We start from the raw sequence: 57,671 nt of genomic DNA on the forward strand, positions 1-57,671 counted from the left end.
AACCCGCAAAAATCTTCATCTTTGACCGTTATGGCAAACTGTTGAAACAAATCAGTCCAACAGGCAATGGTTGGGATGGAACGTATAACGGTCATCTATTACCATCGGATGATTACTGGTTTACGGTTGATTTTGCAGAAGGCGGCGTAATGAAACAATTTAAGGCCCACTTTGCGATGAAGCGATAGGTAATTTAAATAGAAAGTCCTCTAGTTTATGAGACGAGAGGGCTTTTTTATGTGATAGAAAGAAATAGGCGATTATAGCCCCGATAATAGTGGAAATCCTTTTTTATCGTTTTGTACTTCGACTAGCTCAGTATGACAAAACGATAAAAAAGATTGAAACGGATAGCGGGAGGAGAGTTGTAGTGATGTTAGAAGTGCTGCTCCTAAAAGAAAAATCCCGTCTCGTTTCAATAAAAAGACAGAATTTTTAATACTATAATTTAAGAAATTATTTTTTATTATAAGCTTCTAAAGCATCTTTAAGAATAGCAACAGAACGAATCAAATCATCTTTTTTAAGGACATAAGCAATTCGGACTTCATTTAAACCAACGTTTGGTGTAGAATAAAAACCAGCCGCTGGGGCAACCATTACAGTTTCTTTATTATTATCATAAGACTCTAAAAGCCATTGGGCAAAATTGTCAGCATTTTTAACCGGTAATTGTGCAATGCAATAAAATGCCCCTTTTGGTGTTGCTACTTTTACGCCTTCAATTTTTTGCAATTCGGTAATTAAGATGTCTCTTCTTTCTTTGTATTCCTCAATTACATCATCAAAATAACTTTGTGGAGTATCTAAAGCTGCTTCACTTGCAATTTGTGCATAGGTTGGCGGACTCAATCTTGCTTGAGCAAATTTCATAGCCGTTGCCATTACTTCTTTGTTTTTAGAAACAATACATCCAATTCGAGCACCACACATGCTGTATCTTTTGGAAACAGAATCGATCATAATCGCATTTTCTTCTAAACCAGGAACATTCATTACAGAAAAATGTTTGTCGTTTTCGTCGTAGATAAATTCCCTGTAAACTTCATCGGCAATTAGAAATAAATCGTGCTTTTTAACGATTTCAGCTAATTGCAAAATTTCTTCTTTTGAATATAAATAACCTGTTGGATTTCCGGGATTGCAAATTAATATGGCTTTTGTTTTTGGTGTAATTAATTTTTCAAAGGCAGCTATTGGAGGCAAAGCAAAACCATCATCAATAGTAGAAATAACAGGTACAACTTTTACTCCGGAAGCTGTTGAAAAACCATTGTAATTAGCATAAAAAGGTTCGGGGATAATAATCTCGTCATCAGTATCCATAGTGCTTCCCATAGCAAATAACAAGGCTTCAGAACCGCCAGTTGTGATGATTATATCAGCAACATCAATAGGCAATCCGTGCGATTTATAATAGGCAGAAAGTTTAGTTCTGTAACTTTCAAAACCAGCCGAATGACTATATTCTAGAACTTTTATATCGGCATTCTTCACTGCATTCAGTGCCACATCCGGCGTTTTAATATCAGGTTGACCAATGTTTAAATGATAAACTTTATGGCCTTTCTTTTTAGCAATTTCTGCGTAAGGAACCAATTTTCTGATTGGCGACTCAGGCATTTTTTGACCTTTCAATGATATTTTTGGCATGACTATTTTATATGTGTTGCAAATTTGCGATTTTTTTTAGAGGTATACAATTCATAGGCTTATATATAATTTGTTAAAATCACAATTGTCAGAGAATTATTTTTTATTTTTATAAAAAATCATTCGTAATGCGTTTAAAACTGCTATTATTTTTTCTATTCTTTTCTGTTTCTGGTTTTAGCCAATCTGAATTTCAGATAAACAATATAAAAAATAAAGTTGTTATCCCTTTCAAACTTATTAACAATCTAATTTTTATTCCGGTTACTATAAATGGCGAAGAGTTGACATTTTTAGTAGACACAGGTGTTGAGCAAACGATACTTTTTAGTTTGGATGATAAAGAAGAAGTCAAATTATTTGAAGTAGAGAAATTAAAATTAAGAGGATTAGGGAGTAAAGATGCCATTGATTCCTATAAATCATCCAGAAACAAAGTTGAAATAAAAGACTTCGTCGATAATAATCATGAAATTTATGTTGTTCTTGACCAAGAGTTTAATTTTTCTTCTCATGTTGGAATTCCGGTAAACGGCATTATTGGTTCCAATTTTTTCAAAAAGCATATTGTTGAAATAGATTATGACAGAAAGAAGATTATTGTTTATAATCATAATCACAAAAAAATCACTAGTAGACTTCAAAAAAAATTTGTTAAAGATTCAATAACAATTGAGGATAAAAAGCCCTATTGCATTTCAAACATTAAAAACGGTAATCAAACAATTCCTTCAAAATTATTAGTAGATACAGGTAATAGTGATGCCGTTTGGGTTTTTTTAAATAAAACGGATAAAATTAAATTGCCAAAAAAAAACATTCAAGATTATCTTGGCAGAGGATTTAGCGGGAATGTTTATGGCAAAAGAGCTCGAATAAGTAGCTTTGAATTCGGCAATAAAACATTCTACAATCCTTTGATAACTTTTCCCGATTCGACTTCTTTAAAAAGTGTGAATTTTGTTCCAAATAGAGTTGGTTCTCTGGGAAGTGAAATTCTTTCACGGTTTACCATAGTGTTTGATTATTTAAATAATGCAATCTATATCAAGCCAAGTAAAAGGATAAGCGATCCATTTAATTTTAATATGAGTGGAATAGAAGTAGAGCATGTCGGTCTAGAATGGGTTAAGGAAGCTGAAGATGAGAGAACAAGTGGTGGTATAAAGATATATACTGATAATACTTTGGATAAATTTCAAAGCAGCTTAAAGATTCATTTTACACTAAAACCTGTTTTTAAGATAGCAAGTGTTAGAGTAGATTCCGAAGCCGAAAAAGTAGGGCTAAAAGTTGGGGATAGAATTCTCAAGATAAATCGTCAAACAGCTCACTGGTTAACCATCGAAATGATAAATGAACTTCTCAAATCAGAAGAAGGAAAAATAATCGAAATAGAAGTCGAAAGAGCTGGTAAAACCTTTATATTTAAATTCCAACTCAAAAACATTATATAAAAAAAGTCCCGATTTTAATCGGGACTTTTTTCATTGCATCATCGGACTAGTTTTCTTTTTTTCCAAGAGATTCACTATAGGTTTTTCTATAACTTCTCCTTTAATTTTTATAGCAACTCGGCCTTCTTCTACATTCACGGCATTACTTTCTACCGTAATCGTTTTTCTGATTGGTCCGGTGTGCATGTTATATTTTACATCAATTTTCCCTGTTTTTCCGGGAGCAATCGGTTCTGTCGGTTTTGATGGAACCGTACAACCACAAGTCGATTGTACATTCGTAATAATCAAAGGTTCATCTCCAGTATTGGTAAACTCAAAAGTACGAAGACCGCTGTCATCTTCTTTATTCACCGTTCCATAGTCAATGGTGTTGTCTTTAGCTGCAAACTCAATTTTTGGACCTTTTTGCGCAAAAACTACAGCATTCATAAGGACAACAGCAATAAGTATATATTTTTTCATTGGTTCAAATGTGTTATTTGGTTAGTAAAAATACTTCGTTTAAATTAATACACAAAAATTTAATTCTTAATTTTTTCTAAAGTCTTTATTAATTACTTTTGCAGTGCAGTTTACAAAAGGCATGCCAGAAGGTTTAGGAGCGGATGGCTTGTGATTTATCAGTTATCTATTTTCCCGCTATTCGCACTACAAGGTAGTTGCTTCTATCGGGGCTAGAAGAAATGCTTTTTGAATTTTTGTAAACAAATAACCGACCCGAGGCGCAGCCGAATTGTATGGAGCGCAGCGGAATAAATTAACGAATAACCAAATATGTCGATTCCCGCACAATTTAACGCTGCAGCAGTAGAAAAAAAATGGTATGATTACTGGATGAAAAACAACTATTTTCATTCAAAACCCGACCATAGAAAACCATATACCATTACCATTCCACCTCCAAACGTGACCGGAGTTTTGCACATGGGACATATGTTAAACAACACTATTCAGGATGTTTTAATTCGACGTGCGCGATTAAAAGGGTTCAACGCTTGTTGGGTTCCGGGAACAGATCACGCTTCTATTGCAACGGAAGCTAAAGTGGTAGCAAAGTTGAAAAGCGAAGGCATCAACAAAAACGATTTAACTCGTGAAGAATTTCTGGTACATGCTTATGCCTGGACAGATAAATACGGCGGAACTATCTTAGAACAGCTAAAACAATTAGGTTGCTCCTGCGATTGGGACAGAACCAAATTCACAATGGATCCTGATATGTCAGCATCTGTAATTCGTTCGTTCGTAGATTTATACAACAAAGGCTATATCTATCGCGGATACCGAATGGTAAATTGGGATCCGGAAGCTAAAACAACGTTGTCTGACGAAGAAGTAATCTTTGAAGAAAGACATGGGAAATTATACTTTTTAAAATATCAAATCGAAGGAAGTTCAGACTTCTTAACAGTTGCAACGACGCGTCCGGAAACTATTTTTGGAGATACCGCAGTTTGTATCAACCCAAATGACGAACGTTTCAAACATCTTAAAGGCAAAAAAGCGATAGTGCCAATCTGTAATAGAATAGTGCCAATCATAGAAGATGACTATGTTGACGTTGAATTCGGAACAGGTTGCTTAAAAGTTACGCCTGCGCATGATATGAACGATAAAACATTGGGCGAAAAACACAATCTTGAAATCATAGATATCTTCAACGAAGATGCGTCTTTGAACAGTTTCGGATTGCATTACCAAGGGAAAGACCGATTTGTGGTTCGTGAAGAAATAGCAAAAGAATTGGAAGTTACAGGTGCTTTAGCCAAAACAGAAAACTATTTAAACAAAGTTGGAACTTCGGAAAGAACCAAAGCGGTAATCGAACCTCGCTTATCTGACCAATGGTTTTTGAGTATGGAAGAATTGGTAAAACCTGCTATAAAAGCGGTTTTAGAAACCAAAGAAATCAAATTATATCCTTCTCGTTTTGATAATACGTATCGTCATTGGTTAGAAAATATCCGCGACTGGAATATATCGCGTCAATTGTGGTGGGGACAACAAATTCCGGCCTATTTCTATGGCGACGGAAAAGAAGATTTTGTGGTTGCTGAGAATATCGATGATGCTTTAAAACTAGCTCAAGAAAAAACTTCTAACTTCCAACTACGTACTTCTGACTTACGCCAAGACGCTGATGCTTTAGACACTTGGTTCTCTTCATGGCTTTGGCCAATGGCTGTTTTTGGTGGCATCATGGAACCGGAAAACGAAGATTTCAAATACTATTATCCAACAAATGATTTGGTTACAGGTCCGGATATTTTATTCTTTTGGGTTGCCCGTATGATTATCGCAGGTTATGAATATACTGGTCAAAAACCATTTACGAATGTGTATCTAACAGGTTTGGTACGTGATAAACAACGTCGAAAAATGTCAAAATCCTTAGGAAATTCTCCTGAACCTTTGGAACTGATTGAAAAATTTGGTGCCGATGGTGTTCGTGTTGGATTGCTTTTAAGCGCTTCTGCAGGAAATGACATTATGTTTGATGAAGAATTGTGTAACAACGGAAAAGCATTTGCCAACAAAATTTGGAATGCTTTCCGATTAATCAAAGGTTGGGAAGTTGCTGATATCGAACAACCTGAAAGCTCTAAAGTGGCTATTGAATGGTACGAATCAAAACTGCAACAAACCTTAGTAGAAATTGAAGACCATTTCGAAAAATACAGATTGTCTGATGCGTTGATGGCGATTTACAAATTGGTTTGGGATGACTTCTGTTCCTGGTTTTTGGAAATGATAAAACCGGCTTACCAACAGCCAATAGATAGAGCGACATTCAACAAAGCCATTGAAATGTTGGAATCTAATTTGAAATTATTGCATCCTTTTATGCCATTCTTAACGGAAGAAATATGGCAGTATATTGCTGATAGAACTCCGGAACAAGCCTTAATAATAGCAGAATATCCTAAGATGACTTCGTTTAACGAAAAGTTAATCGCTGATTTCGAATTTACTTCCGAAGTGATTGCTGGTTTGAGAACCATTCGTAAAGAGAAAAACATCGCGATGAAAGATGCTATCGATTTAAAAGTGGTAAACAACGAAAAGGTTTCGACTTATTTTGACAGTGTTATCATTAAGCTTGGTAACATCGCTTTACTAGAATATGTTACTGATAAAGTTGATGGTGCATTGACATATAGAGTAAAATCTAACGAATACTTCATCCCGGTTTCAGGGAATATTGATATTGCCGCTGAGATTGCTAAACTAACTGAAGAGCTAAAATACACACAAGGCTTTTTACGCAGTGTACAAGGCAAGTTATCTAACGAGAAGTTTGTTGGCGGTGCTCCCGAAAAAGTGCTGGAAATAGAACGCAAAAAAGAAGCCGATGCGTTGGCAAAGATTGCAACAATAGAACAAAGTTTAGCAAGTTTACAATAAAACTAAAGACCCGAATATTTCGGGTCTTTTTTATAAGGTGTGTATAAATATTTTGTAAATTAGTGCTTTCATTAACAATCAGCTCCATTTCTGACATAATACACCTTTTTGTATTTGGAATTGTAATGTTGTACTAATAAATACAACTCATTTTGATGGTTAAGCTGCCGCGATTTCGGTATGCAGGTTTTGAATTTCTTCAGATACTAAACTTATCTTACTGCTCAAAAATAAGGACTTACCAAAAAGCCATAAAAGCAGATTTTACTTTTAAAAATATTCACTCTCATAGGCAATCAATTTTCTTTATGAGAGATAACCCTTTTAATAAAAAGAAATAATGAAAACAATAATTAAAAAAATACTGCCTTTATTCACAGCTTTTCTTTTGCTTACATCTGTTCATATTTATGCACAAGATCCTGTGAAAACAGCTCCAAAAAATTACAAAAAAGTACTTTTAGAAAATGATAATGTCAGAGTATTACAATTTGAAATGGCCCCAAAAGAAGTCATTCCGTGGCATACACATCCTAATCATGTTATTTATGCTTTGAGCGATGGTAAAATTGAAATCACCGACAAAGGCAAAGAGGCAGTAACTATGGATGTCAAATCGGGAGATGTTGTTTTTATTCCTGCAGTAACCCATATGGCTAGAAATATTGGATCTACTACTATAAAGCTAATCATTACGGAAATAAAATGATTACTTAAATTAAAACAAAAAATCCCATTTCGAAAGAAATGGGATTTTATATAATATATCAGTTCTGAATTAAAACTGCTCTCTTCCTGCAAAGTGGAAAGCACCTTCGATAGCTGCATTTTCATCGCTATCTGAACCGTGAACAGCATTTTCACCAACAGATGTTGCATATTTTTTACGGATAGTTCCTTCAGCAGCTTGAGCTGGGTTTGTAGCTCCGATTAGCGTTCTGAAATCTTCAACAGCATTGTCTTTTTCCAAGATTGCCGCTACGATTGGTCCACGTGTCATGAATTCTACTAATTCTCCGTAGAAAGGTCTTTCAGCGTGAACAGCGTAAAATGCTTTTGCATCAGCTACTGTTAATTGCGTTAATTTCATTGCTACAATTCTGAAACCACCTTCAGTAATCATATTTAAAATTCCACCTATGTGTCCGTTTTCAACACCATCAGGCTTAATCATTGTAAATGTTCTATTCGTTGCCATTTTTTTGTTTTTATTTTTAATTTCGGTGCAAAAGTAAACTTTTTATACCATTATTAAAAATAGAACGACTATCAATTCTTGATAATTTTTTGCACGGCAAAATCTAATCCTGATTTAATTTTCACAAAATAAACGCCTTGACTTAATGTGCTTCCATCTAATTCGAATTGAGAAGTATTTGGCTCAAAACGTTGAATTGTTTTACCAGTCACATCAAAAAGTTCAACGCTGTCAATAGTTTCTGTATGTGACAGATTCCAAATAGTGTTAGTTGGATTAGGATAGATTTTTACTTTCGAAATCGAATTTTCCGGGTTTGATAAGATATTACTAAACGAATAATTTCCATTAGATTTTTCAAATGTAATATTATAAGTACCTGCTGTATTTATTGGTATCTCTGCACCATTTTGTGTTCCTTGTCCCGTAGGAAAGCCTGTTGAACCCCAATTAGACGTCCACAGATTATCTTTCCTAAATTTAACTGTACCTGTTGTTAGCACTAAATTAGAAATTGAATAACTAAATCCATCAGTGGTTGTTAAATCTGTATCAATAGCCAAATAGCCATTTAATGCAGTTCCTAAAATACCAATACTAGGATAAGTGAAACTGTATTCACCAGTTATTCTGTTGAAAGTAACAAACCATTCATTACCAGGAATAAATAAAGATGGGCCATTTAAAACAGACGTTCCACTAGGAAAAATAGTACTTCCCCAAACATTGCTGGTTGTATTATCTTGTCTGAAATAGGCATTTCCACTACTAAAATAAAATCCAGATAATGTGTAATTTATTCCATCGGTAGTAACCATATCAACATCAGGTGCAGCATATCCTAATTGAGAGTTTACAGCAGGACCCCAAATTCCAATTTTAGGAAATGGAGTTCCAATAAAAGTATAAGTGCCATTACTTCTATTAAAAGTTACATCATAAATCCCAGCTTGAGTTGGAATGCCAGAACCAAAAACATTTAAAATTCCTTGACCACTTGGAAAAGTAGTTCCGCCCCAATTATTTGTCCAATCATAATTTTCTCTAAATTTAACTTCACCATCTGACAATAATAAATTTGTTTTGGTGTAAGTGATGTTATCTGTAGTTGATAAAATAATTTCTGAACCGATTAAATTTGGAGGATAACCATTAACTCCAGTTCCTACAATTGAAATGATTTGTGAATTAGAATATAATGATAAAAATAAAATAAGAATAAGAAGTAATTGTTTTTTCATAACGAATTGATTTAAATTTTTTTAGCCAATGTAAACTATGATAATAGATTATAAAAATTTGGAAATCACTCTAACGTTTTCGTGTTGAAAACTTTACTGAATTAAAGAGTAATTATTGTAAAATTCGGCTCTAATGGTTTTAATTCCTGAAACAATTTTTCTAGGAGTTTACCATTTACATCCAAATAAAACTCTGAGAAATTTGCTTTTCGTTCCTGCAATCCTTGATTTGGGAATAGCTCATTCTGAAGCAAAATTATTTGTTCCAGTTTTTCAGCATAAACTCTTTTTTCGGCCTTCAGCAAACGTTTCTCCAGATTTTCCAGCCCTTTTATTTGTTTGGTTTGTTGCGCTTTCACAGCACCAATGAAAGATTTGTCGGTTTCATTAGCAATTAGAATTAGCTTTTCAAACTGCTGTTTTAAATGTTCTTTTTGCTCTGAGAAATCTAAGTTGAATTTTGAAAATTCTTTTGTTTTTTGGGTAAACAACTCTTGCTGATTATTAAATAAATCCGCCCAAGAAAGGTTTAATTTATCTGCTTTTTTAATTTGTTTTTCCGTTGCTAACAAAACAGAATTACGCACTAAAAGTATTGGAAAAGTTACCTTGTTCATTTCAAAAGTAGATTGCAATTGTAGCCAATAGGCAATTTCTCCACCACCACCAATGTAACACAAATTGGGCAAAACTATTTCTTCATATAATGGACGAAGAATAACATTTGGGCTAAATTTTTCAGGTTGGTTTTCTACCAATTCTAGAATTTCTTTTTCTGAAAAAGCAAGTTTGGTTGTATTAACTTTAAACAGATTATTTTCAAAAACTATTCGCTCTCTGAGATTATCTTCAATATAAAACAGATTGATTTCTCTCGGATTTACCTGAATGTCATAGGAAGCCTGAAGTAATGAATTGCTTTCGGTAACTTTTTGGAAAGACATTCTATTTGATAATTCATTTTTGACAAAAGGAAGGAATAATTGTTTTAAGCTTTTATCATCACCATCAAGAATAACTAAGCCTTTATCGCCAAATAATTCGTTTGCCAAAAATCGTGTGGCATCAGCAAGATTGTTATGTTTTAGATAACTTTTTTCGAAAAGTTCTTTTAAATAAGTTGCGTTTTCACCAATTCCTAATTCGGAAGCAAAGACATTTAAAACGTTGTTTAATCCTTCTGTCGAAAGTCGTCCAACCGGACCATGACTTTCGGTGTTCCAGTTGATTTTTGCATTTTTATAGTTGAAATGATTTATTTCTTCAAAATCATGATCTTCAGTCGCCATCCAATAAATCGGAACAAAATCATAAGTAGGATATTCTCTTTTTAAGGTAGTGCAAAGGTTAATTGTGGAAACAATTTTGTACAAAAAATATAAAGGCCCGGTGAACAAATTCAGTTGATGACCAGTTGTAATGGTAAACGTTTTTGTATTGGATAAAAGTGAAATATTAGCTTTAGTAAACTCTGAAATTTGAAAACCTTTATATTGATTTTCTAGAGCAGAAACCAAGCTTTTTCTATTTTCTTCGGGATAGTTTTGTGCCTTTTCATCCAGTTGACCTTTAAAGTTTTCTATGGTTGGAAAACGATTGTGCAGCGATTTCAATTCGGGCTTTTCATCTAAATAATCTACAATTAATTTAGTAAAATATCCTGATTTTTGATAGCTAATACAGTCAGTTGGCATGATAATTTTAGTAAATTAAGGGGTTATCAAAGTTCCAAAAAGATAATCATCTCCTAAAGAAAACTCACTATTTCCTTTCTTCAAAGTGACTTTTTTCAAACGAATAGTATGAAGATAAGTAGATGAAGTAAGGGTTGTTGTAGTTACTTCAATTATTCCGCTTACAGTGTCAATTCCATCTATCGCATCCCATTGTTGTGTTAGAGTTGGAGTAGAAGGAATTGTCGTAGCGCAGAAATAGGCATCGGTTATTGTACCAGAATATAATCGGTAGGATAATTTATTAGTAGCGCTAATCAATCTAGTTCTTGGAGTTGCTGTATCATGTGTAAACAATGCAGTATAATCAGCAAGATCTAAAGTAAAAACCTCTCCACCGCTAAAATCATAAATTTTTGTACTACAAGCACTTTTATCAACTTCATGATTAAAGCCAAATGCTAAAGGACTTACTGTAGTTGCATAGTTTCCGAAGACGAAAGTTTGATATCTTTGAGGTCCAGTTGGTTTTTCAAAGGTTATATCTTTAAATACAATATTATAAGTATAGCCAGTAATTCGGGTAGAATTGTCGGTAGCGTTAGTCGACTTAACTGCAGTAGAAGTGATTTGAATTGTACCGGCAGTTGCATTCCATTCTTCCTTTAAATTTGGTGTCGCATCAGGAACTGTTGGACAAATATTTAATTGACTTACATCACCATCATATTTTCTGTAAGTCACTTTATTGGTTGAATTTATAGAAACTTCTATCGGTGCGCCATCAAGCGTTTCATCAGCTGTAAAAGTAGAAGCCGGAATTTCAATAAAAAGCATTTCACCATCTTTAACTTTATAAATCACATCTTTAGCACTGCATTTTTGGGCAGTTACTTCAGAAAAATCGATAACATCAACAGTTAAATTTCCATCGTCACAAGCGGTAATAATCAGTAACAATGAGAGCATACATAAAATTCTTTTCATCGGAATAGTATAATTTTTAAGCAAAAATAAGTTTTTTATACTATTAAATTTTGCCTTTTATCATTTAATTAAGAACAGTACTTTTATATTTGCAACTCGAGTATCGTCCTAAATACGAGACGAACTGTACAAAGTAAAATGAAAAAAATATACCTCGATAACGCAGCAACCACACCAATTCGTCAAGAAGTTATTGATGAAATGGTAAAAGTTATGCAGTCAGAGTATGGAAATCCTTCGTCAACACACAGTATTGGCAGAAGTGCTAAAGCCATTATTGAAACTTCGAGAAAAAAAATTGCAAAATATTTGTATTGCAATGCGCAGGAAATCATTTTTACTTCCACAGCTACCGAAGCCACAAATTGGATTTTAAGAAGTGCTGTAAAAGACTTTGGCGTTAAGCGAATAATTACCTCAAAAGTGGAACATCATGCAACTTTGTATACCGTTCAGGCTTTGCAAGAAGAATTTGGTCTCGAAGTTGAATTTGTAAAAGTTTCTCACGATGGAATTTTAGATTATGACCAATTTTCGACCTTGCTTTCCATTGATACTAAAACAATAGTTTCGTTGATGCACGTAAATAATGAAACTGGAGTTGTCAATGATATTGAAAAGATAGGAGCGATGTGTCACCAAAAGAAAGCATTGTTTCATTGCGACACAGTTCAATCTATTGGGAAAACAGAATTGAATATAAAAGAATTAGCCGTTGATTTTTTAGTTGCTAGTGCCCATAAATTTCATGGACCAAAAGGTGTTGGTTTTGCTTTTGTTCGTAAAAATTTGGTTTTACAACCAATGTTGTTTGGTGGCGAACAAGAAAAAGGCTGGCGTGCCGGAACTGAATCAGTCCATCAAATCGCCGGAATGGCAAAAGCACTTGAACTTTCTTATGAGCATTTGAATGAGGAAAGAAGACAAATTTCTGAATTGAAAGTGTATTGTTTCCAAAAATTACAAGCTTCCTTTCCCGATGTTATTATAAATGGGAGCAATACATTTTACAATATTTTGAATGTTTTATTGCCTTTTACTCCCGAAAAAACAGCTATGATTTTATTTAATTTGGATATGAAAGGCATAGCAGTTTCTCGCGGAAGCGCATGTCAAAGCGGAAGTATTAAACCATCACATGTGTTGGCCGAAATGCTTTACGAGGATGAGTTAAAAAAACCAAGTTTGCGTATTTCATTCAGTCATTACAACACCAAAGAAGAAATAGATTATTTGGTTTCTACGTTAAAAGAAATTTAAATAGAAACCTAATTCATTGAAAAAACGCCTATTTTTGAATAAACAAAAAAATCAGTGTCATGAAAAAAACCATTTTACTTGCACTTATTGCATTCGGAATATCGTCAAACCTTTCGGCTCAAAAGAAAGGCGATGTAGAATTTGGAGTTAATATTGGATTTAATAACTCATCTGTTTCCGATAGCCAGTATTCATACGATTCAAGTACGGGATTGAATGTTGGAGGTTCTCTTGATTATTACTTTTCCAATACTTGGAGTTTAAAAGTAAAAATGATATATGATCAAAAAGGTTGGGATAATGGTGAAATTCTGAATCTTGATGACGGACAATATTATCCAACAGATTATAATTTAGATTATCTGACTATTCCTGTAATGGCCAATTGGCATTTTGGAAATAAAAAAGAGTGGTACCTGAATTTTGGACCTTACTTAGGATTTCTATTGAGTGCAAAAGACACCCAATTTGATGCTGATATGAAAAAGTTTTTCAACACCACTGATTTTGGTTTAGCTGCTGGTATTGGAGTTAAAATTCCAATTTCCAACAAACTAAAATTCTTTGCTGAAATAGAGGGGCAGGGTGGTTTTACAGATATAAATAAAGAACCAGGCTATTCGTCACTGACTAATAGTCGCTCAAGTATAAATGTTGGGCTCAACTTTTTATTAAAATAAATAAAAAACCGTCTCGTTTTTTTGGAACGAGAAGGTTTAAATAATTTTTTTGATGACACGCAAACGATGTGTATGTCTATTTTGTTCCGCATTATAAATCCCTAAATGATCTAATCGGTCAATGCGAACTTTGCCACTGGCGTGAATGATATAATTGTTTTCCATGATAATGCCAACGTGAATTATCTTTCCTTCTTCATTATCAAAAAAAGCTAAATCACCAGCTTCACTTTCTTCAATAAAACTCAAAGCATCGCCTTGCGTGGATTGTTGCGAAGCATCTCTTAGTAGAGAATACCCATTTAACTTATAAACCATTTGTGTAAACCCTGAACAGTCTATACCAAATGGTGTTTTTCCGCCCCACAAATAAGGAGCATTCAAATACATATAGGCGGTTGTAATCAAATCTGATTTTGGTTTGACACCAGTAGTTTTCATACCTTCAAACTCAAAATTTTCAATATTGATTTCGCTATGATTTAAAAACGATAGTGAAGAACCTAATGGAATTGGCAACAATACATTTGACGGATTTGTGACATATTCCACCAAATCGGAGTTTAATATAATTGCGTCTTTGGATAAACTTTTATAACTCTTTTCAGAAATCGTTTGATATTGTTTAGAATCGACCCAGCCTTCATATTCATCAAACTGTAATTTGATTTTTGACCATTGATTTTGTGTCTCCAATATTTCGAAATGCTCACCAAACAATACTTGAGAAACGATTTCGCTTCTGTCGCTTGATTCGGCTCGTAAAGGAATTATAGCAAGATTACAAATGGCAAACATCAATGTAAATTAGGATTAAGGATTTTGGATTAAGGAATTTAAAAGTAGGAAACAAATCCTAAATCCCAATTCCCATATCCTAAATTTATTTTCTTTCAATAACAATTGCTGAAGCACCACCGCCGCCATTGCAAATAGCTGCCGCACCGACTTTGGCATTATTTTGTTCTAAAACATTAATTAAGGTTACAATGATTCTGGCTCCGGAACATCCAAGAGGATGACCTAAAGAAACTGCGCCACCATTTACATTTACTTTGTCATTGTCTAGACCTAAGATTTTAGCATTTGCTAAACCAACCACTGCAAAAGCTTCATTGAATTCAAAAAAATCAACATCTGAAAGGGAAATTCCAGCTTTATCTAAAGCTTTTGGTAATGCTTTTGCTGGCGATGTTGTAAACCATTTTGGCTCCTGCGCCGCATCGGCATATGATTTTATATAAGCTAATGGTTTTAATCCCATTGACTGTGCTTTTTCCTCACTCATCAAAACTAAAGCAGCTGCACCATCATTTATAGTTGAAGCATTAGCCGCTGTAACGGTTCCGTCTTTAGTGAAAACAGCATTTAGTGTTGGAATTTTGTCCAATTTTACATTGGTATATTCTTCGTCTTGAGAAAAGATAATCGGTTCACCACGACTTTGCGGAATTTCAATAGGAACTATTTCATTATTGAATTTTCCATCGCTCCAGGCTTTAGCCGAACGTTCGTAGGATTGAATTGCGAAAGCATCTTGCTGTTCTCGAGATATTTTATATTCAGACGCACATAAGTCGGCAGAAACTCCCATCGCATTATTATCATAAGCATCAGTCAAGCCATCTTTCTGCATTCCGTCAACCATGGTTGTTGGGCCAAATTTCACACCATTTCTTAAGTGAACATAGTGTGGAATCAAACTCATGTTCTCCATTCCGCCAGCAACAACAATTTCAGCATCGCCAGCCATAATAGCCTGAGCACCTTGCATAACCGCTTTCATTCCGGAGGCACATACTTTGTTAATAGTAGTACAGGCAACCGTATTTGGTAATCCTGCATAAAGAGCCGCTTGTCTTGCCGGTGCTTGTCCGTTTCCTGCTTGCACCACATTTCCCATTAAAACCTCATCAACTAAATTTGGATCTAAATTGATTTTATCTAAAGCTCCTTTTATGGCAATGGCTCCTAATTTGGTCGCTGGGACTGTTGACAACGACCCCATAAAACTCCCGATAGGGGTTCTAACTGCTGAAACGATGACTACTTTTTTACTCATAATATGCTGTTTGTTATTGGTATTGCAAAACTAATCTTTTATTGCAAATTATGGAATTCAAAGCCCAATAAATCTTAATACTTTTCCCTAAGAATTGAAACTTAATTATTTTAAACAAAAAAACCGTCTCGTAAAATAACGAAACGGTTTACATTGTGATCCCAGAAGGATTCGAACCTTCGACCTACTGCTTAGAAGGCAGTTGCTCTATCCAGCTGAGCTATGGAACCAAAGAAGTTTTTAAAACAAAACTAATAAAAAGTCGGGGTGGCAGGATTCGAACCTGCGGCCTCCTGCTCCCAAAGCAGGCGCGATAACCGGGCTACGCTACACCCCGAAAATTAAAAAGCGGAGAGTAAGGGATTCGAACCCTTGGTACAGTTTCCCATACGCATGTTTAGCAAACATGTCCTTTCGGCCACTCAGGCAACTCTCCAGGTTTTCAATAATGCTCAAAGAACTTAACTTTTTTGCGGTTGCAAATGTAACTTTTCATTCTATAAATTACAACTATTTCATTTCTTTTTTTAATCATTAAAATAAATATTTTTTAAAAAGCTTCACTTTCAACATACTAGAAATATAATATTTTATCAGTTCGCCTATTTGTTTAATAATAAAGCCATCAAAGAGTAATTATTTTGATGGCTTTATAACTTAATAATTGTAACTTTTATTTTTTCATAGGCATTGCTGGCATATTAGAATTATAACAATCACGGTAGAGTTTCCATTTTCCGTCTTCCATTTTATATACTTCAAGTGATTTTCCGTCGTCCAACACTTTTCCGTCCTTGTCGTACATTGTCCAGGCATTTTCTGCTGTCAAATTGGTTTCATTACCCCAAAGGTCTACAAGGTTTAATTTTATTGTTGATGTATCGCCATTAAACCACATTCCAAAAGTGTTTTGAATGGCTGGCCTTCCTACAACAGCCTTACCATTTGGATTCATAAATTTTGCATCAGAAGTATAGCAATTGGCAAGTGCTACCGAATCTTTTGCGTTAAATGCTTTTTCGAATTCTGCGTAACCGGCTTCAACTGATGTTTTTGCCGCGGCTAAATCAAAAGCGGCTGCAGAAGCTGCTTGTTCTCCCGGAGCTTCTTCTGCTTTTTTGCAGCTCATGCATATTAAAATTAAAGAAGCACAAACGATTTTTAATAATTGAATTTTTTTCATAAATGATAAATTTAATGGTTAGTTATTGATTATTAAATTTATAAAATATTGATAATCAATTGGAATTCGACAGAAATACTTGTTAACAAAAAAATCCGCTTTAGTAAAAAGCGGATTCTAATTATCTAAAAATCTAACGATCTAACAATCTTATAAGTGAATCACTTCTCCATAAGCATCAGCTACAGCTTCCATAACCGCTTCGCTCATCGTTGGATGTGGATGGATTGATTTTAGGATTTCGTGACCTGTAGTCTCCAGTTTACGCGCTACAACTGCTTCTGCAATCATATCGGTAACTCCGGCACCAATCATGTGGCAACCTAACCATTCGCCATATTTGGCATCAAAAATTACTTTTACAAAACCATCAGGTGTTCCGGCAGCTTTTGCTTTTCCTGATGCTGAGAATGGGAATTTTCCGATTTTCAATTCGTATCCTTTTTCTTTGGCTTGTTTTTCGGTTAGACCAACAGAAGCAATTTCAGGAGTTGCATAAGTACAACCCGGTACATTACCATAATCGATTGGTTCTACGTGCAAACCTTTAATTTTCTCCACACAATTAATTCCTTCTGCCGAAGCAACGTGAGCCAAAGCTTGGCCTGGTGTTACATCTCCGATTGCATAATAACCGGGAACATTGGTTTGAGAATAAGCGTTTACCAAAATTTTATCTTTATCCGTTGCAATACCAACTTCTTCTAAGCCAATGTTTTCGATATTGGTTTTGATTCCAACTGCCGAAAGCAAAATATCAGCTTCCAGAATTTCTTCGCCTTTAGCGGTTTTTACAAAAGCTTTTACACCTTTACCTGAAGTGTCAATTTTTTCAACTGTAGAATTAGTCATCACAGTTATTCCAGATTTTTTCATCGAACGCTCAAATTGTTTTGAGATATCTTCATCTTCCACTGGAACCACATTTGGCATAAACTCCACAACGGTAACTTCTGTTCCCATTGCGTTATAGAAATGAGCAAATTCAACTCCAATTGCACCAGAACCCACAACAATCATTTTCTTTGGCTGTGTAGGCAAAGTCATCGCTTGACGGTAACCAATTACTTTTACACCATCTTGAGGTAAGTTTGGTAATTCACGTGAACGCGCACCAGTAGCGATGATGATATGGTCAGCTAAATATTCGGTAACTTTTTTGTCCTTATCGGTAACATCAACTTTTTTTCCTGGTTTTAGTTTTCCAAAACCATCGATAACGTCAATTTTATTTTTTTTCATTAAGAATTGAACTCCTTTGCTCATTCCGTCGGCAACGTCTCTTGAACGTTTTACTACGGCTGAGAAATCTTTGTCGAATTCTTTTATGGTTAATCCATAATCAGAAGCATGTTTTAGGTAATCAAAAACCTGAGCCGATTTTAAAAGCGCTTTGGTTGGAATACAACCCCAATTCAGACAAATTCCGCCAAGGTTTTCTTTTTCGATTACGGCTACTTTAAAGCCTAATTGTGAGGCACGAATAGCAGTAACATAACCGCCTGGACCACTTCCTAAAACAATAATATCGTATTTCATTTTTTCGAGTTATTTTAATATTGGTAAAATGCAGTCGCTAACGCTCGTGTCATTTGTATATGATTTCTAAATTAATTGAGACTGCGAATTTAAGGAATTATTTTAAAATAAAATGAGAAGTTGAAACCACTTTATAATCTGCTTTATTTTTCATTTAAGTTCCAAATCTTTTTCACAACAGTCACTATAGTTGTGGCTATTATTGATCCTATAAATGCTAGAAAAATATCTTTTTGTGCGTCCCAAATATCGCCTTGTGTTCCAAGATAAGCATCGCCTTGCGCCTTAAAGAAGACATCGGCAACAGCCCATTCTATTAGTTCATAAAATCCGCTTATGGAAAGTGTAATTTCTATCGGTAATGTCCATGCCACCCAATTTGGAAATTTTAACCATTTCAAAAACATCTCTCGCATCGGATAAGCTAACAGAAATCCGAAACTAAAATGTACTATTCGATCATAATGATTGCGGGACAAATCAAATGCGTCTTTAAGCCAATAACCAAAAGGATTTTCGGCATAAGTATATTTTGAACCATAAACATGCAGGCACAAATAGATGCAAATCAACAGATAACTTAAATCGCTGAATACAAATTTTTTATAGGTGAAAATAAGAAATCCTAAAAAGATAAAAACCAAGGTATTTTCTAAAATCCAATTAGCGGTATCGGTATTTCCAACATAGGAATTTATCCAGTTTATCAGAAAAAATATGATAAAGGCTTTCTGCCAAATATTATTTTTTAATGGAGTTCTTTCTTTAGAAATTGCTATGGTAAATGCCATTGTATTTTGATTTATAGGTGCGACAAATTATGAATTGTTTTCTAAAGAAAATTGTGAGTCATATAATTTTTTATAATAGCCTTCCGATTTGGTTATCAATTCCTGATGCGTTCCTTCTTCTACAATTTGACCTTTGTCCATTACGATGATTTTATCAGCGTTAATAATAGTAGCCAATCGATGCGCAATTACTATAGATGTTCTGCCTTTGGTAATGGTTTCGGTGGCTTTTTGAATTAATTCTTCGCTATACGTATCAATAGAGGAAGTGGCTTCGTCCAAAATTAAAATACTTGGATTGCTCACGTAAGAACGAAGGAAAGCAATCAATTGACGTTGTCCTGAAGATAACATAACTCCACGTTCTTTTACATCATAATCATAACCGCTGGGAAGGCTTTTAATAAATTTATGCACGCCAATTTCTTTTGCGGCATTAATAACAGTTTCACGAGTAATTTCCGGATTGTTCAGCGTAATATTATTGTGAATCGTATCGGCAAAAAGGAAGACATCTTGTAATACAATAGCAATTTGTTGGCGAAGACTTTCGAGTTTGAAATCGTTTATGTTTTGGTCATCGATATAAATCGTACCTGAATTGATTTCGTAAAACCGATTTAAAAGATTAATGATTGTCGATTTTCCTGCGCCGGTAGCTCCAACAATGGCAATGGTTTCACCGGCATTTACTTTTAGGTTGATGCCTTTTAGCACTTCTTCTTTGTCAATATAACTGAAACGAACATTTTCAAAACGAATGTTTCCATGAAAATGATTGGCTGTTTTTGTTCCATCATTCTGAACATCGTTATCGGTGTCTAAAATATCAAATACACGATTAGCCGCAATCATTCCCATTTGCATTTCGTTGAATTTATCCGCAATTTGTCGCAACGGATTAAACAGCATTCCGATGAACATCGTATACGAAAACAAATCGCCAAATGTGGTAAATTTATCTCCATCTAAAATATGAAAACCGCCATAAAGAACAACGGCACCAAGTGTTAATGACGAAATAATATCGGCAATAGGGAAGAAGATGGAGTTATAAAATATGGTTCTAATCCAAGCTTTATTGTGTTTCTGATTAATTTCTTTGAACTTTTCAAATTCAATATCTTCCCGATTAAAAAGCTGCACAATCTTCATTCCGGTAACACGTTCCTGTACAAAAACATTCATATTGTTAACCTGAGTTCTAACTTCTTCAAAGGCAACCTGCATTTTGCGTTGAAAAATCCGTGTGATATAAACCAATATTGGCATGGCAATTATGACTATCCATGTCAATCGCCAGTTCATGTAAAACATAAAGAATAACACCACAATCATTTTCAATAAATCACTGAAAATCATAAACAATCCTTGACTGAAAATACGTGCGATTTGCTCAATGTCGGAAACAGAACGTGTTACTAACATGCCAACAGGTGAATTGTCAAAATATTTCATCCTGAAACTGAGAATGTGTTTGAATAATTTTATTCGGATGTCTTTTATGATATCTTGACCTAACCAATTGGCCCAATACACAAAATAGAATTGCGAAATGGATTCTAAAAGCATGACAATTCCCATGACAGATACATAAAATAAAAGTCCGTGTTCGTCTTTTGGTTTTATATATTCATCGACAGTTTGCTTTAACAAATAAGGGCGAAGTGCAGCAAAAACAGAAAGCAATATAGCAAACAAAATCACCCCATAATATCTGAATTTATAGGGTTTGGTATATTTTAAAATTCGCTTAAATAAATTGGTGTCGAATGCTTTTGCTTGCATAGTCATTGCGAGGAGTTGCGAGGCACGAAGCAAAGCAATCCGTTCCTAAGTTAATGTTATTTGAAATATTCGTATTCAATTTTGGTTAAATACAATCCGTGTGCAGGCACCGAAAATCCGGCTTGACTGCGGTCTTTGCTATCAATTATTTTTTCAAAATCGGCTAAACTAATTTTTCCTGTTCCGATGTTTATCATGGTTCCAATAATTGCGCGAACCATATTTCGCAAAAACCGATCAGCAGCAATGGTAAATATCAGTTTGTTTCCGTTTTGTTTTCCCGAAGCTTCGGGATTGCCTCGAGTCCAATGTGCTTCAAAAATCACACAGTTGAATGTATTGACTTCCGTATTTACTTTTGAAAAACATTCGAAATCGTTATGTTTAAACAAAATTTGACACGCTTCATTCATTTTATCAATATTCAATGGCAATTGAAACTGATAACTTCCATCATTTTCAAAAACATCTTTCATCGTGTGAATGTGATATTCATAAGTGCGTTTCGTAGCGTCAAATCTTGCATGCGCTTCGTCGGAAACTTTTAGAATATTGAAAACAGCAATGTCTTTTGGTAAAAATGAATTGAGTTTGTGAACCAATTGTGGTACATCAACTTCGCTTTCGAAATCGAAATGAGCAAACATTTGTTTGGCATGAACTCCGGTATCGGTTCTTCCTGCACCAACAATATCAATATCGGTTTTTAGCAATAATGATAGGGCTTTGTTAAGCGTCTCCTGCACAGAATCAGCGCCAGGTTGATACTGCCAACCGTGATAATTTGTTCCTTTATATGCTAATTCGATAAAATATCTCAATGTTGAAGTGCCTAAATTTATGAGGTGTAAAGGTACAAAGGTTTTTAATTTTGATGTTTAAAGTTTTCATAATTTCATTGATTATATTTGCAACCTCAGAACCTTAGTATCTCAGAACCTTATTACCTTTTGTCTTGAAAAAAATCCTTCTTCTTTCCGACACTCACAGTCAAATAGATGATACTATTTTAAAATATGTTCGTCAAGCGGATGAAGTATGGCATGCTGGTGATATTGGTGATTTGAAAGTAACAGATACACTAAAATCATTAAAACCATTACGTGCGGTTTATGGCAATATTGATGATGACAAAGCGCGAATGGAATTCCCATTGAATAATCGCTTTCTTTGTGAAGATGTCGATGTTTGGATTACACACATTGGCGGTTATCCGGGAAAATATAATCAAAACATTCGAACCGAAATCCAAAATAATCCGCCCAAACTTTTCATTTGTGGTCATTCGCATATTTTAAAAGTGCAATTTGATAAGACTTTAAATTTATTGCACATAAATCCCGGAGCTTGCGGTATTTATGGTTTTCATCAAGTGCGAACAATGTTGCGATTTGAAATTGATGGCGATAAGATTCAGAACCTCGAGATTATTGAAATAGGGAAGAAGTAGTGTTCAGTCACAGTCGCAGTTATTAGTTTAGCCACAGATTGGAAAGGATTAAACGGATTTGCACAGATTTCTTTTGTTGTTAATCTGTGTAAATCAGACAAATCAGTGTTATCGTTCCGCCTCTTCTCGTCAGTTGCGAACTTCGGAACTTTATATTTTCTGTTAAAGATAAAAATTCTTGCGAAACGTGAACGTGAACTTACAACAAAATTCGCAATTGCGAGAAACGGCTGTTAACCTACGTTTTTCATACTAACTTGAGCGCACAAACTTTGCCAGTTTCCACTTAGGATTCCACTTTCCATTACTTGCCTTTCACTTAAAAACTGAACTTTGCAAGTACAAGAAAGGCTTTTGATGTAATCAAAAGCCTCAATTGCTAAAAACATGTATCAGCTAATGTTGTTATTCTTTTATAAATTTTTGGTTTATTTCACCTAATTTGAAAATGTATATACCTTTTGCTAAATTTTCAATATTTATTTGATTTGATCCATTCATTAAGTATCCGTTTAAAATAATTCTACCATTAATGTCAATTATTTTAAATTCGTCTTTATCTGATTGATTATTTTGCAAGTCTATGTTCAGTAAATTTGCAGTTGGATTTGGATATAAGGTAATTTGTTTGTTCAACCCAAACTCATTAATAGACAAAGTATTTCCATTATATCTCGCTAATGCGAAATCATTACCAGAATAACCAACTGCAATAATTTTATCATCAGATTGTATAGTCATATCAAATGCCTCATTTGTAGTGTTGGTCCCAAATGTTGTAGTTACTTTTCCAGCAGTTCCAAAAGTAGAATCTACAGTATAATTTGCATTTACTCTTGCAATTCCAAAAGTTGAACTTGTAACCGATGTTACATTTGAACCAGCTAAAACAATTTTTCCTGTACTGTCAATTCCCATGCCATATGCAATATCTTTAACGAGTGAACCATAATCAAATAATGCTTTTCCAACTGCTGTTGAGCCAGCAGAATCATAAAGTCCTAAAAAATAATCATATTCTAAAGTTGATAAATAGCCACCTCCACTATATAATATACTGTCATCAGAGTTTAATATCATTGAAAATGATTTGTCATCTCCATTAAAACCTCCATTTGTAACTATATAACCATCTGTCGAAAAGGATGTGTCCATTGATCCATTATTATTTATTCTGCAACCATAATAATTTGCACTCCATTGTAATCCTTGCTGATTTATCCAACCTACAGCAGAAATTTTCCCATTTGACTTTATTGATAAATCTTCAATCACATTAAAATATGTACCTGTTCCCGAAGCATCATCAAGTAAAACTTTTCCTGTTGTATTAAAAGTGGTGTCTAACAATCCAGCAGAAGTATATCTAGCAATAACAGCTTGTGAATTAGTTGATGTTAGTGATGAAGTTCCGCCTACTACAATATTACCAGTTAAAGAATGAATTTTGACAGTTTTGATTTCGTCAGCCCTGTTTGTTATAAAATCTGTTAAAACTTTGCCAGATGTTCCGAATGAAGTGTCTAAAGTTCCATTAGTGTTTAATCTTATTAAGGCTGCATTTTTATTACTTCCATCATCAGAGTAACCTGCTAAAACAATCCTTCCGTCGGCTTGAATAGCAACAGAATAAACAACATCATCGCTACCAGTCTGAACGTCAATAGTAAAAATTCCACTTGTTCCAAAAGTAGAATCTAATGTTCCATTTGAATTGTAACGTAAACAAGCAAAATCTTTGCCAGTTGATGCATTTGTTGTCATTCCAGCAACAATAATTTGTCCGTCAGTTTGCAATGCAACAGCATATGCTTTGTCGGCACCACTATTTATAGAAGTTACTACTTTACCACCTGTTCCAAAACTTGAGTCCAAACTTCCCGATTGGGAATAAACATTACTCGCAATAATAATGATTCCTAATTGTAATAATTTTTTCATAATTTTTCTTTCTTTTAATTTGACAAATTTAATATAATTTTTCTTTCATTACGATTTTTTATGCAATATCCGCTAAATCTATGCTAAAATTTAGTTTCTGAATAAACATTTTCGAAACACTTTTAGAAAACTAAAACCTCACTTTTCAGCTAAATTTCTGTTGAAAAACGCAACGCGAAAAATGTGGGTTATCTGTGTGCCATATCCAAATCAACTTCTCGAAGCATACCGTTTCTTAGTAAATCTTCGCGTACTATTTTGATTATTTATTTCATTGCAATGACAAAATAAAAAACCCGTCTGTTTAACGAGACGGGTTTTTCGCAGCACTAAAAAACTAAGTTTATAGGTTTATCGCAGTCGATCCACAGATTTTACGAGATCTTCGTCCTTTTTTATGGCTTTGTTGGCCAAAACCAAAATTACGATAGAAAAAATAGGTAAGAACATCCCAACACCCTTCTCAGAAATAGCTGTTTCTCCAGATGCAATTAGTGTTCGATACACAAATAATCCTAATAAAATTAAATTAAATATCATATTCAATCTGCCCATGACAAATTGTTGTTGTCTTTTTTTGTGTGATAAAATGCTCAATAAAGATAGCGTAGTGCTTAATCCAAACAGCGTAACATAAACCATATCCATCATAAAATAGAAAGGTTTTCCGGCTACATCTTTCCATAATGGAAACACAAACGGTAAAACTCCGGTTATAATCAAGCAAGCGATCAAATAATATGTTTGTATTCTAAACATTTGTTTTTTTTCAATAATGAGATGCAAAAATAAAATTTCTTTTTAAAAAAATACTATTGCATGATAAAATATTATTTGTATTATTGCATTTCATATCCGCAAGAACTTCATCATTCGGATTATTCTAAGCATTAAAATCTACCCACTTTTTACATTCCATTATAACGATTACGATATAAATACTATTTATGTTTAACATTTCTGCCCTAAAAGAAATGAAGCTTGCTGAGCTTCAGGAAATTGCCAAATTAGCAAAAACAATAAAAGTTACCGGTGCCAAAAAAGATACGCTTATTGCGCAAATTTTGGAACATCAGAACAAAGATGCGGCTCAAGACGAACCAAATAGTGCTGTAAACTCGAGCGAAAGCGAACAGGAGAAGCAAAAACCTTCAGATAATAAATCCAAACGCGCTCGTATTTCACCCGAAACTAAAAAAGTGGCTGGTACCAATCAAAATGATTTGTTTGCCGAAAAAGCTGAAGTTGTTGACAGGAGCGATAGCGAACTGGCTCAGCAAAAAACGGCTTTTGAAAATAAAAACCCAAAGTTCAAAAAGCCCCTTTTTAAAAAGAATACTAATACGCAACAAATAGCTTCTGAAGAACAGCCAACTGAAAGCGATTTAGAAGTTATAGAAAAACCTGCTGTTGAAGATTCTGAAGCCAATACAAATCAAAATAATGATGGTAATCAGGTTCAAAAGCCAAAGCATCATAACCCAAATCAAAACGGACTCGAGGCAGAGCCGAACAGGGCAAAGCCAAACGGGAACAACGGCAACAACAACCCAAATTTTAAAGGTAAAAAGCAGAATAATTTCCGCGATTCAGATTTTGAATTTGACGGAATTATAGAAAGCGAAGGCGTACTTGAAATGATGCCTGATGGCTATGGTTTCTTGCGTTCTTCAGATTATAATTATTTGGCTTCTCCTGATGATATTTATCTTTCGACTTCACAAATCAGATTGTTTGGTTTAAAAACCGGAGATACTGTAAAAGGTGTGGTTCGTCCACCAAAAGAAGGCGAGAAGTTTTTTCCATTAGTAAAAGTTTTAAAAATAAATGGTCATGACCCGCAAGTGGTTCGTGACAGAGTTTCATTCGAACATTTAACACCAATATTTCCGCAAGAAAAATTTAGCATTGCTGATAAACAAGCTAGTGTGTCTACGCGTATTATCGATTTATTTTCTCCTATAGGAAAAGGACAGCGTGGAATGATAGTAGCGCAGCCAAAAACAGGAAAGACAATGTTATTAAAAGATATTGCTAATGCCATTGCTGCCAATCATCCTGAAGTTTATTTGATTGTTTTATTGATAGACGAACGTCCTGAAGAGGTTACCGATATGCAACGAAGTGTTCGTGGTGAAGTTATCGCTTCTACCTTCGATAGAGAACCTTCGGAACACGTGAAAATTGCGAATATTGTTCTTGAAAAATCAAAGCGTTTGGTAGAATGTGGCCATGATGTAGTGATATTATTAGATTCGATTACGCGTTTGGCAAGAGCATATAATACGGTGCAACCGGCATCCGGAAAAGTACTTTCGGGTGGAGTTGATGCGAATGCGTTACAAAAACCAAAGCGTTTCTTTGGTGCGGCACGTAATGTAGAAAATGGTGGTTCGTTAAGTATCATCGCAACTGCATTAACTGAAACAGGTTCTAAAATGGATGAAGTTATCTTCGAAGAATTCAAAGGAACCGGTAATATGGAATTGCAATTGGATAGAAAAATTGCCAACCGCAGAATTTTCCCTGCTATCGATTTGACGTCTTCAAGTACGCGTCGCGACGATTTATTATTAGATCCAAATACGCTTAAACGTATGTGGATTTTGCGTAAATTCCTTGCCGATATGAATCCAGTGGAAGCAATGGATACGATTAATGATAAGATTAAGAAAACCCGAAACAATGAGGAATTCCTCATCTCGATGAATGACTAATATTAGAAATCCCAACTGAAAGGTTGGGATTTTTTTATGTAAAAATGTCATGTTGTCATATTTATTTTGCCCAAAACTGACAATTTATTCCCATATGTTGCTTGGCACAATACTTGACTTTGGACAACCAACGTTTTAAAAATAAACACACAAACAAAAATATAAACTAAATAAAATGGGAAAAATAATCGGAATTGACTTAGGAACAACCAACTCTTGCGTTTCTGTAATGGAAGGACAAGAAGCAGTAGTAATCCCTAATTCAGAAGGAAAAAGAACAACACCATCAATTATCGCTTTTGTTGAAGGTGGTGAAATAAAAGTTGGTGATCCTGCCAAAAGACAAGCGGTAACTAACCCAACAAAAACGGTTGGTTCCATCAAACGTTTTATGGGACATACTTTCGCTGAAACTACTGGTGAAGCAAAAAAAGTACCTTATAGTGTTGTAAAAGGTGACAACAATACACCACGTGTTGATATTGACGGTCGTTTATATACACCACAAGAATTGTCCGCAATGACACTTCAAAAAATGAAAAAAACAGCGGAAGACTATTTAGGTCAAACCGTTACCGAAGCAGTTATTACGGTTCCGGCTTACTTTAATGATGCGCAACGTCAGGCTACAAAAGAAGCTGGTGAAATTGCAGGTCTTAAAGTAATGAGAATTATCAATGAGCCAACTGCTGCGGCATTAGCTTACGGATTGGACAAAAAAGGAGTAGACCAAAAAATTGCAGTGTACGATTTAGGCGGTGGTACTTTTGATATTTCTATCCTTGAATTAGGTGACGGAGTTTTCGAAGTATTGTCTACAAATGGCGATACACACTTAGGTGGAGATGACTTTGACCAAACTATCATTGATTGGTTGGCAGATGAATTCAAATCGGAAGAAGGAATTGATTTGCGTTTGGATCCAATGTCATTACAAAGAATTAAAGAAGCTGCTGAAAAAGCGAAAATCGAATTGTCATCTTCTGCTGAAACAGAAATCAATTTGCCTTACGTTACCGCTACAGCTTCAGGGCCAAAACACTTAGTAAAAAAATTAACAAGAGCTAAATTTGAGCAATTATCAGATTCTTTAGTAAAACGTTCAATGGAACCAGTTGCTAAAGCTTTGAAAGATGCTGGTTTATCTACATCAGATATTGACGAAGTTATCTTGGTTGGTGGTTCTACAAGAATGCCAAGAATTGCTGACGAAGTTGAAAAATTCTTTGGTAAGAAAGCATCAAAAGGAGTAAACCCTGATGAAGTTGTAGCGATAGGAGCTGCTATTCAAGGTGGTGTTTTATCTGGAGATGTAAAAGATGTATTGTTGTTAGACGTTACGCCTTTATCATTAGGTATCGAAACTATGGGGAATGTGATGACTAAATTAATCGAGTCAAACACAACTATTCCAACAAAAAAATCACAAGTATTCTCTACTGCTGTGGATAACCAACCAAGTGTTGAAATCCACGTATTGCAAGGAGAAAGAACTATGGCTGCAGATAACAAAACGATTGGTCGTTTCCACTTAGACGGAATTCCGCCATCTCCAAGAGGTGTTCCTCAGATTGAAGTTACTTTCGATATTGATGCCAATGGTATCATCAAAGTTTCGGCTACTGATAAAGGAACAGGAAAATCGCATGACATCCGTATCGAAGCATCCTCTGGCTTAACCGCTGAAGAAATCGAAAGAATGAAAAAGGATGCAGAAGCAAATGCAGGGGCTGATAAAATTGCAAAAGAAAGAGTAGAAAAACTAAATGAAGCTGACAGTATGATTTTCCAAACAGAAAGTCAATTGAAAGAACTGGGAGAAAAATTAGCTGACGATCATAAAGTAGCTATCGAATTAGCTTTGACTGAATTGAGAATGGCGCACCAAAATCAAGATTTGGAAGCGATTCAAAAAGGTCTTGACAATGTTAATGCCGCTTGGAAAACAGCTACTGAAGCAATGTATGCTCAAGGTGAAGCCGGTCAAGCGCAAGACGCAGAACCACAAGCTGACGCACAAGGAGATAATACACAAGATGTAGAATTCGAAGAGGTAAAGTAAGTTAGCCAACCAATTGTGTATAACAAAATTGTGTAAATCACTTATTCCGTCCCGAGACTTCGGGAGACTTGGAAAAAATAACAGAAAACCGGATAAGCGATTATCCGGTTTTTTTTATTCTTATTTCTTTCCAAACATCTTTATTATTACCACTACGTGAGGAAAAGTAATTGAAGCTAGAAAAGAAAAGAATAAAGCATTAAATATTTTTTGATCTTTAAATACAAAATAAAGTAAAGCGATACCTAATAATGATACAATCCAATAAGCAAATGCCGAACGGAAATATAATTTAAAATTATTGAAGCTAACGTTACCAAAAAGAAACTTAATCTGATCCATCATTGAAGGAATACTGTGCCAAAATATAAAGTATAATGCAAAACCCCATATAAGAGTTGATACTTTAAAAATAATTGAAAACACAAATAGAAAGAATAGTTCTTTAAAGAAGTAGTTTTTGAATCTTTCAATTCTGAAATAAAAAAAGATACTTAAAAGAGTAAAAATACTCAAAAGGATTTTTAGAATAAGTAAAAAAGCAAAATTTGGAACCTCTATAGTAGTGATAGCAAGAATTATTTTCTGAACTTCTACAGCATGAAATGTAAATATCAAAAAGAGAATTATTAGTCCATAACACATCTCATATACAAACTTTATCCATTTCACTTCTATTTTTAGTTGCTCATTCCATTGTTGTTCACCAAAATGATATCCACTAATGATAATAAATAAAGTCAAAGCTAACCAAGGAATGATATAAAAAAGAGTGGCGCCTATAAGTACTATTATAACATAATAAAGTAAGACTTTATAAAAATTTTGAACTTTATTGTGAGGATTTACATTTTTTATCAGAGCTAAATCGTTTGCGCCATGTAAAATTCCAAATGAAAGTATTAGTATAAAACCTACAATTAGTTGAAATTCATTTGAAAAAAACGAGTTTATCCATAAGCCTAAAAAGCTTGCTACTATTGCGAAGTTTGTATATTTTGGCATCTGATATTAAAATTTGTTTAAAAATAAACAAAAAAAAATAAACAAAAACATTTTTTATTTGTTTAATCTTTTATAAATTTGGTTAAACAAAATTAATCTAAATTCTTTTAAATTATGTTAAACACTATTTTATCTTCAGCACTAATTGCGAAAATGTTACCTACAGATTATGTTGGTTTCACTTTTTTTGTTGGATGCATGGCTATGATGGCAGCATCTGCATTTTTCTTTTTATCATTAAATCAATTTGATAAAAAGTGGCGTACTTCTGTCTTAGTATCAGGTTTGATAACCTTTATTGCAGCAGTACATTATTTTTACATGAGAGATTATTGGGCTTCATTCCAAGAATCTCCAACATTTTTCAGGTATGTTGACTGGATTCTTACCGTTCCATTAATGTGTCTTGAGTTTTATTTAATACTTAAAATTGCTGGTGCAAAGAAGAGCTTATTATCTAAAATGATTTTCTATTCCGTAATTATGTTAGTAACTGGTTACTTTGGAGAAGCTGTTTATCCTGAAAGTGCTCAAATTTGGGGATTAATTTCTGGTATTGCATACTTCGCAATCGTTTATGAAATTTGGTTAGGTGAAGCATCAAAATTAGCTAAAGCAGCTGGTGGAAATGTTTTAGAGGCGCACAAAATTCTATGTTGGTTTGTATTGGTAGGATGGGCTATTTATCCATTAGGTTATATGTTAGGTACTGAAGGATGGTATACAAGTATGTTAGGTAAAGGAAATGTAGATGTTGCCTACAATATCGCAGATGCAATTAACAAAATCGGTTTTGGTTTAGTTATTTACTCTTTAGCAGTTAAATCACAAAAAGACTAAATTTTATATTTAAAAATCAAGACCGTCAAGTTTAATTACTTGGCGGTTTTTTTATTTAACATTTATAGAATAATTTATTTTGTACATTGGCTATCTATATTTTAACCTATTATTATTGCTATGAAAAAAATATTTTTATTCCTATGTGTTGGCTTGTTGAGTGTCAATGTTTTCAGCCAAAAAAAGACCCGAGGCGGAGCCGAACGGAGCGGAGCTAAATCAACAACTGTTTCAGTATTCCCAAAACTTGACAATCTACAGGTTGAAGTAAGAGCTGGAAAGTTCCAGGTTGCCATTAGTGAGAAAGGAAAAGCCAACGATGCTTTAGTGGTTAAGGAAGTTACTACCGGATATGCTCCAAATGAATGCAAGCTGAGTTCATTTATGGCAAGTGGAGTTAAGTTGTATTTACTTACGTGGACAGAACTGTCTCAAACAAAATCGACAAATAAAACTGAGGATAAAACCACTATCTATTCTGTAGTTTATGAAATTACATCCAAAAAACAAGTGCATTCTAATTATCAATTAACGAATCATATTACCGAAAAGGTATTTTTAGGTGGAACAGCTGCTTCTGAAACGCAGGAAAAAGTGAGAAGAGAAGGTTTTGAATTTGTATTAAATCCTGATGGTTCAATAACTCAGAAAAATAAAACCCAACAAACTACTTTAGTTTACGATAAAGACAAAATGGTATTTGTTTCTAAAAAGAAATAACTAATTCGATAAATTCATCACAACAAATTATTTTTGACACTTCTTATTTTTCAATAAATAGGCAGATGTCTGATAGAATGAAATTGTTTCATTTACCAAATCTTCTCTCAAAGTAGTCATTGGTTTTTCGTCATAGAACAATTGAAAACCAGGTTTTAACTTTGTATTAGGTTGTGGTATTAGTTGAAACTGTTTTACTTTTTTAACGGGAGAAATAATCGTCAACACATTATCCTTAATCAATCCTAAATCTTGATAGGTCGCTACAAAGGCTCTTGGTTTATAATCAGCCGCAAATATATCCTGACCATAAAATTTACTTGAGTAATTATAATTTAATAATCCAAACAGCGTAGGCATAATATCAATTTGTGACATTAAAACTGTTTCTTCTTTGGCAGGAATAAATCCAGGTGAATAAATAAACGCCGGAATATGGTATTTGTCCATAGGCAATTCGGTTTTTCCTGAACTCGAAGCACAATGATCTGCCAAGATTACAAAAACAGTATTTTTAAACCAAGATTGCTTAGAAGCCATAGCAAAAAATTGTTTCATAGCATAATCGGTATATTTCACACCGCCATCTCTTGATTTTGCTTTTCCGGAAATATCAATTTTACCTTCAGGATAAGTAAATGGTCGATGATTGCTAACCGTCATAATATGATTAAAGAAAGGCTTGTTTTCTTTTGCTTCTGTATTCATTACTTTGATGGCTTTGTTGTACATATCTTCATCACAAACACCCCAAATATTTGAGAAGGTAATTTCCTCTGGTGTGAATGTTTTTTTATCCACAATATCATAACCATTGCCACCAAAAAAATCACCCATATTATCAAAAAATGCATCACCACCATACATATATTTGACGTTATAACCTCTTTGTTTAAATAGGTTTCCGGTAGAAAATTTGTTTTTGTTGTCTTTGCGTTTCACCACACTTTCGGCAGCACTTGGAGGCAAACATAGTGTAACGGCTTCTAAACCACGAACGGTTCTGTTGCCAACAGCATACAAATTGGTAAACTGCAAACTTTGCTGTGCTAACGAATCCAGAAACGGAGTAATATTTTTTTCACTACCATAACCTTTCATAAATTCGGCGCTATAACTTTCGATAGTAATTAATACTACGTTTTTATGTATTTCTGTTGAATCGCTTTTTATAATCCGCAACGAGGTTCTATTTCCAATTCCGGGTAACTGTTTTTGAAGCAAGGCAAAAGCTTCCGCATCGGGCAATGTTTTATAAAATTTATGAAACTCCAATTCATTATTCATAAAAGCTACATAAAATTTATACAAACCATCGGCCTGCAACTCATTGGTAAAAACATTTGTTGACTTTTCTTGATTCGCGAAAAATGGAATCACAAACAAAGAGATTATAAATAAAACTACATAAACACCTAATCCTTTAATTTTATCTGCAAATGAAGGAAGATTATAAAGAAACGGTTTTGTATGTTTTACGATAAAATAAGTAAACAAAGCTGTGATTAATCCAACACCAATAAACAAAGGAATTACAGGATACGATTCCATAATGTTACCAATCACAGTATTTGTATAGACCAAATAATCAACGGCAATGAAGTTATAACGTACGCCAAACTCGTTCCAAAAGAAGAATTCGCTAATCGCATTTTGGACAATTACCAAGACAAAAATAAAAATGGTAATACTGTACAAAACCAATCGAATTTGTTTTCGATACTTAGGTAAAAACAATAATAGTCCGAAGAAAAAGGTTTTTAGTGCAATAAAACTAATGCCAATTTCAGGCAATGAGCCACCATATTCATTGAGAATAGTATTAAAAAAAGAAACATATATCAGGAGTGAAAGTAAACATCCAAAAATAATATAACCCCAAGGTTTCTCGTATTTTGAATTAGACAAAAACAGTAAATACAACCATAAAAGAGCACTGGCTACTATAAATACAAACAGATCCGAAAACAAACCAAATGAAAATATCTTAATGATTTCAAAGACTCCGAAAGTCGATTGTGTAATAGGATGGAACAGCAGTACAATTCTAAGGATGATATTAACAATAAGAAAAAATACGAGTAAGTTTATGAAAGGCGAATATTTTTTAAAAAAGCTCATTTGGAGTTGTTATTTTTATGCTAAAGTAGTTAACAATTAACTATTAATTTGCCCTATGATTAATTTTTACTTAAATACAGATTCGATGCATGGGTTATCCGACAATTAAGTTTTAAATTTACTTTTTGTAAAAATTTAGCAACACAACATGAAGCATATTTTAATAGTAGAAGACGAAGAAGGAATTGTTCAATTCTTAAAGCAAGGATTAGAGGAAGAAAACTATCAAGTCTCTTCGGCTAATAATGGTTTAGATGGTTTTAAACTTTTTCAAAATCAGAAGTTTGATTTAGTGCTTTTAGATTGGATGCTTCCCCAAATGACTGGATTACAAGTTTGCGAAAAAATAAGAGAAACCAATTCAAAAACACCCATTATATTTCTAACAGCCAAAGATACCGTGCAAGAAACAGTGGAAGGTTTGAAAACGGGAGCAAACGATTACATCAAAAAACCATTTAGTTTTGACGAATTAGTAGAACGTATCAAAGTACAATTGCGAGATAAAAACGAGCAAGAAATACTTACGCTTGGGACAATTGAAATTAACATACAAAAACATTCAGTGAGTGTTAACAATTCTGATGTTACATTAACCCATAAAGAATTTGACTTGCTTTGCTATTTGGTAAAAAATAAGGGCAATGTTTGTTCGAGAACTCAAATTATTCAGGATGTTTGGGGAATTCATTTTGATTATGACACCGGAGTAATAGATGTTTTTATGAATGCGATTCGAAAAAAACTCAACCTAAAAGTCGACGAAGATTATATTAAAACCATTCGCGGTGTGGGTTTCATCGCTAACGATTAACAAAAATGCAACAACTTTCATTTAAAAACAGAATAGCTTCCAATTATATCATTACCACCGCATTATTGATTTTTGTGGTATTCTTTGTCATATATTCTATAGTACGATTTAGCGTTTATGTCAAAGTAAACAATGATATTAAAAACGAAGTAGCAAAACATTTAAAAGAAATTGAAGTCAAAGAAAATTGTGTGCTTCTCATTAGAGAAAAACAATGGAAGAAAATTCAATTTAATAAAGTAGATATCAGTCCGGCGTTCATACAATTTGTTGATGAGTTGGGTGCATTAGTTGATAAATCACCAAATCTTAAACAGAAAAAACTAAACTATTATCCCAAAGCTGTCAACAATGTTTTGTTTGATGCCAAATTAGAAAATACTTCAGTTAGACAGATACAAGTTCCTTTATACCAGAATACTAAAATTATTGGTTTCATGATTATTGCCATGTCTTTGGAAGACTCAGCCATGGTATTGAACAATCTTTTTATTATCCTATTGGTTGCCTATCCTTTAATTCTTTTAGTGCTGTTTCTCATCGCCCGATTTATTGCTGGAAGAAGTATTAAGCCTATTAGTGCTATTATTCAAACCTCAAATGTTATCACTAAGGATAATTTAAAGTCCAGAATTCCTTTGCCAATCAACAAGGATGAATTGCATTTACTATCAAATACAATTAACAATTTATTAGACAGAGTTGAAAACGCCATCGAACGTGAAAAACAATTTACTTCAGATGCTTCTCACGAACTCCGAACGCCTTTAGCAGTTATCAAAGGAACATTGGAAGTATTAGTCAGAAAACCTCGTAATCAGGAAGAATATAAAGAGAAAATTGATTTTTGTATTAGCGAAGTAAATCGATTAAATCACTTGGTTGACGAATTGCTTCTATTGGCCCGATTCGAAAATCAAAAGCAATCTTTAAAAATAGAAAAAGTTTCTTTAAACGCTATATTCTTAGATATTGTTTCTAGAAATTCAACAATTATAAAAGAAAAGAAACTAAGCTGTGTGCAGCTATTTACCAAAGATTTTTATGTTGAAACCGATTCCTATTTATTTTCATTGATTGTTAATAATATTTTGACAAATGCTATTAAATATTCTAAAGTTGGTGGTGTGATAAACTTTGATATTAAAGAGACAAAAGACACAACAGTTTTTACCATTTCCGATAGCGGAATTGGAATTGCAACAGAAGATTTAGAAAAAATATTTGACCAGTTTTATCGTTCTAAATCCAACGAACATCCTGAAATTAAAGGAACCGGACTAGGGTTGTCAATTGTAAAAAGATTGTGTTTATTGCTTCAAATTGATTTAGAAATTAAAAGCAAAGAAAATGTTGGCACCGATGTGATTTTAAGTTTTCCCAAATAATTAAAGTTGACTTATTGATTCTAAATAACTAAATATGATAATAATCATTTAAAAACTCAATTGGAAATTATAATTTAGTCTTAATTATAAATCAGAAATAAAAATATGAACGACGCACACTTACATTTATTGGTTAACCATTTTCCCATAATCGGGACGATTTTTGGATTGGGAATTTTAATTGCCGGAATAGTTTTCAAAAACAACACAGTTAAAAATGTTTCCTATATTATATTTATTGTTGCTGCAATATTCGCTTTTATAGGTATGTCAACTGGAGAAGGTGCAGAAGAATTAGTTGAGGATATGCCTAACATCGGTAAAGAAATTATTAAAGAGCATGAAGAATTAGCCGAAAAATTGGCCATTGTTTTATATCTTTTGGGAGCAGTATCTTTATTAGGATTGTATGCTAATATCAAAAATCATAGCAAAGCTAAATTAACATCTTTTCTAGTATTAGTAATTGCGGTAATTGGTGTTGTATTGGCCAAAAGTGTTGGGACTTCAGGAGGTGAAATTCGCCATACTGAAATAAGAGCTAATGGGCAACCAATACAAAGCAATGAAACAGAAGATAATGATTAAGCATAATTTTATTTAAACTGAAACCTAATTTCTAATTGAAGTTAGGTTTTTTTATGTTATTTTCTCAAAATTATTGCCTTAAAAATTCGATTCTTCAACAACAATTAAATTCTACAAAAATATCCACATATTTTGGAAAAAGGCTTTGTTTTAAAAATGCAAAAAGGTATTTTTACTTTCTACAAATTTAGTTTAGCATAATGCGATGAGTAAAGAACAAGATTTGATATTAAGAGGAGGTCTGCCAGTGGCAGTCAGGTATACAAGCTATAGCTTGTCATAATATAAGTGGAATGAGTAAAGAACAAAGCAACCTAGCAGAAGATTTAGAAATTAAAAATATAATAGAACCCCAACTCAATATTATTCTCACCACCGACGAAGATGATGAGCGTCCAGTTTATATTTCAGGGAATTTCAACAATTGGGTAACACAGGATAAGAAATTTGAAATGGAAAAAGTGGGACAAGGTTTGTATCACTTTAAGTTCGAATATGATTTTGTTTATCCTGACGAGTTATTATACAAATTCACTCGTGGCGATTGGAGCGAAGTAGAGATTGATAAATACGGAGACCGAACCGAAAATCGTTCTTGTAAAAAACACAACGGCGTTCACAAAGAACATGTTGCCAAATGGCGGCACAATTGGTTACCATTCAAATCAAAGTTCTTACCCAAAGTACATTTAATTTCAGAAGAATTTGAAATTCCACAGTTGAATAAAACCCGCAGAGTTTGGGCTTTATTGCCACATGATTATGAAAAGTCAACTGAGAGTTATCCAGTTTTGTATTTGCAGGATGCTCAGAATTTATTTAATGAAAAAGCCAAATATGGCAATTGGGAAATCGATAAAAAGCTAGCCGTAATGGCAGAATACAATATTAGTAAAATCATTGTTGTTGCGGTAGAACATGCCGAAAAAGAAAGAATTAAAGAATACAATGTAGGTAATACTGTTCTCGGAAACGGTCAAGGAAAAAAATACATTCGCTTTTTAACCGAAACGCTAAAGCCTTTTATCGATAGTAATTTCAGAACAAAAACCGATAGGGAAAACACCGGAATTGGAGGAAGTTCCATGGGTGGATTAGTTAGTATTTTTTCAGGGATCATGTATCCTGAAATATTTGGAAAGCTGATGATATTTTCGCCATCGCTTTGGGTTGTTCCAAAAATAAAACTCTCGTTTCTCGATATGGATGAACCACAAGACACTCGGATTTACATTTATGCCGGAGGCGATGAAAGTGCAACTATGATTGATCACGCAAAGAATTTCAAGAAAAGATTGCTAAAAAAAGAAGGGTACACCGATATAATGAAAGTACGACTCAGTATCAATATGGAAGGGAAACACAACGAACGTTATTGGAGTGATGAATTTCCAAAAGCTATTGAGTGGCTGTACTTTAGTGATAAGAATGAATAGAAATAAAACATTGTGTGCTTTGTGCCTTCTTCGTGCACTTTGTGGTTAAAAAAAATACTATGAAAATTAAAAAAATACAAAATCTAAATAATTTTACTGGAACTATTTTAATTCCGGTTTTTGAAACAACAGTCAAAAGTATTATTCCTATCGAATATCATGGCATTACGGTGTATTCCCAAGTATTTTACGGAAAAAAAGCCTCACATTATTTAGTCGAAAAATACGATTGTACGCATGTGTTTATTGGCCTTGGAAAGGAACTGGATTATAAAGCGTTGAAGACTACATTCAGAAGAATTGCTTCAAAACAAAAGGAAGTTTTTGCCAAAAATGTAGCCTTAGTGATTCCTGAAAAATTCAATGCCAATCAAGTTGAAGCTGCTTTTTCTGGTTTAGTATTAGGAACGTATGATTTAGGCCATTATAAGAAAACAGAATCGCATCCTTTTATGAATGCTGATTTTGAATTGAATTATATTTCTAGTACTGTTGTTGTTGAAGCTGCTAATAAAGGAATTAAAATCGCCAACGCACAATTGGAAACTTTTGCTTTAGTCGATTTACCACCCAACAAAATCACACCAAAATATTTAGCTAATTGGGCAACGGACACTGGTAAAAAATATGGTTTTGAAGTTACCGTTTTTGGTAAAGACAAAGCTACCGAAGTTGGCTTGCATTCGTTCCTTTCCGTTGGAAAAGGAAGCGCACAAGAACCACAATTCATCATTATGGAATACAAACCTGATGGTGCCAAAAAACATATTGGTTTGGTTGGAAAGGGAATTACTTTTGACACTGGCGGTCTGAATATCAAAACTGCCGGTATGGTGCAAATGAAATGCGATATGGCTGGTGGCGCTGCAGTTCTTGGAACAATGCAATTGATAGCCGATTTGAAATTACCGATTCGAGTTACGGCAATTGTTCCTGCTTGTGAAAATTCAGTTGATGCACAATCATTTTTACCTAGCGATGTTATTCAGAGTTATGCCGGACATTCGATTGAAATCATTGATACTGATGCCGAAGGAAGATTAATTTTGGCTGACGGTTTATCGTATTTGATTAAAAATTACAAACCCGAAACGGTTGTTGATTTAGCTACTTTAACAGGAAGTGTTGTTGGAACTTTAGGCTACGAATGTGCCGGATTGTTTACGAATAATGACGAATTATCAAAAAAACTGCAACAAGCCGGAGATGCAATTGGAGAACGTTTATGGCAATTGCCACTTTGGGATGCATACAAACCTGATATCGAAAGCGAGATTGCCGATGTGAAAAACTATTCAGGTAAACCTGTTGCCGGAGCAATTTCTGCAGCAAAGTTTTTGGAATACTTTACAGATAATCACACTTCATGGGCACATCTTGATATTGCCGGAGTAGCTTTTGGCGATGATGAATTTGCCAAAACAAAACATGCAACGGCTTATGGTGTGCATTTAATTACAAACTTTATTGAAAATCTATAGCGTATGGAAAATGTTACTAAGAACTTCATTTGTATTTCGAATTATTTCAAAGGAAATGATTTTTTAATCAGCCTAAAAAAGCAAGGTAATCGTGTCTATCTCATTACCTCTGAAAAACTACGTGAAAAACCCTGGGCATTTGATTATATTGATGAAATCTTTTTTATGCCGGGACAAGACGTTGATTGGAATTTAGAAGAATTGCTTGCAGGTGTTGGAAATTTAATGCGTCATAAGAAGATTGATGCTATTGTTGCTTTAGATGATTTTGATGTAGAAAAAGCAGCTTACCTTAGAGAAAACCTCAGAATTGACGGAATGGGACAAACCACAGGAAGATATTTCCGTGATAAACTTGCTATGCGAATGAGAGCCAAAGATGCTGGTATTCAGATTCCGGCGTTTAGTTCTTTGTTTAATGATGAAGAAATCAATCAGTTTGCGGATACTGTTTCGCCACCATGGGTCTTAAAGCCACGTTCAGAAGCTTCGGCTTCAGGTATTATGAAAGTCCATTCTAAAGATGAATTGTGGCAAAAAATTCATGAATTGGGAGATACAAATCGATTAAAATATTTGGTAGAACAATTCAAACCTGGCGCAGTGTATCATTGTGATGGCTTAAATTGGAAAGGAAAATCAGTGTTTTCGATTACCTCACAATATCTAGCGACACCAATGGAAATCTCTCAAGGTGGCGGAATTTTCAGAAGTGCCAATATTCCATACGATTCCAAAGATGATAAGGAAATCAAGAAAGTAAACCAACAGGTACTAAAAGCTTTCGGAATGATGCATGGTGCCAATCATACGGAGTTTATCAAGTGCAATGATGATGGTAAAATCTATTTCTTAGAAACGGCATCACGTGTTGGTGGCGCACATCTTGCCGAAATGGTCGATGCAGCTTCGGGTGTAAATCTTTGGGGTGAATGGGCAAAAATTGAAGATTGTTTAGCTAAAGCCAAAGACTATAAATTACCAACTATCAAAAAGGAATTTGCCGGAATTGTATTAACGCTTTCCAAGTTTGAACATCCTGATTTATCGGGATTTGATGACGAAGAAGTTTGTTTCCGTGTGCCATTAGATTATCATGCCGGTTTGATTGTAAAAAGCGATAGCAATGCCCGCATTCTTGAATTGTTAGATAATTATGCCGAGCGATTAATAAAAGACTTTGCTACTGTTGCTCATCAAGAAGCAGTTAAGAAATTGCATTAAACAAAATCAACCGCAGATTCGCAGATTATTTGTTTATATTTTAATCTGCGAATCTGCGGTAAAAAATTATGGCAACTAAAACCTATAACAAACTCAACTTTCATTCGTACACTTTTTGTATTTGGAAAGAAGTGCTATTTAGTGAAATTAGCGACTTAAAAAAAAACTACAAAAGTCAATCCGGAAGTGAGTATATCTTTACTAAAGAAGGATTGTTCCGCATTTCTAATCATTGGGGAAGAGTCGCCAATTGTCATTGGAGATTAATTCCGTTAGCACAGTTTAAAAACCAAAATACGATTGTTGGCTATGCCAAATGGATTGATTTTTATTCCAATGATAATACTTCAAAATTGTTTTTTATCAAAGTAGATTTTGAAGAGAAGGAAGTCAATTTCTATCATAAACTAAGCTTGGAAAATCAGGAAAAAGTAATCTTGCGAAATGCTAAAGAAACTGCGAAAACAATACAAACCATCAAACAAGTTTTAACTGAAACCAATTGGGCAAAGTATTTAAAATATGATGATTTAGATGTTTTGAGAAAGGAAGTTGTTTCTGAATTGGTAAATTCTGAAAAGCGCTTTTTGGAGATTAAGAAACAGTATTTAAGCTAGCTATGAATATTTTAAAATTCTCTGTGAAGCTCAATTCTACTCTGTGCATCTCTGTGAAACAAAAGCTTACTTTTCAAACATTCCAACCGTTCCGCCAACCCAATCTTTGTCTTTATTGAATTTAACGCCAATCATTTCACCACGGCTTAAACGAACCAAGTTAGTGACTAGAGTAGGTGAAGACGAATCTTTTTTCCAAACAGCAAGTAATCGAACTTCGGCTTTGACTTTTCCATCCGGCGATTGAATGATTGGTTTGTAGTTTACCTTTTTCTGAAGTATGTATAAATCTTTTTCTTTTACAGCTTCAATATCTTCACGTTTTACATGAAAAATAACGCCGCTTCCGGAGAAGGAGAATAAAGGTTTCAATACATAATTTTCCAAATCAGATGGAATTTCTTTTAAGTCGGAAAGTAAAGTAGTTTCTATAAAATATTTTCCTTTCAAATACGGTAAAATAAATTTACTAATTCTGAAAAACCAATTTGGATGTCCAGCCCATTCCACATCATAATCATTAGAGAAATCAAAATTCAGTTTCAAATCGGTTCGCAAATCCAGTTCGTCAAAAATTACCCGGTTATAAATGCGCTTTACCAAAACTTCTTCGCCATTCTCCTTTTTATAAAACAGTTGTTTTCCTTTTTGGTACAAATCCGTTACGCAAACTATCGGGATTCCTATATCGCGATGGCAATAATAGAAATCAATCTTGGTGTTTTGCTTTTCGGGTTCAACTTCCAGCAGAATTACATTTTCTTTCGGATGATTGTTACAAATCACTTCTTCGATTAATGCCAAATAGCTTTCCTGGGTTAATCCGTTCAGAAAAGGTGTCAGTTCGGAAAGAAAAGGGTAGTGGCTGACAAATTTTTGAGACAAATGATTCTGGAAATTAAACAAGGACGGAAAACCCTGCACTTCAATAAGCTTGGGAACAATTACTCCATCTTCTTCACAAATCCCGAAATCGATAGCTAAAAATGTGGTGTGGTTATCTTCGTTTGGAACTTTCCTGTTGAGCTCCAAGGCTCTGTCAGTAAGAGTTTTGAAGTCTTCTCTCTGAATAAAATCAATTACCTGCTGACAGCCTTCAAGCAATTGTTCTTTTAATTCATTCGGAATAAAAAAAGGAGTTTCCCCAATACGGAACGTTACTGCGTAATCAAAATCAGAAGTGATGTCTTTAATAAAAGCATCGTATTTTTCAGTAGTGAAGTTTTGGTTGAAAAGGCTTCTGTATTTTGGATTCATTTTTTAAGTATTAAGATGGAAGTATTAAGTATTAAGATGTCAAAAAAGTCTTTGTACTTAATACTCACTACTTGATACTAATTAGATAAAATCTTTCTGGTTTTAATCAAATCATTGATGGCAATACGCAGGAAGTTTGGAATAATGGTTTCGTTTGTTTTATAGATTTTATCTTCATCCAATAAATCTTCCAACATATCACGGAACCTTGATTTTCCTTTCATGGCAATGATTTTTTCGCGTCTTTCTGCATTTTTTAAATTGGCAATAAAACTTAAGGCATCAGCTTCGGGATGGAATTGCAATCCGACAAATTGTTCTGTAAACCGAACGCCCATTATGGCGCGCTCGTATTCCCTGTAACTTCTGATTTTTTCAAGCGCTATAATTTGTGCGCCTTTTTTCTTAAAAATACTCAATTTTGGCTGCACCACCTGATAATCGCGACTGTCAATTGCGTAGAAAGGACTTTGCAGGCCTTCCAAAATTGGGTCGGTCAATCCTTCTTCTGTTTTGTGAATCGTCATCACGCCAAATGAAGTGGATTTTCTTTTTGTGATTTCGGCTAAGCCAAAGTGGTAGCACGCCATTTGAAACGAATGGCAAATAAACAAAACATGTTTTTTAACTTTTTGTTCTTTGTTCCAATTAGCCAATTGGTCAATAAAATCATAGTATTTCAAATCCCAGTTACCATCACCTTCCAAAGGGTTTCCGGGTCCGCCGGTAGAAATATAAATATCGAATTTTTCAATGTTCGGGAATTCACTTTTTCCACGAATATCGAATATATGAAAGGTTACAATTTGGTTAAACCTATTGATAATATCAATGATACAACGCATTCCCTGATTAGGTTCTCCGTTGTACATATCTAAAACTGCGATGCGAATTTGCTGACTCATTTTTTAATGATTTGGTTGTGCAAATATAACTTTTTCAATTATAATCCTCTTGTAAATTCATCAGTAATCAAATCGACAACTTTGGTCAAATCCTGAGTTTGCTCAAAAACTGCCAATTGCTTATCAGCACCGGTTCCTTCTTTCATCATTGTATGGACATAATTAATTTGATCACGGCTCCCCAATTCATCAACAACATCATCAATGAACTCCAATAATTCAATAATAAGGCACTTGGTTTCGACTTCTTTCTGTAATCCAAAATCAATCATATGATTGTCGATTCCGTAACGGGCGGCACGGAATTTATTCTCTTTGATTAAGGCAATCCTATAGATGTTGAAACTGGTATTTGCCACAGTCAATTTATATAATTTGGCAACAATAGCCTGAATAATGGCTACAATGCACATCGTTTCGTCAACCGTCAGGCTCATATCGCAAATACGGAATTCAATGGTGTCATAAAAAGGATGCAGGCGTAAATCCCACCAGATTTTCTTTGGATTGTCAATGCAATTGGTTTTTACCAAAGTTTCCAGATAGTTATCATAGGAAGCAACAGAATCAAAATATTCTGGTAAGCCAGTTCGTGGAAATTTGTCAAACACTTTGGTTCTAAAGGATTTATAACCTGTATTTCTTCCTTCCCAAAAAGGGGAGTTCGTTGACAACGCAAAAATATGAGGCAGGAAATAAGTCGCCTGGTTCATTAACTGCATCCCGATTTCACGATTTTCAATTCCGACATGGCAATGCATTCCAAATATCAAATTGGAACGCGCGGCATCCTGCAATTCGTTTACGATATGGTGATAACGCGGATCGTCTGTAATGGGCTGATCCTGCCAACGAGAAAACGGATGTGTTCCTGCTCCGCCAACGACGAGGTTTTGTTTGGCCGCCAACTCTACAATCTTGCTGCGCAAAAATTTGATTTCATCTTTGGCTTCAGCAACATTTTTACAGATATTGGTTCCAACTTCGACAACAGATTGGTGCATTTCAGCCTTTACTTGTTCGTTTAAAATGATTTTCGCACCATCTACAATTTTGGACAAATGCGAACGTAAATCGCGTGTTTCCGGATCTATAATTTGATATTCTTCTTCTACACCAAGGGTGAATATTGGTAGTTTTTTCGTCATCATTCTTTTCTTTAAGTTGCTGAGTAACTGAGTGACTGAGTTTTTATTTCTGAGCTGCAGAATCTTTAATAAATGTTCCCCAAGTCAAATTGGTTTGTCCTGGTTTTTGTTTTTTAGCAGCAGCGATTGCCATTTTAGCAGAAGCTTCTACAACCCATTCAAAATTTTCAGCACCAACAGAGGTCAACTCAGCGTCAGGAGCAGGGTTTCCAAAATCAATAGCATATGGAATTCCGTCACGGACAGCAAATTCAACTGTATTGAAATCGTATCCTAACCCTTCGCAAAGTCGTAAAGTGTAATCTTTAACAGTTGCTAATAATTTTTTATCGACTGGTGGACCATCAATAACATATCTTAAGTGATGTGGATTTCTAGGTTCGTATTGCATGATTCTAACATCTTTGCATCCCAAACAATACACTCTGAAATATTCGGTAAACACAATCTCTTCCTGTAAAAGCATTACTAATTGTCCGGTTTCCTGGTGTTTTTGCCAAAACTCTTCTTTGTTTTCTAATCGGTATACATTTTTCCAACCTCCACCAGCGTATGGTTTCATATAAGCTGGAAAACCTATATAATCAAAAATACCTTCCCAATCCATTGGATATTTCAAGTTTCTAAATGATTTAGAAGTCGTATCTGTCGGATGTTCAGCCGAAGGAAGAATAACAGTATTTGGAAGTGGAACACCAAGTGTATCAGCCAAACAGTTATTGAAGAATTTATCATCAGCGCTCCACCAAAACGGATTGTTTATGACGTTTGTTCCTGTTAGCGCTGCGTTCTTCAAAAAAGCACGATAAAAAGGAACGTCTTGTGAAATTCTATCAATGATTACGGCATATTCGCCACCTTTATTTTGCACGACTTTGTCAATGGAAACCGCTTCGGCAATAATGCCTTTTTCACCTTTTGAGTTTACTCTGTCGATAAACGCTTGCGGATAGGTGTCTTCCATACCAAATAAAATTCCAATCTTTTTCATTTTCTTATATTTTAAAATCTTAATACTTATTTTGTTTTATTATTCCTTTTAAAAAAACTTTATCCTCGATAAATAGTGCGGAAACATTTCTTTCCAAATTGGCCAATCATGTTCTTTATCTTGTCTAATATCCAACCAATGTGGAACATCTCTTTGAGCTAAGACTCGGCTTAATTTAAGATTTGCATCAAAACAAATATCCCAATTAGAGGTTCCAAGAACGATATCCATATTCCATAATTCGTGGTCACTTAATCCTTGAATATAATCTTCGGGACTATTATAAAACACATCATCATCCCAATGACCATCCATAAAACTTTTGATACTAAAAGCACCGCTCAGAGAGAACATATGGCTTACATATCCTGGATGACGAAAAGCAAAGTTAGCCGCGTGATAACCACCAAAACTACAACCTGCAACTGCAACTTTTCCGGAACCAGTATTGTTTTTTATACGTTCAACGATTTCGTGGCAAAGCATTTTGTCATACCAAGTATGGTTTTGAATCCGATGCACCGGATGAATACTTTTATTATAAAAACTATCCTTGTCAATACTTGAAGGGCAAAATATTTGGATTAACCCTTGCTCAATATACCATCGGGCACTTTCTATCAATCCTTGGTCTTTATTTTCATGATAGCTTCCCATAGAAGTTGGGAAGAGAATAACCGGATAACCAGTATGACCAAAAACAAGCATTTCGACTTCTTTATTTAAGTTTGGTGAATACCATTTAAAATATTCTTCTTTCATAAATTGCTATTAGTTTAACAATTATAATAAAAAAAACATTGTGAAATCTGTAAAAATGGAGAAAAATTTAAGTTTTACGATATACTTTTTAAAGATATTTAGATATTGAATTATCTTTAATAAATGTCTTGAAATACGATGTGGATTTTAATATTTGTCAATTTACGGAACTATTGCTCTATAAGTTGCATTTGACTTTTCAGCCGCTCAACAAGCATATTCATCATTCGCTTATTCAAATTAGAAGATATTCGGATGTATTCGGCATATTCATCTAATGTAAATAGCGCTATTATCATTCCCTTTAAAGAGTTTCTGAACTTTATGTCGCGTTGTATAACGTTTTCTATGTATTGCATCTTTTTTTCGGGTGTCAGGCTAAAAAAGACATTTTTTTGCTTGATCGCATAATTAATAAACACTTGAATGAATAAATCATTTTGCGTTTTAAGAATTGGACGAAGAGTCATATTTTGAAAAATTTCCTCAGCTGAAGATTGATTATTGATTGTTCCAAAGGTTTCACCTCTAAGTTCAAGTACGTGTGTATCTCTAGCTTCCATGTTTTTCTTTTAAAGTTAAAAAAAAACCTCTGCTTTTCAACAGAGGTTAATTATAGTTATTAATAATTAATTGTTAATTATTATTTGATTTTGAAGACTGTTTTGCGAACTAGACGTCTTGCGTATTCTGATTTTTTATCTACAGAATCGTCTTCACCATATGATAAGATATTCAATCTAGATTCACTGATTCCAGCTTTTACTAGGATAGCTTTAACATTTTGAGCTCTGTCACCAGCTAGCTTGTTATTGTATTCATTATTTCCTATTTCGTCTGCATAACCGGTAATATCAACAGATTTGCTTGGGTTATTTTTTAAGTAATTCAATATAAATCCGATGCTGCTAGTAGAAGCACTATTAGGCTGAGATTTATTTGTATCAAAATAAGCAGCAATATAACCTTCGTTTATAAGTTGCAATATGGCATTTTCAGATGCTGCTGAAGTTGCAGTGTTGTTATTATTTGTAATAGAACTATTCACATATTTCTCTAACTCATCAGGAACTCCATTATTGTTTTTATCAACCATTCTACCTTTGGTGTCAACAGCAACACCTGCAATTGAATTTTGTTCTACGTCAAGATAATCTGGCACACCATCTTTATCACTGTCATTCATTAACTCTTCAATCTCACCTATTCTGTTATTGAGAGAGTCAAGTCGGATATCATTTTTATCTTGAATGATAGCCCAATCTCCATGTATTTTACCTTTTCCAAGAGCAACTGAAACTCCTAATGTAACTCTCGATAAACTTCCTGTCAAGTTGTTTGCGCCTTCTGAATAAGTTCGACCATCCCAAGTAAAATGCTGTCTTAGGTTAGAGTTAACTGAAAAATCAGCAAAAACACTTATGTTTTTGTATATTCTAAATTGAGGTGATAATCCGCCGACAGCTCCACCGTTCCATTCATGAAGACCTTCTAAAGGACCTATTTTAGGTGACATACGAGAAACTTGGAAGCCAAAATGGAATAACAAACCAAATCGCTTAGCTTGATTTTGGATATCAAATAATCTTATCATATTAATAACTCCTTCAGATGAAAATTGAATATGTTCCATTTGAAATGGTAAACTGCCAGAACCATTTTGTTCTTGAAGGTTGTCCCAGTTGAAATTTGCTTTAATTCCAAATTTTGGGCTAAACATATACCTTGCTCCAACTCCAACGTGGTTAACTGGCATTCCTCCAAAAACTTTCTTTGGATTGTTTGCATAATAGCCATCAGTGTATGGTTTTGACCCTTTAGCTTGTCCAAAATCAGCTTCAATACTCCATCTGTTGAAATATTCCCCTGCAAGCTCTTTGTCTTGTTGTTCTACAGAAATAAGTTCTAAATCCTTCTTGATTTTTTTGCTGTCCTTCTGAGCATTAGACGACAACGAAATACAAAATAGGGTTATTAATGTTAGTAGGCATTTCTTCATATGGTTTGATTTTCAAGAATTAATAATTTGTTATAAACGGTACAAATATAAATCTTTACAATTAAAAATCAACTTTTTTGCACTTTAATGCATACAAATGCTGAAATCATTATTTTTACACTCAATAATTAGATGCAAAAATGAGATTCCATACTAGAAAATGGGTAAAACCTGAAGATTTAAACCCTAATCATACTTTGTTTGGTGGAAGGTTGTTAGCTTGGATTGATGAAGAATTAGCTTTATATTCTATTATCCAACTTCAAAATTCCAAAATTGTAACCAAACACATGTCGGAAATCAATTTTAAAAGTTCAGCTAAACAAGGTGATATTGTTGAAATTGGAATTGATGTGATAAAATTTGGCAACTCTTCAATCACATTGACTTGTCAGGTTCGAAATATGATGACAAGAGAAATTATTATTTCCATTGATAGTATTACCATGGTTAGTCTTGGTGGTGACGGAAAGCCTAAAGCTCATGGTAAAACTCAAATCGAGTATATTAAAGACCGATTAGAGGATTAGTCAATGCCTACAAAATCGCTTTTACCCGACGGCAATTCATAGATTTCTAAATCAAAAAAACGAATTGAAGCAAAAATATGGTCAAAAATATCGGCCATAATGTATTCGTAATTTTCAAATCGCTTATCATTGGAAAAAGTATAAATTTCTAACGGAATACCTTGCGGTGTTGGCTGTAGCTGACGGCAAAGCAAAATCATATCCTTGTTTAAACCTGGATATTGACTTAAATATTGGGTGATATATTTTCTGAAAAGCCCAAAATTCGTCATGTTTCTCCCGTTGATTAAAACCGATTTATCCACTTGATGCGTTTTGTTAAACTTATCAATTTCAGTTTGACGAAGATCTATGTAATCACTGACCAATTGAATTTTTTTTAATTCCTGAAGTTCATTTTCATCTAAAAACCGAATGCTATTTGCTTTGATTAAAATATGTCTTTTAATTCGACGTCCGTCTGAATTCAACATGCCACGCCAGTTTCTGAAAGAATCAGAAATCATGCTGTAGGTTGGAATAGTAGTCGTTGTATTATCGAAATTTCTAACTTTTACCGTGGCCAAATTGATTTCAATTACATCGCCGTCAGCACCAAATTTGTCAAACGTTATCCAATCACCAATACGAACCATGTCGTTTAAAGAAACTTGTACACTAGCTACAAAACCGAGAATTGTGTCTCTGAATATTAAAATGATAATGGCCGAAATAGCTCCAAAAGTACCAAGCATTGTTCCGGTTGTAATGTCGAAAATTTTGGAAACCACAAAAATAAAAGCAAAAATCCACAACACTATCATAATTACCTGAATGTAACTATCAATAGGTTTGTCGCTATATCTTGGATTAAGTTTTAAATGATCTCGTAGCGCATTAAAAATGGTTTTGATAATCCATAAACTCAAAAGCACAATGTAAATCTCAACGAGTTTTCCGAAAATAGATTCCCAATACACAAAGTTTTCCAAAATTATAGGAACACATTTATAAATAAAGAGCAACGGAATTAAATGAGCTATATATTTGGCAGTTTTATTGGAAACTAACAAATCGTCAAATTTTGTTTTTGTTCTTCGAGCAAGAATAATCATGGTTCGCACCAATACAAATCGGAAAACCAAATAGATAACATAGGATAAAACAGAAAGAATAAAAATATTTACAGCTAGACTTAAATAGGCAGAAATAGTTTCGCCAAAATCCAGTTTTTTGAGCAAAGGATAGCACCAGCCAAATAATTTCTCAACTAGTTTATGCATGTTTAATGTATTTTTTTTCAATATAAAAAGTCCCAAACGGAATAAGTGACGCTACTTGAACGATTAAAAATTCTTTAATTGTCCACTTTTGATTTTTCCAAATCATAAATGCTAAAATTACATACGATATAAATAACAATCCATGAGCCATACCAATTGGATATAGTAAAGATTTATATAATTCGGGGTTTAAACGTTTTAAAACTAACATGTTAAAAAATAACACTAAATATGAAATTCCTTCAGCAATGGCAATAAACTTGAAAAGTTTGGTCATGATTTATAATTTATGCTGCAAAAATAATGAATATCATTAATTATATGAGGTAATAAACAATAAAGAAATTTACATTTGTCATTATGAGTAAACGCGATTTAAAAAAATACTTGAACGAGCTCAATAAAGAGCAATTAGAAGAGCAAATCATAGAATTATACAATAAATTCAGTGATGTAAAAGTCTATTATGATTTTGTATTTAATCCCAATGAGGATAAATTAGTTCGTGAAGCGAAGTTCAAAATATCCAATGAATACTTTCCTGTCAAAGGTAAAAAGTCCAAAATGCGACGTTCCGTAGCTCAAAAATTCATCAAGCATTTTATAACACTTGGCGTAGATGTTTTCATCATTGCTGATATAATGCTATACAACATTGAGATTGCTCAAACATTTTCTGCTGAAAAAGTAGTCAAACAAGAATTATTTTTCAAAAGTATGTTGACTTCTTTTCAACAAACCATTCGTTTTTTGATGGAACATGGGATTTTAAGTGAGTTTCAAAGTAGAGTAGTGGCTATAAAGGATGAAACTATTCAGCAGAATTGGGTCAACCAATATGAATTCAATGCTGTAATAGAACGCTTTGAATATTAATTTTTTTAAATAACCAATTTATTTTTGGCGATAACTCTTTTTTAGATGTACTTTTGCAAAATTGTACAAATCGCCATGTCTCAAAAAGATTTTATTAACGAAATTGAAGAAAAAAAGGAACTCTACGGTTACCAAAAAGGCGATATTGACAAAATTTTTGACCGATTAGATAACGCACCAAGTGATCATCATTTGTTATATCAATTGCCAACTGGCGGAGGAAAAACGGTAATTTTTTCAGAAATCGTTAGACGTTATTTATCGCAACACGACAAAAAAGTTGTGGTGCTAACACATCGAATTGAGCTTTGTAAGCAAACTTCTAAAATGCTTAAAGGATTTGATGTAAAAAACAAAATCATCAACAGTAATATCAAAGAATTGCCCGACCAAGATGAATATTCTTGTTTTGTGGCGATGGTTGAAACGCTGAAAAACCGTTTGAACGATGAGAAATTACTGATTGACAATGTTGGTTTGGTAATTATTGACGAAGCTCATTACAATTCGTTTCGAAAATTGATGAGTTCGTTTAAGAAATCTTTTATACTTGGTGTTACAGCAACACCTTTGAGTTCCAATATTAAGTTGCCAATGCATCATAATTATAGCGAACTTATTGTTGGTGATACGATACAATCGCTTATAGACAAAGGGTTTTTAGCAAAAGCGACAACCTATAGTTATGATGTTGGATTAACATCTTTGAAGGTTGGAATTAATGGTGATTATACCGTTAAATCGTCTGATGATTTGTATATGAATATGGTAATGCAAGAAAAATTATTGCATTCGTATACTGAAAAATCATTAGGAAAAAAGACTTTAATATTCAACAACGGAATCAACACGTCTTTATATGTTTATGAAACCTTTAGAGAAGCTGGTTACCCAATAAGACATTTGGACAATACAACATCAGTCGAAGACAGAAAAGATATTTTACATTGGTTTAAAAAGACTCCGGATGCGATTTTGACTTCTGTTGGAATTTTAACCACAGGATTTGATGAGCCAACAGTTGAAAGCATTATATTGAATCGTGCCACAAAATCCCTGACATTATATTTTCAAATGATTGGTCGTGGTTCCAGAAAATTGCCTCATAAAGATAATTTCACGGTTATCGATTTAGGGAATAACGCCTTGCGATTTGGTTTGTGGAATGATCCTGTAGATTGGCAGCATATTTTTAGATCGCCTGAATATTATTTAGAAAATCTTAGAGATGATGCCGAAATTGAAAATAACTTCAAATATGTAATGCCAGATTCAATTAGAAAGATGTTTGCCAAAACGGCGGTTATAAACATTGATATTGAAGAAGAGTTTAAAAAAGTTGTTGCACAAAATTTGCGTTCCAAAGAAGTTCTGGAAAAATCAATTCTACAACATGCTTCAATGTGTGTTGAAAATACAACCGAATTAGTCCAGGCAAGAATGCTTTCTAAATTATTGTCGGATGATATAGAAAGTCGCGTTAGACGATTTGTAAAATGTTTGGGTAAAACGAGTAAAAATTATCGCGAATGGCTAATTGAAGATTATAAAACCAAATTAACTTTAGCTATTGGTAAAAAATTCAGAGAGCATAATTTTTAAAATCATAACTTTATAAAGGGTAGTTTATACTATTCAAAAACAATAAGTTATCCTTAAAATATCTAAAAACATAAAACGCACATTGTATGAACTATAATTTATATTATGTAAAATAGAATATTTCAAAATAGTATAGTATCTGAGGACAATTATTTTTCAAATGTTTTTAACAATCGACTTCTTCTTCCCTAAAGCTTTAGTATTTTTGTCAGTATTAAAATTTGCTATATATATTCATTAAAATAAACACATGAGTAATTCTGTTGCCGAAAGTATTGCCAATTTTTTAAAAGAATATTCACCTTTTAGTTATTTGAATCATGAAGAATTGATTCAGGTTACTACAAGTATTGGTGTTATTAATTTGGATAAGCATAAAATATTATTTCAAATTAACGATAAACTTCACGATAGTTTTTATGTGGTTGCTTCTGGTGTAATTAATCTTTCTGTAATTGCGGATGCTGAAGAAACACTATTAAACAAATGTTATGCTGGAGATGTTTTTGGTTTGCGACCATTTTTTGCCAAAAACAATTATATGATGACCGCTAAAGCGCGCGAAGACAGTATTGTTTATGCAATTCCGATTGGTGTTTTTAAACCTTTTGTGGCTCAAAATCCTCAGGTTTTGGATTTCTTATTGGAAAGTTTTGCTACAAATACCAGAAATCCTTTTGATAAAGAAAATAGAGGAAAACTAATTACTGATAATGTTTATACTGAAGGTCAGCAAAATGAAATACAATATTTTCAATCCTTAGCCTATAATAAAACACCTTTAAAAGTCAGTGTTTCAGCTATTGCAAAAGATACAGCGCAATTGATGACCGAAAACCTTACTGATAATGTGGTTGTTACGGAGCAAAATCACCCTATCGGGATTGTTACGGATACCGATTTTAGATCTAAAATAGCTAATGGTAGGTTTCCGCTTATTTCAACTATAGATAAAATCATGTCCTCACCGGTAATTACCGTTCCTGAAAATGTTTCTGTGGCCGAAGCGCAACTTTTGATGCTAAAAAATAATGTGAGTCATTTATGCGTAACAGTAGATGGTTCTGATAAATCTGAGGTCAAAGGAGTAATTTCTGAACATGATTTAATTGTAGCTCAAGCTAATAATCCAGGAGTTTTGATTAAGGAAATAAAGCGTTCTCTTTCGCCTAAAGAACTTAAATTAGTTAGAGAAAAACTAACCGATTTAATTCAATCATCAATTGCCAAAAATATTCCTTTACCACATATTTATAATATTTCGGGTGAAATTATTACAGCTATTATAAAACGTTCTATTGAATTGTCTATACTTGATTTGGGTTCACCTCCAGCCCGCTTTGCTTGGTTTAGCATTGGAAGTCAAGGACGAAAAGAGCAGTTTTTGTTGACAGATCAAGATAGCTTTTTAGTATTTGAAGATGTTGCTGCCGAAAAATACAGAGATGTTAAAGATTACTTTTTGAAATTAGCCAAAAGAGCAACTACGATACTGGAAAAAGTAGGTTATGATTTTTGTCCTAATGGTCATATGGCTAGCAATATGCTTTGGTGTAAATCTATGTCAGACTGGATGAAACAATATAATAACTGGATGAAAACTCCGGGTGAAAAATCTAATGACATTAGCAGCATATTTTTTGATTACGAGCTTGTTTTTGGCGAAGGAAAAATTGAAGACACGCTTGATGATTTAATTTTAAAGAATACTAAAAACAACGCTTTATTCTTTGATTATCTTGGCAATGATGCCTTGCGAAAAAATGCACCAATAAACTTTTTTAAGAAATTCAATCTCGAAGAAGAAGGTGAACAAAAAGGTAAATTCGATATAAAAAATAGAGCCATTATACCATTAGTTGATGGTGCACGACTATTTGCTATAAGTTTGAATTTGAAAGGAATTAATAATACCTATTTAAGATTTAAACAGCTGGCAATTGTAGATCCTAAATTTTCTGAAATCTATTTAAATTGTGCAGATGCGTTTTTAATTTTATCAAAATTCAGAACACTTGAAGGACTAAAAAATGATAGTAAAGGCGATTATATCAATGTAGAAGAGCTTTCAAAAGTTGATAAAGAAAAATTGAAAAATGCTCTGTTACCAATGAAAGAATTGGAAGAATTGATAAAAGATAAATTTCAATTAACTCAATTCTCATAATATGATAGACTGGATAAAAAATATCAATAAAGAATATCCTGATTTTTGGAAATCGTATTTAGCAAAGTTTGAAACTAAATCCAATAGATATGTGGTTTTAAGTACTGAAACTACGGGGTTAAATCCAAAAAAAGACGTCATTTTATCGTTTGGAGCTGTTGCTGTTGTGAATGATATTATCCGAATTGGAGATAATTTTGAAGTAGTGATTCTGCAATACAAATACCTTCACGACAATGGTTTGTCAAATGAGTTTCTGATTGAAAGCAAACTGGCAAAGCTTGCGGAACCTCAAGCTATACAAGCGTTAGTAGATTATATTGGCAATGCTGTTTTAGTTGGACACCGAATCCATTTCGACATAGAAATGATTAATGATGTGCTTGAGAAAATGGAATGTGGAAAATTAAAAAATGAAGCATTAGATGTCGAAATAATGCATCAGAAGTTATTGGACATTACAAACAAATCTTATTCGCTGGAAGATTTAGTAAAGCATTACAAACTTCCTTTAAATGAGAGGAGTTCTGCTTCAGATGATGCCTATTCTATCTCATTATTATTTGTAAAATTAAAGGCTCGATTAGGCTTTAAATAAAAACCCACTCTACTGAATGGGTTTTTGAGCACATCAAAATTAAACTAAACAAATTATTTTTTCTTTATAAACATATTGGTGTAATATTTTTTTCCAGTTGTTTCATCAACGGTAACAGATATACCAAAATGAGTATAATCACCTTCAATGTTGGCTTTATGGTCCGGACTGTTAAGCCAAGCACTCATAGCGCTTTCTGGAGTTTGATAATTGTAAGCGATGTTTTCTGCAACTCTCGTTGCTCCTAATACATCAATTAGGTTATTCGCTCTTTGCTGAAAATAATCGTGATTAATCACTTTATTATCAATCATATAAATATTATGTCCTTCTGACTTGTAAGATATATGATTAATTACCTCAAGTGTGTTTAATCCAATGCTTTGACGATAATTATTAACAGCCATAATAAGTTTCAACTCACTATCATTATAATTATAGGTAGTTACAAGCTTGTTGTCAGGCGAAGTTTCTTCGGAAGAATCAGAAGAACAGGATACCAGTGTGAACACAATTGCTAACGGCAACAATGCTCTAAACATTTTTGCTTTCATAGTAGTAGGTTAAGTTTTTAATAAAGTAGATGTGGGGCAAACACTTTATTTGAATTAATAGTGACAGAACGTATTGTTTGATTTGGTTAGACAACGTTACAATTTTTATCGATAAAAATACAAATATAATCGATTAAATGCACTTATTTTATATTTATAACTATACTATTCTTACATTTTAATATTTAATTATATTATCTTTAACTTTTAAAAACAAAAAAACTTACCTATTAAATACTGCAATTATTAAAATATATTTGTACTATAAAAAATCTCTTTTGACAACAACTATTTCAAATTCAGTAGTATCCGTTACGATTAATCATAAAGGTGCCGAATTAATTTCCTTAAAAAGGACTGATTCTAATAAAGAATACATCTGGGAGGGAAATCCAAATTACTGGGGAAAGCACTCACCTATTCTATTTCCTATTGTTGGCACTTTAAAAAACAATTCATACACTTATAAAAACAATGCATATGAATTATCTCGTCACGGATTTGCCAGAGATATGGATTTTGATTTGATTAGTCATAATGAATATAAAGTGACTTTTTCTCTGTCTTCAAACGGATTGACAAAAGAAAAGTATCCATTTGAATTTGAATTGCTAATAATTTATACCTTACGCAATTCTAAATTAACGATTGGTTATCAAGTAATTAACAATGGCTATGATGAAATGCCATTTTCAATTGGAGGTCATCCTGCATTTGCTTTACCCAAAAATTTTGAAGAGTATAGTTTGCAATTTGAAACAGATGAAAATTTAATCAGTTATCAATTAGAGAATGATTTGCTATCAGAAAAGACAAAATCAATGGACTTAATAAAAAACAGCTTGCCCCTAACCTATTCTCTTTTTGAAAATGATGCTTTGATTTTTAAGGGATTAAAGTCAAAACAAATTCAAATTCTCGAAAGTGGCATTCCTATTTTGAATTTTAAGTTTAATGATTTTCCAAATTTTGGAATATGGACAAAAGTCAATGCGCCTTTCATTTGCCTAGAACCTTGGATTGGTTATTCAGATGTTTTGAATGCAACAGGAAATATTTTAGAAAAAGAAGGAATTCAAATTATCGAACCTAATTCTTCAAAGGAATTCAATTTTAGTATTGAAATTCTATAATTTTACAAAAATAAAAACCACATGGAAACATAGAAAAAAGAAGATGATAGATCAATTCTTGGTTTCACAAAGCTATATTTTAACTACAAAAAAGTGAAACGCCTTGATGAAATTTTCAAAATCTATGACTCTATGTGGTTGCAAATAATATAATTTGAACTTCATCTAACAAATTAATTTTATAAGAAAACGATGCTAACTATAAATTTCCACCCTTTTCAAAATATTGAAACTGAACGTTTGTTATTACGACGTATAGATACTAATGATGCTGATGAAGTTTTAGCACTTCGTGGGAATCCTGATATTATGAAATATATTCCTCGACCTTTGGCAAAAACAACCGAAGATACTTTGGAACACATTGCCATGATTGAAGATAAGATTGTCAATAATACTGGAATTAATTGGGGAATTACCATCAAAGGAAATTCAAAAATTATTGGTATTATTGGTCATTACAGAATTTCACCGGAAAACCACAGAGCAGAAATTGGTTATATGTCTTTTCCTGAATTCAATGGGAAAGGCTATATGTCTGAAGCCATAAAATCCGTCGTAGC

At 33.6% G+C, this 57,671-nt stretch carries 53 protein-coding genes and 3 tRNA genes (1 of these 56 running past the window's edge); 25 read left to right on the forward strand and 31 right to left on the reverse strand.

Going from position 1 to position 57,671, the window contains the following annotated elements:
- Positions 1 to 188, forward strand: a 188-nt coding sequence (locus RMN97_RS00085) for a T9SS type B sorting domain-containing protein (protein WP_309612484.1), incomplete at its 5' end; no start/stop codon positions are given.
- Between the two features lie 268 nt (positions 189 to 456).
- Here RMN97_RS00085 and RMN97_RS00090 read toward each other — a convergent pair.
- Positions 457 to 1,653 carry a pyridoxal phosphate-dependent aminotransferase gene (locus RMN97_RS00090; RefSeq protein ID WP_309612485.1) on the reverse strand — a complete coding sequence of 399 codons (1,197 nt, stop codon included), beginning with the start codon at positions 1,651 to 1,653 and terminating at the stop codon, positions 457 to 459.
- A 128-nt stretch (positions 1,654 to 1,781) separates the two neighbouring features.
- Here RMN97_RS00090 and RMN97_RS00095 point away from each other — a divergent pair, with 128 nt between their 5' ends.
- Positions 1,782 to 3,110: an aspartyl protease family protein gene (locus RMN97_RS00095; RefSeq protein WP_309612486.1), complete on the forward strand. Its 1,329-nt coding sequence runs from the start codon at positions 1,782 to 1,784 to the stop codon at positions 3,108 to 3,110.
- A gap of 30 nt (positions 3,111 to 3,140) precedes the next feature.
- On the opposite strand, the gene RMN97_RS00100 is transcribed toward RMN97_RS00095, so the two are convergent.
- Positions 3,141 to 3,575 (reverse strand): DUF1573 domain-containing protein, encoded by a 435-nt coding sequence (locus RMN97_RS00100; protein WP_309612487.1) that lies wholly within the window; start codon positions 3,573 to 3,575, stop codon positions 3,141 to 3,143.
- 312 nt (positions 3,576 to 3,887) lie between these two features.
- Between RMN97_RS00100 and RMN97_RS00105 the strand changes: the two genes are divergently transcribed.
- Both RMN97_RS00105 and RMN97_RS00110 read left to right on the forward strand, forming a co-directional pair.
- A complete protein-coding gene (locus RMN97_RS00105) occupies positions 3,888 to 6,518 on the forward strand; it encodes a valine--tRNA ligase (protein ID WP_309612488.1) in 2,631 nt (876 codons plus the stop codon).
- A 340-nt stretch (positions 6,519 to 6,858) separates the two neighbouring features.
- Positions 6,859 to 7,227, forward strand: a complete 369-nt coding sequence (locus RMN97_RS00110; protein WP_309612489.1) for a cupin domain-containing protein — start codon at positions 6,859 to 6,861, stop codon at positions 7,225 to 7,227.
- 69 nt (positions 7,228 to 7,296) lie between these two features.
- Here the strand turns inward: RMN97_RS00110 and RMN97_RS00115 are convergent, their stop codons facing one another.
- The 4 genes from RMN97_RS00115 to RMN97_RS00130 form a co-directional block, all read right to left on the reverse strand.
- Positions 7,297 to 7,716, reverse strand: coding sequence for a nucleoside-diphosphate kinase (locus RMN97_RS00115; RefSeq protein WP_136152374.1), 420 nt, complete (start codon positions 7,714 to 7,716; stop codon positions 7,297 to 7,299).
- Positions 7,717 to 7,787: 71 nt separating this feature from the next.
- Positions 7,788 to 8,957 (reverse strand): T9SS type A sorting domain-containing protein, encoded by a 1,170-nt coding sequence (locus tag RMN97_RS00120; protein WP_309612490.1) that lies wholly within the window; start codon positions 8,955 to 8,957, stop codon positions 7,788 to 7,790.
- A gap of 101 nt (positions 8,958 to 9,058) precedes the next feature.
- Entirely contained in the window at positions 9,059 to 10,651 is a 1,593-nt protein-coding gene (gene bshC / locus RMN97_RS00125; RefSeq protein ID WP_309612491.1) for a bacillithiol biosynthesis cysteine-adding enzyme BshC, read from the reverse strand.
- Positions 10,652 to 10,666: 15 nt separating this feature from the next.
- Positions 10,667 to 11,617 carry a hypothetical protein gene (locus tag RMN97_RS00130; protein WP_309612492.1) on the reverse strand — a complete coding sequence of 317 codons (951 nt, stop codon included), beginning with the start codon at positions 11,615 to 11,617 and terminating at the stop codon, positions 10,667 to 10,669.
- 138 nt (positions 11,618 to 11,755) lie between these two features.
- On the opposite strand from RMN97_RS00130, the gene RMN97_RS00135 reads away from it, so the two are divergent.
- Positions 11,756 to 12,877 carry a cysteine desulfurase family protein gene (locus RMN97_RS00135; protein ID WP_309612493.1) on the forward strand — a complete coding sequence of 374 codons (1,122 nt, stop codon included), beginning with the start codon at positions 11,756 to 11,758 and terminating at the stop codon, positions 12,875 to 12,877.
- Positions 12,878 to 12,936: 59 nt separating this feature from the next.
- The gene (locus tag RMN97_RS00140) at positions 12,937 to 13,557 is read left to right on the forward strand and encodes a porin family protein (protein ID WP_309612494.1); all 621 of its coding nucleotides are present in this window, start codon (positions 12,937 to 12,939) and stop codon (positions 13,555 to 13,557) included.
- 36 nt (positions 13,558 to 13,593) lie between these two features.
- Here the strand turns inward: RMN97_RS00140 and RMN97_RS00145 are convergent, their stop codons facing one another.
- The 10 genes from RMN97_RS00145 to truA form a co-directional block, all read right to left on the reverse strand.
- Positions 13,594 to 14,355, reverse strand: coding sequence for a C40 family peptidase (locus RMN97_RS00145; protein ID WP_309612495.1), 762 nt, complete (start codon positions 14,353 to 14,355; stop codon positions 13,594 to 13,596).
- A gap of 85 nt (positions 14,356 to 14,440) precedes the next feature.
- Positions 14,441 to 15,619 carry an acetyl-CoA C-acyltransferase gene (locus tag RMN97_RS00150; protein WP_309612496.1) on the reverse strand — a complete coding sequence of 393 codons (1,179 nt, stop codon included), beginning with the start codon at positions 15,617 to 15,619 and terminating at the stop codon, positions 14,441 to 14,443.
- 156 nt (positions 15,620 to 15,775) lie between these two features.
- Positions 15,776 to 15,849: transfer RNA gene (locus RMN97_RS00155), tRNA-Arg, on the reverse strand.
- Between the two features lie 32 nt (positions 15,850 to 15,881).
- Positions 15,882 to 15,956, reverse strand: a tRNA-Pro gene (locus RMN97_RS00160).
- A 12-nt stretch (positions 15,957 to 15,968) separates the two neighbouring features.
- Positions 15,969 to 16,055, reverse strand: a tRNA-Ser gene (locus tag RMN97_RS00165).
- A 237-nt stretch (positions 16,056 to 16,292) separates the two neighbouring features.
- Positions 16,293 to 16,802 (reverse strand): SgcJ/EcaC family oxidoreductase, encoded by a 510-nt coding sequence (locus tag RMN97_RS00170; protein WP_309612497.1) that lies wholly within the window; start codon positions 16,800 to 16,802, stop codon positions 16,293 to 16,295.
- Positions 16,803 to 16,952: 150 nt separating this feature from the next.
- The gene (gene lpdA, locus RMN97_RS00175) at positions 16,953 to 18,341 is read right to left on the reverse strand and encodes a dihydrolipoyl dehydrogenase (protein WP_309612498.1); all 1,389 of its coding nucleotides are present in this window, start codon (positions 18,339 to 18,341) and stop codon (positions 16,953 to 16,955) included.
- Positions 18,342 to 18,484: 143 nt separating this feature from the next.
- Positions 18,485 to 19,132 carry a DUF2238 domain-containing protein gene (locus RMN97_RS00180; RefSeq protein ID WP_309612499.1) on the reverse strand — a complete coding sequence of 216 codons (648 nt, stop codon included), beginning with the start codon at positions 19,130 to 19,132 and terminating at the stop codon, positions 18,485 to 18,487.
- A gap of 27 nt (positions 19,133 to 19,159) precedes the next feature.
- On the reverse strand, positions 19,160 to 20,920 hold the full coding sequence (locus RMN97_RS00185; RefSeq protein ID WP_309612599.1) for an ABC transporter ATP-binding protein: 1,761 nt from the start codon (positions 20,918 to 20,920) through the stop codon (positions 19,160 to 19,162).
- 56 nt (positions 20,921 to 20,976) lie between these two features.
- Positions 20,977 to 21,741 (reverse strand): tRNA pseudouridine(38-40) synthase TruA, encoded by a 765-nt coding sequence (gene truA / locus RMN97_RS00190; protein WP_309612500.1) that lies wholly within the window; start codon positions 21,739 to 21,741, stop codon positions 20,977 to 20,979.
- A gap of 134 nt (positions 21,742 to 21,875) precedes the next feature.
- Here truA and RMN97_RS00195 point away from each other — a divergent pair, with 134 nt between their 5' ends.
- A complete protein-coding gene (locus tag RMN97_RS00195) occupies positions 21,876 to 22,370 on the forward strand; it encodes a metallophosphoesterase family protein (protein WP_309612501.1) in 495 nt (164 codons plus the stop codon).
- Between the two features lie 233 nt (positions 22,371 to 22,603).
- Here the strand turns inward: RMN97_RS00195 and RMN97_RS00200 are convergent, their stop codons facing one another.
- The 3 genes from RMN97_RS00200 to RMN97_RS00210 form a co-directional block, all read right to left on the reverse strand.
- Positions 22,604 to 22,759, reverse strand: a complete 156-nt coding sequence (locus tag RMN97_RS00200) for a hypothetical protein (protein WP_309612502.1) — start codon at positions 22,757 to 22,759, stop codon at positions 22,604 to 22,606.
- Positions 22,760 to 22,775: 16 nt separating this feature from the next.
- Positions 22,776 to 24,311: a T9SS type A sorting domain-containing protein gene (locus tag RMN97_RS00205; RefSeq protein ID WP_309612503.1), complete on the reverse strand. Its 1,536-nt coding sequence runs from the start codon at positions 24,309 to 24,311 to the stop codon at positions 22,776 to 22,778.
- A 351-nt stretch (positions 24,312 to 24,662) separates the two neighbouring features.
- Positions 24,663 to 25,070, reverse strand: a complete 408-nt coding sequence (locus RMN97_RS00210) for a DUF4293 family protein (RefSeq protein ID WP_309612504.1) — start codon at positions 25,068 to 25,070, stop codon at positions 24,663 to 24,665.
- 188 nt (positions 25,071 to 25,258) lie between these two features.
- Here RMN97_RS00210 and rho point away from each other — a divergent pair, with 188 nt between their 5' ends.
- Together rho and dnaK are read left to right on the forward strand one after the other, a co-directional pair.
- Positions 25,259 to 27,028, forward strand: coding sequence for a transcription termination factor Rho (rho, locus tag RMN97_RS00215; protein ID WP_309612505.1), 1,770 nt, complete (start codon positions 25,259 to 25,261; stop codon positions 27,026 to 27,028).
- A 175-nt stretch (positions 27,029 to 27,203) separates the two neighbouring features.
- Entirely contained in the window at positions 27,204 to 29,090 is a 1,887-nt protein-coding gene (gene dnaK / locus RMN97_RS00220) for a molecular chaperone DnaK (RefSeq protein WP_309612506.1), read from the forward strand.
- 120 nt (positions 29,091 to 29,210) lie between these two features.
- Here dnaK and RMN97_RS00225 read toward each other — a convergent pair whose 3' ends face one another.
- On the reverse strand, positions 29,211 to 30,095 hold the full coding sequence (locus RMN97_RS00225; RefSeq protein WP_309612507.1) for a Brp/Blh family beta-carotene 15,15'-dioxygenase: 885 nt from the start codon (positions 30,093 to 30,095) through the stop codon (positions 29,211 to 29,213).
- A gap of 114 nt (positions 30,096 to 30,209) precedes the next feature.
- Here RMN97_RS00225 and RMN97_RS00230 point away from each other — a divergent pair, with 114 nt between their 5' ends.
- Together RMN97_RS00230 and RMN97_RS00235 are read left to right on the forward strand one after the other, a co-directional pair.
- Positions 30,210 to 30,935, forward strand: coding sequence for a bacteriorhodopsin-like (locus tag RMN97_RS00230; protein ID WP_309612508.1), 726 nt, complete (start codon positions 30,210 to 30,212; stop codon positions 30,933 to 30,935).
- A 120-nt stretch (positions 30,936 to 31,055) separates the two neighbouring features.
- Positions 31,056 to 31,655: a hypothetical protein gene (locus RMN97_RS00235; RefSeq protein WP_309612509.1), complete on the forward strand. Its 600-nt coding sequence runs from the start codon at positions 31,056 to 31,058 to the stop codon at positions 31,653 to 31,655.
- Positions 31,656 to 31,682: 27 nt separating this feature from the next.
- On the opposite strand, the gene RMN97_RS00240 is transcribed toward RMN97_RS00235, so the two are convergent.
- On the reverse strand, positions 31,683 to 33,776 hold the full coding sequence (locus RMN97_RS00240; protein WP_309612510.1) for an LTA synthase family protein: 2,094 nt from the start codon (positions 33,774 to 33,776) through the stop codon (positions 31,683 to 31,685).
- A gap of 148 nt (positions 33,777 to 33,924) precedes the next feature.
- Here RMN97_RS00240 and RMN97_RS00245 point away from each other — a divergent pair, with 148 nt between their 5' ends.
- The 7 genes from RMN97_RS00245 to RMN97_RS00275 all read left to right on the forward strand — a co-directional run bounded on the left by RMN97_RS00245 (position 33,925) and on the right by RMN97_RS00275 (position 41,324).
- Positions 33,925 to 34,590 carry a response regulator transcription factor gene (locus tag RMN97_RS00245; protein ID WP_309612511.1) on the forward strand — a complete coding sequence of 222 codons (666 nt, stop codon included), beginning with the start codon at positions 33,925 to 33,927 and terminating at the stop codon, positions 34,588 to 34,590.
- Between the two features lie 5 nt (positions 34,591 to 34,595).
- The gene (locus RMN97_RS00250; protein ID WP_309612512.1) at positions 34,596 to 35,978 is read left to right on the forward strand and encodes a HAMP domain-containing sensor histidine kinase; all 1,383 of its coding nucleotides are present in this window, start codon (positions 34,596 to 34,598) and stop codon (positions 35,976 to 35,978) included.
- A gap of 105 nt (positions 35,979 to 36,083) precedes the next feature.
- Entirely contained in the window at positions 36,084 to 36,566 is a 483-nt protein-coding gene (locus tag RMN97_RS00255) for a DUF2231 domain-containing protein (RefSeq protein WP_309612513.1), read from the forward strand.
- Between the two features lie 293 nt (positions 36,567 to 36,859).
- Positions 36,860 to 38,002 (forward strand): alpha/beta hydrolase-fold protein, encoded by a 1,143-nt coding sequence (locus tag RMN97_RS00260; protein ID WP_309612514.1) that lies wholly within the window; start codon positions 36,860 to 36,862, stop codon positions 38,000 to 38,002.
- A gap of 59 nt (positions 38,003 to 38,061) precedes the next feature.
- Positions 38,062 to 39,483: a leucyl aminopeptidase family protein gene (locus RMN97_RS00265; protein WP_309612515.1), complete on the forward strand. Its 1,422-nt coding sequence runs from the start codon at positions 38,062 to 38,064 to the stop codon at positions 39,481 to 39,483.
- Between the two features lie 3 nt (positions 39,484 to 39,486).
- Positions 39,487 to 40,707 carry an ATP-grasp domain-containing protein gene (locus RMN97_RS00270; RefSeq protein WP_309612516.1) on the forward strand — a complete coding sequence of 407 codons (1,221 nt, stop codon included), beginning with the start codon at positions 39,487 to 39,489 and terminating at the stop codon, positions 40,705 to 40,707.
- A gap of 68 nt (positions 40,708 to 40,775) precedes the next feature.
- Entirely contained in the window at positions 40,776 to 41,324 is a 549-nt protein-coding gene (locus RMN97_RS00275) for a hypothetical protein (RefSeq protein ID WP_309612517.1), read from the forward strand.
- A gap of 66 nt (positions 41,325 to 41,390) precedes the next feature.
- Here the strand turns inward: RMN97_RS00275 and RMN97_RS00280 are convergent, their stop codons facing one another.
- The 7 genes from RMN97_RS00280 to RMN97_RS00310 form a co-directional block, all read right to left on the reverse strand.
- Positions 41,391 to 42,581: a hypothetical protein gene (locus RMN97_RS00280; protein WP_309612518.1), complete on the reverse strand. Its 1,191-nt coding sequence runs from the start codon at positions 42,579 to 42,581 to the stop codon at positions 41,391 to 41,393.
- 77 nt (positions 42,582 to 42,658) lie between these two features.
- Positions 42,659 to 43,486, reverse strand: a complete 828-nt coding sequence (locus RMN97_RS00285) for a glutamine amidotransferase-related protein (RefSeq protein ID WP_309612519.1) — start codon at positions 43,484 to 43,486, stop codon at positions 42,659 to 42,661.
- A gap of 38 nt (positions 43,487 to 43,524) precedes the next feature.
- Complete coding sequence (locus RMN97_RS00290; protein WP_309612520.1) at positions 43,525 to 44,634, reverse strand: carboxylate-amine ligase; 1,110 nt, start codon at positions 44,632 to 44,634, stop codon at positions 43,525 to 43,527.
- Between the two features lie 43 nt (positions 44,635 to 44,677).
- A complete protein-coding gene (locus RMN97_RS00295) occupies positions 44,678 to 45,625 on the reverse strand; it encodes a hypothetical protein (RefSeq protein ID WP_309612521.1) in 948 nt (315 codons plus the stop codon).
- A gap of 48 nt (positions 45,626 to 45,673) precedes the next feature.
- Positions 45,674 to 46,387 carry an alpha/beta fold hydrolase gene (locus RMN97_RS00300; protein ID WP_309612522.1) on the reverse strand — a complete coding sequence of 238 codons (714 nt, stop codon included), beginning with the start codon at positions 46,385 to 46,387 and terminating at the stop codon, positions 45,674 to 45,676.
- Between the two features lie 170 nt (positions 46,388 to 46,557).
- Positions 46,558 to 46,950 carry a glyoxalase gene (locus RMN97_RS00305; protein WP_309612523.1) on the reverse strand — a complete coding sequence of 131 codons (393 nt, stop codon included), beginning with the start codon at positions 46,948 to 46,950 and terminating at the stop codon, positions 46,558 to 46,560.
- A gap of 80 nt (positions 46,951 to 47,030) precedes the next feature.
- Positions 47,031 to 48,386, reverse strand: a complete 1,356-nt coding sequence (locus RMN97_RS00310; RefSeq protein ID WP_309612524.1) for an OmpA family protein — start codon at positions 48,384 to 48,386, stop codon at positions 47,031 to 47,033.
- A gap of 140 nt (positions 48,387 to 48,526) precedes the next feature.
- Between RMN97_RS00310 and RMN97_RS00315 the strand changes: the two genes are divergently transcribed.
- A complete protein-coding gene (locus tag RMN97_RS00315) occupies positions 48,527 to 48,916 on the forward strand; it encodes a hotdog domain-containing protein (RefSeq protein WP_309612525.1) in 390 nt (129 codons plus the stop codon).
- Here RMN97_RS00315 and RMN97_RS00320 read toward each other — a convergent pair.
- Together RMN97_RS00320 and RMN97_RS00325 are read right to left on the reverse strand one after the other, a co-directional pair.
- Entirely contained in the window at positions 48,913 to 50,178 is a 1,266-nt protein-coding gene (locus RMN97_RS00320) for a mechanosensitive ion channel domain-containing protein (protein ID WP_309612526.1), read from the reverse strand. The two genes, RMN97_RS00315 and RMN97_RS00320, sit on opposite strands and share 4 nt — an antisense overlap.
- Positions 50,171 to 50,455, reverse strand: a complete 285-nt coding sequence (locus RMN97_RS00325; protein WP_309612527.1) for a DUF3817 domain-containing protein — start codon at positions 50,453 to 50,455, stop codon at positions 50,171 to 50,173. Before RMN97_RS00325 ends, RMN97_RS00320 begins: the two co-directional genes overlap by 8 nt.
- A gap of 83 nt (positions 50,456 to 50,538) precedes the next feature.
- Between RMN97_RS00325 and RMN97_RS00330 the strand changes: the two genes are divergently transcribed.
- The 4 genes from RMN97_RS00330 to RMN97_RS00345 all read left to right on the forward strand — a co-directional run bounded on the left by RMN97_RS00330 (position 50,539) and on the right by RMN97_RS00345 (position 55,421).
- Positions 50,539 to 51,054 (forward strand): DUF6155 family protein, encoded by a 516-nt coding sequence (locus RMN97_RS00330; protein WP_309612528.1) that lies wholly within the window; start codon positions 50,539 to 50,541, stop codon positions 51,052 to 51,054.
- A 45-nt stretch (positions 51,055 to 51,099) separates the two neighbouring features.
- Positions 51,100 to 52,656 (forward strand): DEAD/DEAH box helicase family protein, encoded by a 1,557-nt coding sequence (locus tag RMN97_RS00335; RefSeq protein WP_309612529.1) that lies wholly within the window; start codon positions 51,100 to 51,102, stop codon positions 52,654 to 52,656.
- Positions 52,657 to 52,906: 250 nt separating this feature from the next.
- Positions 52,907 to 54,823, forward strand: a complete 1,917-nt coding sequence (locus RMN97_RS00340; protein ID WP_309612530.1) for a DUF294 nucleotidyltransferase-like domain-containing protein — start codon at positions 52,907 to 52,909, stop codon at positions 54,821 to 54,823.
- 1 nt (position 54,824) lies between these two features.
- The gene (locus RMN97_RS00345; protein ID WP_309612531.1) at positions 54,825 to 55,421 is read left to right on the forward strand and encodes a 3'-5' exonuclease; all 597 of its coding nucleotides are present in this window, start codon (positions 54,825 to 54,827) and stop codon (positions 55,419 to 55,421) included.
- 53 nt (positions 55,422 to 55,474) lie between these two features.
- Here the strand turns inward: RMN97_RS00345 and RMN97_RS00350 are convergent, their stop codons facing one another.
- Positions 55,475 to 55,975 carry a CAP domain-containing protein gene (locus RMN97_RS00350; protein WP_309612532.1) on the reverse strand — a complete coding sequence of 167 codons (501 nt, stop codon included), beginning with the start codon at positions 55,973 to 55,975 and terminating at the stop codon, positions 55,475 to 55,477.
- 278 nt (positions 55,976 to 56,253) lie between these two features.
- On the opposite strand from RMN97_RS00350, the gene RMN97_RS00355 reads away from it, so the two are divergent.
- Both RMN97_RS00355 and RMN97_RS00360 read left to right on the forward strand, forming a co-directional pair.
- Positions 56,254 to 57,108: an aldose 1-epimerase family protein gene (locus RMN97_RS00355; RefSeq protein WP_309612533.1), complete on the forward strand. Its 855-nt coding sequence runs from the start codon at positions 56,254 to 56,256 to the stop codon at positions 57,106 to 57,108.
- Positions 57,109 to 57,300: 192 nt separating this feature from the next.
- Positions 57,301 to 57,671, forward strand: the 5' portion of a protein-coding gene (locus tag RMN97_RS00360; RefSeq protein WP_309612534.1) for a GNAT family N-acetyltransferase. Its footprint extends 190 nt past the window's final position; 371 of the gene's 561 nt are visible here — the first part of the coding sequence; its start codon is at positions 57,301 to 57,303; its stop codon lies beyond the right edge, outside the window.

This window comes from Flavobacterium sp., assembly GCF_031381455.1.
GTDB lineage: Bacteria > Bacteroidota > Bacteroidia > Flavobacteriales > Flavobacteriaceae > Flavobacterium.

Bases quoted from the DNA above. Each gene is read 5' to 3' on its own strand.
- RMN97_RS00180 (WP_309612499.1), bottom strand. From the start codon at position 19,132: ATGGCATTTACCATAGCAATTTCTAAAGAAAGAACTCCATTAAAAAAT.
- RMN97_RS00340 (WP_309612530.1), top strand. From the start codon at position 52,907: ATGAGTAATTCTGTTGCCGAAAGTATTGCCAATTTTTTAAAAGAATAT.
- RMN97_RS00140 (WP_309612494.1), top strand. From the start codon at position 12,937: ATGAAAAAAACCATTTTACTTGCACTTATTGCATTCGGAATATCGTCA.
- RMN97_RS00210 (WP_309612504.1), bottom strand. From the start codon at position 25,070: ATGTTTAGAATACAAACATATTATTTGATCGCTTGCTTGATTATAACC.
- RMN97_RS00265 (WP_309612515.1), top strand. From the start codon at position 38,062: ATGAAAATTAAAAAAATACAAAATCTAAATAATTTTACTGGAACTATT.
- RMN97_RS00130 (WP_309612492.1), bottom strand. From the start codon at position 11,617: ATGAAAAGAATTTTATGTATGCTCTCATTGTTACTGATTATTACCGCT.
- RMN97_RS00295 (WP_309612521.1), bottom strand. From the start codon at position 45,625: ATGAAAAAGATTGGAATTTTATTTGGTATGGAAGACACCTATCCGCAA.
- RMN97_RS00300 (WP_309612522.1), bottom strand. From the start codon at position 46,387: ATGAAAGAAGAATATTTTAAATGGTATTCACCAAACTTAAATAAAGAA.
- lpdA (WP_309612498.1), bottom strand. From the start codon at position 18,341: ATGAAATACGATATTATTGTTTTAGGAAGTGGTCCAGGCGGTTATGTT.
- RMN97_RS00280 (WP_309612518.1), bottom strand. From the start codon at position 42,581: ATGAATCCAAAATACAGAAGCCTTTTCAACCAAAACTTCACTACTGAA.
- RMN97_RS00200 (WP_309612502.1), bottom strand. From the start codon at position 22,759: ATGTTTTTAGCAATTGAGGCTTTTGATTACATCAAAAGCCTTTCTTGT.
- RMN97_RS00115 (WP_136152374.1), bottom strand. From the start codon at position 7,716: ATGGCAACGAATAGAACATTTACAATGATTAAGCCTGATGGTGTTGAA.
- RMN97_RS00320 (WP_309612526.1), bottom strand. From the start codon at position 50,178: ATGCATAAACTAGTTGAGAAATTATTTGGCTGGTGCTATCCTTTGCTC.
- RMN97_RS00325 (WP_309612527.1), bottom strand. From the start codon at position 50,455: ATGACCAAACTTTTCAAGTTTATTGCCATTGCTGAAGGAATTTCATAT.
- RMN97_RS00290 (WP_309612520.1), bottom strand. From the start codon at position 44,634: ATGACGAAAAAACTACCAATATTCACCCTTGGTGTAGAAGAAGAATAT.
- dnaK (WP_309612506.1), top strand. From the start codon at position 27,204: ATGGGAAAAATAATCGGAATTGACTTAGGAACAACCAACTCTTGCGTT.
- RMN97_RS00105 (WP_309612488.1), top strand. From the start codon at position 3,888: ATGTCGATTCCCGCACAATTTAACGCTGCAGCAGTAGAAAAAAAATGG.
- RMN97_RS00240 (WP_309612510.1), bottom strand. From the start codon at position 33,776: ATGAGCTTTTTTAAAAAATATTCGCCTTTCATAAACTTACTCGTATTT.
- RMN97_RS00095 (WP_309612486.1), top strand. From the start codon at position 1,782: ATGCGTTTAAAACTGCTATTATTTTTTCTATTCTTTTCTGTTTCTGGT.
- RMN97_RS00145 (WP_309612495.1), bottom strand. From the start codon at position 14,355: ATGTTTGCCATTTGTAATCTTGCTATAATTCCTTTACGAGCCGAATCA.
- RMN97_RS00350 (WP_309612532.1), bottom strand. From the start codon at position 55,975: ATGAAAGCAAAAATGTTTAGAGCATTGTTGCCGTTAGCAATTGTGTTC.
- RMN97_RS00100 (WP_309612487.1), bottom strand. From the start codon at position 3,575: ATGAAAAAATATATACTTATTGCTGTTGTCCTTATGAATGCTGTAGTT.
- RMN97_RS00235 (WP_309612509.1), top strand. From the start codon at position 31,056: ATGAAAAAAATATTTTTATTCCTATGTGTTGGCTTGTTGAGTGTCAAT.
- RMN97_RS00250 (WP_309612512.1), top strand. From the start codon at position 34,596: ATGCAACAACTTTCATTTAAAAACAGAATAGCTTCCAATTATATCATT.
- RMN97_RS00275 (WP_309612517.1), top strand. From the start codon at position 40,776: ATGGCAACTAAAACCTATAACAAACTCAACTTTCATTCGTACACTTTT.
- RMN97_RS00110 (WP_309612489.1), top strand. From the start codon at position 6,859: ATGAAAACAATAATTAAAAAAATACTGCCTTTATTCACAGCTTTTCTT.
- bshC (WP_309612491.1), bottom strand. From the start codon at position 10,651: ATGCCAACTGACTGTATTAGCTATCAAAAATCAGGATATTTTACTAAA.
- RMN97_RS00345 (WP_309612531.1), top strand. From the start codon at position 54,825: ATGATAGACTGGATAAAAAATATCAATAAAGAATATCCTGATTTTTGG.
- RMN97_RS00305 (WP_309612523.1), bottom strand. From the start codon at position 46,950: ATGGAAGCTAGAGATACACACGTACTTGAACTTAGAGGTGAAACCTTT.
- RMN97_RS00260 (WP_309612514.1), top strand. From the start codon at position 36,860: ATGAGTAAAGAACAAAGCAACCTAGCAGAAGATTTAGAAATTAAAAAT.
- RMN97_RS00090 (WP_309612485.1), bottom strand. From the start codon at position 1,653: ATGCCAAAAATATCATTGAAAGGTCAAAAAATGCCTGAGTCGCCAATC.
- RMN97_RS00230 (WP_309612508.1), top strand. From the start codon at position 30,210: ATGTTAAACACTATTTTATCTTCAGCACTAATTGCGAAAATGTTACCT.
- RMN97_RS00270 (WP_309612516.1), top strand. From the start codon at position 39,487: ATGGAAAATGTTACTAAGAACTTCATTTGTATTTCGAATTATTTCAAA.
- RMN97_RS00245 (WP_309612511.1), top strand. From the start codon at position 33,925: ATGAAGCATATTTTAATAGTAGAAGACGAAGAAGGAATTGTTCAATTC.
- RMN97_RS00135 (WP_309612493.1), top strand. From the start codon at position 11,756: ATGAAAAAAATATACCTCGATAACGCAGCAACCACACCAATTCGTCAA.
- RMN97_RS00225 (WP_309612507.1), bottom strand. From the start codon at position 30,095: ATGCCAAAATATACAAACTTCGCAATAGTAGCAAGCTTTTTAGGCTTA.
- RMN97_RS00205 (WP_309612503.1), bottom strand. From the start codon at position 24,311: ATGAAAAAATTATTACAATTAGGAATCATTATTATTGCGAGTAATGTT.
- RMN97_RS00150 (WP_309612496.1), bottom strand. From the start codon at position 15,619: ATGAGTAAAAAAGTAGTCATCGTTTCAGCAGTTAGAACCCCTATCGGG.
- RMN97_RS00170 (WP_309612497.1), bottom strand. From the start codon at position 16,802: ATGAAAAAAATTCAATTATTAAAAATCGTTTGTGCTTCTTTAATTTTA.
- RMN97_RS00255 (WP_309612513.1), top strand. From the start codon at position 36,084: ATGAACGACGCACACTTACATTTATTGGTTAACCATTTTCCCATAATC.
- RMN97_RS00120 (WP_309612490.1), bottom strand. From the start codon at position 8,957: ATGAAAAAACAATTACTTCTTATTCTTATTTTATTTTTATCATTATAT.
- RMN97_RS00285 (WP_309612519.1), bottom strand. From the start codon at position 43,486: ATGAGTCAGCAAATTCGCATCGCAGTTTTAGATATGTACAACGGAGAA.
- rho (WP_309612505.1), top strand. From the start codon at position 25,259: ATGTTTAACATTTCTGCCCTAAAAGAAATGAAGCTTGCTGAGCTTCAG.
- RMN97_RS00330 (WP_309612528.1), top strand. From the start codon at position 50,539: ATGAGTAAACGCGATTTAAAAAAATACTTGAACGAGCTCAATAAAGAG.
- RMN97_RS00315 (WP_309612525.1), top strand. From the start codon at position 48,527: ATGAGATTCCATACTAGAAAATGGGTAAAACCTGAAGATTTAAACCCT.
- RMN97_RS00185 (WP_309612599.1), bottom strand. From the start codon at position 20,920: ATGCAAGCAAAAGCATTCGACACCAATTTATTTAAGCGAATTTTAAAA.
- RMN97_RS00335 (WP_309612529.1), top strand. From the start codon at position 51,100: ATGTACTTTTGCAAAATTGTACAAATCGCCATGTCTCAAAAAGATTTT.
- RMN97_RS00310 (WP_309612524.1), bottom strand. From the start codon at position 48,386: ATGAAGAAATGCCTACTAACATTAATAACCCTATTTTGTATTTCGTTG.